Annotated in this window: 57 protein-coding genes and 1 pseudogene (1 of these 58 running past the window's edge); 43 read left to right on the top strand and 15 right to left on the bottom strand. The window is 43.7% G+C overall.

Annotation, left to right across the window (positions count from 1 at the left end; genetic code table 11):
- Positions 1-17 precede the first annotated feature (17 nt).
- From L0992_17310 to L0992_17285, 6 genes are read left to right on the top strand one after another with little or no spacing between them, the layout of a single operon-like run.
- The gene (locus tag L0992_17310; GenBank protein XGB69797.1) at positions 18-353 is read left to right on the top strand and encodes a hypothetical protein; all 336 of its coding nucleotides are present in this window, start codon (positions 18-20) and stop codon (positions 351-353) included.
- Entirely contained in the window at positions 350-946 is a 597-nt protein-coding gene (locus L0992_17305) for a hypothetical protein (GenBank protein ID XGB69796.1), read from the top strand. The genes L0992_17310 and L0992_17305 overlap by 4 nt, the downstream gene beginning before the upstream one ends.
- Before the next feature lie 16 nt (positions 947-962).
- Positions 963-1,898 carry a zinc ABC transporter substrate-binding protein gene (locus L0992_17300; protein ID XGB69795.1) on the top strand — a complete coding sequence of 312 codons (936 nt, stop codon included), beginning with the start codon at positions 963-965 and terminating at the stop codon, positions 1,896-1,898.
- Positions 1,898-2,632, top strand: coding sequence for a metal ABC transporter ATP-binding protein (locus L0992_17295; protein XGB69794.1), 735 nt, complete (start codon positions 1,898-1,900; stop codon positions 2,630-2,632). The genes L0992_17300 and L0992_17295 overlap by 1 nt, the downstream gene beginning before the upstream one ends.
- The gene (locus L0992_17290) at positions 2,632-3,507 is read left to right on the top strand and encodes a metal ABC transporter permease (GenBank protein ID XGB69793.1); all 876 of its coding nucleotides are present in this window, start codon (positions 2,632-2,634) and stop codon (positions 3,505-3,507) included. Before L0992_17295 ends, L0992_17290 begins: the two co-directional genes overlap by 1 nt.
- Before the next feature lie 2 nt (positions 3,508-3,509).
- Positions 3,510-4,433 (top strand): ABC transporter substrate-binding protein, encoded by a 924-nt coding sequence (locus L0992_17285; protein ID XGB69792.1) that lies wholly within the window; start codon positions 3,510-3,512, stop codon positions 4,431-4,433.
- 115 nt (positions 4,434-4,548) lie between these two features.
- Here the strand turns inward: L0992_17285 and L0992_17280 are convergent, their stop codons facing one another.
- Positions 4,549-4,758, bottom strand: a complete 210-nt coding sequence (locus tag L0992_17280; protein XGB69791.1) for a DUF2986 domain-containing protein — start codon at positions 4,756-4,758, stop codon at positions 4,549-4,551.
- A 97-nt stretch (positions 4,759-4,855) separates the two neighbouring features.
- Here L0992_17280 and L0992_17275 point away from each other — a divergent pair, with 97 nt between their 5' ends.
- Positions 4,856-5,371, top strand: a complete 516-nt coding sequence (locus L0992_17275) for a GNAT family N-acetyltransferase (protein XGB69790.1) — start codon at positions 4,856-4,858, stop codon at positions 5,369-5,371.
- A gap of 3 nt (positions 5,372-5,374) precedes the next feature.
- Positions 5,375-5,770: a nitrous oxide-stimulated promoter family protein gene (locus tag L0992_17270; GenBank protein ID XGB69789.1), complete on the top strand. Its 396-nt coding sequence runs from the start codon at positions 5,375-5,377 to the stop codon at positions 5,768-5,770.
- A gap of 101 nt (positions 5,771-5,871) precedes the next feature.
- On the opposite strand, the gene L0992_17265 is transcribed toward L0992_17270, so the two are convergent.
- Positions 5,872-7,269 carry an MATE family efflux transporter gene (locus L0992_17265; protein XGB69788.1) on the bottom strand — a complete coding sequence of 466 codons (1,398 nt, stop codon included), beginning with the start codon at positions 7,267-7,269 and terminating at the stop codon, positions 5,872-5,874.
- 50 nt (positions 7,270-7,319) lie between these two features.
- On the opposite strand from L0992_17265, the gene L0992_17260 reads away from it, so the two are divergent.
- The 3 genes from L0992_17260 (at position 7,320) to L0992_17250 (ending at position 9,282) form a co-directional block, all read left to right on the top strand.
- A complete protein-coding gene (locus L0992_17260) occupies positions 7,320-8,213 on the top strand; it encodes an AraC family transcriptional regulator (GenBank protein ID XGB69787.1) in 894 nt (297 codons plus the stop codon).
- A gap of 230 nt (positions 8,214-8,443) precedes the next feature.
- Entirely contained in the window at positions 8,444-8,788 is a 345-nt protein-coding gene (locus L0992_17255) for a winged helix-turn-helix domain-containing protein (GenBank protein ID XGB69786.1), read from the top strand.
- Positions 8,789-8,946: 158 nt separating this feature from the next.
- Positions 8,947-9,282 (top strand): helix-turn-helix domain-containing protein, encoded by a 336-nt coding sequence (locus L0992_17250; GenBank protein ID XGB69785.1) that lies wholly within the window; start codon positions 8,947-8,949, stop codon positions 9,280-9,282.
- A 141-nt stretch (positions 9,283-9,423) separates the two neighbouring features.
- Here L0992_17250 and L0992_17245 read toward each other — a convergent pair whose 3' ends face one another.
- Complete coding sequence (locus L0992_17245; protein ID XGB69784.1) at positions 9,424-10,575, bottom strand: MFS transporter; 1,152 nt, start codon at positions 10,573-10,575, stop codon at positions 9,424-9,426.
- Between L0992_17245 and L0992_17240 the strand changes: the two genes are divergently transcribed.
- Entirely contained in the window at positions 10,547-10,804 is a 258-nt protein-coding gene (locus L0992_17240; protein ID XGB70428.1) for a hypothetical protein, read from the top strand. The two genes, L0992_17245 and L0992_17240, sit on opposite strands and share 29 nt — an antisense overlap.
- Before the next feature lie 39 nt (positions 10,805-10,843).
- On the opposite strand, the gene L0992_17235 is transcribed toward L0992_17240, so the two are convergent.
- On the bottom strand, positions 10,844-11,869 hold the full coding sequence (locus tag L0992_17235) for an AraC family transcriptional regulator (GenBank protein XGB69783.1): 1,026 nt from the start codon (positions 11,867-11,869) through the stop codon (positions 10,844-10,846).
- A gap of 370 nt (positions 11,870-12,239) precedes the next feature.
- Here L0992_17235 and L0992_17230 point away from each other — a divergent pair, with 370 nt between their 5' ends.
- Complete coding sequence (locus tag L0992_17230; GenBank protein XGB69782.1) at positions 12,240-13,847, top strand: long-chain fatty acid--CoA ligase; 1,608 nt, start codon at positions 12,240-12,242, stop codon at positions 13,845-13,847.
- Positions 13,840-15,507, top strand: a complete 1,668-nt coding sequence (locus tag L0992_17225) for a GMC family oxidoreductase N-terminal domain-containing protein (protein ID XGB69781.1) — start codon at positions 13,840-13,842, stop codon at positions 15,505-15,507. Before L0992_17230 ends, L0992_17225 begins: the two co-directional genes overlap by 8 nt.
- A 113-nt stretch (positions 15,508-15,620) precedes the next feature.
- On the opposite strand, the gene trxC is transcribed toward L0992_17225, so the two are convergent.
- Positions 15,621-16,055: a thioredoxin TrxC gene (trxC, locus tag L0992_17220; protein ID XGB69780.1), complete on the bottom strand. Its 435-nt coding sequence runs from the start codon at positions 16,053-16,055 to the stop codon at positions 15,621-15,623.
- A gap of 122 nt (positions 16,056-16,177) precedes the next feature.
- Here trxC and L0992_17215 point away from each other — a divergent pair, with 122 nt between their 5' ends.
- The 5 genes from L0992_17215 (at position 16,178) to L0992_17195 (ending at position 20,185) form a co-directional block, all read left to right on the top strand.
- Positions 16,178-17,275 carry a ketoacyl-ACP synthase III gene (locus L0992_17215; protein ID XGB70370.1) on the top strand — a complete coding sequence of 366 codons (1,098 nt, stop codon included), beginning with the start codon at positions 16,178-16,180 and terminating at the stop codon, positions 17,273-17,275.
- A gap of 22 nt (positions 17,276-17,297) precedes the next feature.
- Positions 17,298-17,762 carry a GNAT family N-acetyltransferase gene (locus L0992_17210; protein XGB70369.1) on the top strand — a complete coding sequence of 155 codons (465 nt, stop codon included), beginning with the start codon at positions 17,298-17,300 and terminating at the stop codon, positions 17,760-17,762.
- Between the two features lie 99 nt (positions 17,763-17,861).
- Positions 17,862-19,094: a glycosyltransferase family 4 protein gene (locus tag L0992_17205; GenBank protein XGB69779.1), complete on the top strand. Its 1,233-nt coding sequence runs from the start codon at positions 17,862-17,864 to the stop codon at positions 19,092-19,094.
- Positions 19,095-19,292: 198 nt separating this feature from the next.
- Positions 19,293-19,754, top strand: coding sequence for a YeeE/YedE family protein (locus tag L0992_17200; protein XGB69778.1), 462 nt, complete (start codon positions 19,293-19,295; stop codon positions 19,752-19,754).
- On the top strand, positions 19,754-20,185 hold the full coding sequence (locus L0992_17195; GenBank protein XGB69777.1) for a YeeE/YedE family protein: 432 nt from the start codon (positions 19,754-19,756) through the stop codon (positions 20,183-20,185). Before L0992_17200 ends, L0992_17195 begins: the two co-directional genes overlap by 1 nt.
- A gap of 145 nt (positions 20,186-20,330) precedes the next feature.
- Here the strand turns inward: L0992_17195 and L0992_17190 are convergent, their stop codons facing one another.
- A complete protein-coding gene (locus L0992_17190; GenBank protein ID XGB69776.1) occupies positions 20,331-21,206 on the bottom strand; it encodes an endonuclease/exonuclease/phosphatase family protein in 876 nt (291 codons plus the stop codon).
- A gap of 303 nt (positions 21,207-21,509) precedes the next feature.
- On the opposite strand from L0992_17190, the gene nrdD reads away from it, so the two are divergent.
- Positions 21,510-23,630, top strand: a complete 2,121-nt coding sequence (nrdD, locus tag L0992_17185; protein XGB69775.1) for an anaerobic ribonucleoside-triphosphate reductase — start codon at positions 21,510-21,512, stop codon at positions 23,628-23,630.
- A 152-nt stretch (positions 23,631-23,782) separates the two neighbouring features.
- Positions 23,783-24,253, top strand: a complete 471-nt coding sequence (gene nrdG / locus L0992_17180; GenBank protein XGB69774.1) for an anaerobic ribonucleoside-triphosphate reductase-activating protein — start codon at positions 23,783-23,785, stop codon at positions 24,251-24,253.
- 113 nt (positions 24,254-24,366) lie between these two features.
- Here the strand turns inward: nrdG and L0992_17175 are convergent, their stop codons facing one another.
- Complete coding sequence (locus L0992_17175) at positions 24,367-25,752, bottom strand: MATE family efflux transporter (protein ID XGB69773.1); 1,386 nt, start codon at positions 25,750-25,752, stop codon at positions 24,367-24,369.
- Between the two features lie 132 nt (positions 25,753-25,884).
- On the opposite strand from L0992_17175, the pseudogene L0992_17170 reads away from it, so the two are divergent.
- The 4 genes and pseudogenes from L0992_17170 (at position 25,885) to L0992_17155 (ending at position 30,259) form a co-directional block, all read left to right on the top strand.
- Positions 25,885-26,255, top strand: a pseudogene (locus L0992_17170) (helix-turn-helix transcriptional regulator).
- A 225-nt stretch (positions 26,256-26,480) separates the two neighbouring features.
- Positions 26,481-27,665, top strand: coding sequence for an aspartate/tyrosine/aromatic aminotransferase (locus L0992_17165; GenBank protein XGB69772.1), 1,185 nt, complete (start codon positions 26,481-26,483; stop codon positions 27,663-27,665).
- 11 nt (positions 27,666-27,676) lie between these two features.
- Positions 27,677-28,363, top strand: a complete 687-nt coding sequence (locus L0992_17160) for a RimK/LysX family protein (GenBank protein ID XGB69771.1) — start codon at positions 27,677-27,679, stop codon at positions 28,361-28,363.
- Between the two features lie 312 nt (positions 28,364-28,675).
- Positions 28,676-30,259, top strand: a complete 1,584-nt coding sequence (locus tag L0992_17155) for an ABC-F family ATPase (protein XGB70368.1) — start codon at positions 28,676-28,678, stop codon at positions 30,257-30,259.
- 93 nt (positions 30,260-30,352) lie between these two features.
- Here the strand turns inward: L0992_17155 and L0992_17150 are convergent, their stop codons facing one another.
- The 3 genes from L0992_17150 to L0992_17140 form a co-directional block, all read right to left on the bottom strand.
- Positions 30,353-32,167: a methyl-accepting chemotaxis protein gene (locus L0992_17150; GenBank protein XGB69770.1), complete on the bottom strand. Its 1,815-nt coding sequence runs from the start codon at positions 32,165-32,167 to the stop codon at positions 30,353-30,355.
- A gap of 381 nt (positions 32,168-32,548) precedes the next feature.
- Positions 32,549-33,073, bottom strand: a complete 525-nt coding sequence (locus L0992_17145) for a hypothetical protein (GenBank protein ID XGB69769.1) — start codon at positions 33,071-33,073, stop codon at positions 32,549-32,551.
- 110 nt (positions 33,074-33,183) lie between these two features.
- Complete coding sequence (locus L0992_17140) at positions 33,184-33,579, bottom strand: NirD/YgiW/YdeI family stress tolerance protein (protein ID XGB69768.1); 396 nt, start codon at positions 33,577-33,579, stop codon at positions 33,184-33,186.
- 275 nt (positions 33,580-33,854) lie between these two features.
- Here L0992_17140 and L0992_17135 point away from each other — a divergent pair, with 275 nt between their 5' ends.
- From L0992_17135 to modC, 4 genes are read left to right on the top strand one after another with little or no spacing between them, the layout of a single operon-like run.
- Positions 33,855-35,321 carry a cobyric acid synthase gene (locus L0992_17135; protein XGB69767.1) on the top strand — a complete coding sequence of 489 codons (1,467 nt, stop codon included), beginning with the start codon at positions 33,855-33,857 and terminating at the stop codon, positions 35,319-35,321.
- A 56-nt stretch (positions 35,322-35,377) separates the two neighbouring features.
- Positions 35,378-36,136, top strand: coding sequence for a molybdate ABC transporter substrate-binding protein (gene modA, locus L0992_17130; GenBank protein XGB69766.1), 759 nt, complete (start codon positions 35,378-35,380; stop codon positions 36,134-36,136).
- Positions 36,137-36,835: a molybdate ABC transporter permease subunit gene (gene modB, locus L0992_17125; protein ID XGB69765.1), complete on the top strand. Its 699-nt coding sequence runs from the start codon at positions 36,137-36,139 to the stop codon at positions 36,833-36,835. It abuts the gene before it with no gap.
- Positions 36,832-37,938: a molybdenum ABC transporter ATP-binding protein ModC gene (gene modC, locus L0992_17120; GenBank protein XGB69764.1), complete on the top strand. Its 1,107-nt coding sequence runs from the start codon at positions 36,832-36,834 to the stop codon at positions 37,936-37,938. Before modB ends, modC begins: the two co-directional genes overlap by 4 nt.
- A 311-nt stretch (positions 37,939-38,249) precedes the next feature.
- Here modC and L0992_17115 read toward each other — a convergent pair whose 3' ends face one another.
- A complete protein-coding gene (locus tag L0992_17115; GenBank protein XGB69763.1) occupies positions 38,250-38,687 on the bottom strand; it encodes a DUF3069 domain-containing protein in 438 nt (145 codons plus the stop codon).
- A 131-nt stretch (positions 38,688-38,818) separates the two neighbouring features.
- Here L0992_17115 and L0992_17110 point away from each other — a divergent pair, with 131 nt between their 5' ends.
- On the top strand, positions 38,819-39,790 hold the full coding sequence (locus tag L0992_17110) for a diguanylate cyclase (protein ID XGB69762.1): 972 nt from the start codon (positions 38,819-38,821) through the stop codon (positions 39,788-39,790).
- A gap of 77 nt (positions 39,791-39,867) precedes the next feature.
- The gene (locus L0992_17105; protein ID XGB69761.1) at positions 39,868-40,878 is read left to right on the top strand and encodes a Solitary outer membrane autotransporter beta-barrel domain; all 1,011 of its coding nucleotides are present in this window, start codon (positions 39,868-39,870) and stop codon (positions 40,876-40,878) included.
- A gap of 81 nt (positions 40,879-40,959) precedes the next feature.
- Here L0992_17105 and L0992_17100 read toward each other — a convergent pair whose 3' ends face one another.
- Entirely contained in the window at positions 40,960-42,201 is a 1,242-nt protein-coding gene (locus L0992_17100) for a GGDEF domain-containing protein (GenBank protein XGB69760.1), read from the bottom strand.
- 394 nt (positions 42,202-42,595) lie between these two features.
- Between L0992_17100 and L0992_17095 the strand changes: the two genes are divergently transcribed.
- The 9 genes from L0992_17095 to L0992_17055 all read left to right on the top strand — a co-directional run bounded on the left by L0992_17095 (position 42,596) and on the right by L0992_17055 (position 51,301).
- On the top strand, positions 42,596-42,964 hold the full coding sequence (locus L0992_17095) for a late competence development ComFB family protein (GenBank protein ID XGB69759.1): 369 nt from the start codon (positions 42,596-42,598) through the stop codon (positions 42,962-42,964).
- Between the two features lie 39 nt (positions 42,965-43,003).
- Entirely contained in the window at positions 43,004-43,285 is a 282-nt protein-coding gene (locus tag L0992_17090) for an HlyU family transcriptional regulator (GenBank protein ID XGB69758.1), read from the top strand.
- A 391-nt stretch (positions 43,286-43,676) separates the two neighbouring features.
- A complete protein-coding gene (gene pntA / locus L0992_17085; protein XGB69757.1) occupies positions 43,677-45,227 on the top strand; it encodes a Re/Si-specific NAD(P)(+) transhydrogenase subunit alpha in 1,551 nt (516 codons plus the stop codon).
- A 10-nt stretch (positions 45,228-45,237) separates the two neighbouring features.
- Entirely contained in the window at positions 45,238-46,635 is a 1,398-nt protein-coding gene (gene pntB / locus L0992_17080; protein XGB69756.1) for a Re/Si-specific NAD(P)(+) transhydrogenase subunit beta, read from the top strand.
- A gap of 282 nt (positions 46,636-46,917) precedes the next feature.
- Positions 46,918-48,390: a sensor histidine kinase gene (locus L0992_17075; GenBank protein XGB69755.1), complete on the top strand. Its 1,473-nt coding sequence runs from the start codon at positions 46,918-46,920 to the stop codon at positions 48,388-48,390.
- Positions 48,365-49,024, top strand: a complete 660-nt coding sequence (locus tag L0992_17070; protein XGB69754.1) for a response regulator transcription factor — start codon at positions 48,365-48,367, stop codon at positions 49,022-49,024. Before L0992_17075 ends, L0992_17070 begins: the two co-directional genes overlap by 26 nt.
- Entirely contained in the window at positions 49,024-49,911 is an 888-nt protein-coding gene (locus tag L0992_17065) for a DUF2861 family protein (protein ID XGB69753.1), read from the top strand. The genes L0992_17070 and L0992_17065 overlap by 1 nt, the downstream gene beginning before the upstream one ends.
- A 50-nt stretch (positions 49,912-49,961) precedes the next feature.
- On the top strand, positions 49,962-51,107 hold the full coding sequence (locus L0992_17060) for a conjugal transfer protein TraF (GenBank protein ID XGB69752.1): 1,146 nt from the start codon (positions 49,962-49,964) through the stop codon (positions 51,105-51,107).
- Positions 51,108-51,148: 41 nt separating this feature from the next.
- Positions 51,149-51,301 carry a YoaH family protein gene (locus tag L0992_17055; protein XGB69751.1) on the top strand — a complete coding sequence of 51 codons (153 nt, stop codon included), beginning with the start codon at positions 51,149-51,151 and terminating at the stop codon, positions 51,299-51,301.
- 750 nt (positions 51,302-52,051) lie between these two features.
- Here the strand turns inward: L0992_17055 and L0992_17050 are convergent.
- Positions 52,052-53,320, bottom strand: a complete 1,269-nt coding sequence (locus tag L0992_17050; GenBank protein ID XGB69750.1) for a GGDEF domain-containing protein — start codon at positions 53,318-53,320, stop codon at positions 52,052-52,054.
- A 1,140-nt stretch (positions 53,321-54,460) separates the two neighbouring features.
- Between L0992_17050 and L0992_17045 the strand changes: the two genes are divergently transcribed.
- Positions 54,461-54,829, top strand: a complete 369-nt coding sequence (locus L0992_17045) for a phage protein (GenBank protein XGB69749.1) — start codon at positions 54,461-54,463, stop codon at positions 54,827-54,829.
- A gap of 196 nt (positions 54,830-55,025) precedes the next feature.
- The gene (locus tag L0992_17040; protein XGB69748.1) at positions 55,026-55,637 is read left to right on the top strand and encodes a hypothetical protein; all 612 of its coding nucleotides are present in this window, start codon (positions 55,026-55,028) and stop codon (positions 55,635-55,637) included.
- Between the two features lie 139 nt (positions 55,638-55,776).
- Here the strand turns inward: L0992_17040 and L0992_17035 are convergent, their stop codons facing one another.
- Together L0992_17035 and L0992_17030 are read right to left on the bottom strand one after the other, a co-directional pair.
- The gene (locus L0992_17035; GenBank protein XGB69747.1) at positions 55,777-56,628 is read right to left on the bottom strand and encodes a DUF3037 domain-containing protein; all 852 of its coding nucleotides are present in this window, start codon (positions 56,626-56,628) and stop codon (positions 55,777-55,779) included.
- On the bottom strand, positions 56,625-57,329 hold the full coding sequence (locus tag L0992_17030) for a hypothetical protein (protein ID XGB69746.1): 705 nt from the start codon (positions 57,327-57,329) through the stop codon (positions 56,625-56,627). Before L0992_17030 ends, L0992_17035 begins: the two co-directional genes overlap by 4 nt.
- A gap of 236 nt (positions 57,330-57,565) precedes the next feature.
- On the opposite strand from L0992_17030, the gene L0992_17025 reads away from it, so the two are divergent.
- A protein-coding gene (locus L0992_17025) for a hypothetical protein (GenBank protein XGB69745.1) crosses the window boundary here: on the top strand, positions 57,566-57,671 show its 5' end (the start). The gene runs 119 nt beyond the window's last position; 106 of the gene's 225 nt are visible here — the first part of the coding sequence; the start codon lies at positions 57,566-57,568; the stop codon falls past the right edge of the window.

Genomic DNA, 57,671 nt, shown 5'->3' with positions numbered 1-57,671 from the left:
TGGCTAGGGTACAAACCATGACAATAAAAACAAAACTTAACGCTTTAATGACTCCTTGCTTAGCATTGGGACTTGGTTTCGCTGCATTACCTGCGCAAGCACACTTTCCACTGATGAGCTGCTGGTTTGAAGGTAAGACCGTTGCTTGTGAAGCGGGTTATTCGGATGGCAGCAAAGCGATTGATTACGCGGTTGAGATGTACGATTACGAAGACAACTTGATTGCAAAAGAGATGACAGATAAACGTTCTATCGTTGAATTCCCACACCCTGACACTGAGTTCTACCTTGTGTTCGATTCAGGCCATGAGTTTCCTGTTGAAGTTGATGTTGTTGAGATCAGCGAAAAATGATGATTCAAAGCGTACGTGCTGACACGGGCGGCAGAGAGGGCAAATGGGTAGGGCTAATCATTGTGTTCATCCTTTGCTTTGCAACCGTCGCGATCCCATTTCATCAGGCAGAATCCCACGTTAAAGCAGTACTTGATCATCAAATTCTGGTGACCGATGTTGAACAAGAAAACTTGGCGATGCTATCAGAGCTGCGTTTGGCTCATGAAGAAATTCGTGACCTGCGCATGGACTCAGATGGTGAATGGCCGAGTGTTGCATCACTTAAAGATGAATGGGTTGCCCCGTTTGTAGAAGATCAGAGTTGGAAGCGCAAAGGATCTCATGCTTGGATACTGGACGAGCGAGGTTATTACTTTTCTACTCCAAGTGAATCTGCGACACCAAGTGATCTAGCTAAACCAACCGATCATGGTTCTGCGGACTCCTTTATTTTAAACGCGAACAGCGTTTCCCCTGAGATCTGGATCTTCTTGGGTGGCGTAGCGAAACAGCCAGCTACTTTTGACCAACACACGCTTGAGTCTACGGGTTGGAAAATGGTCGTGAACGAATCAGAAATTGAACAGCATCATGAAAGCGATGCTCACTAATAATAAGAGAATTACTATGCGAATTATGACTCTGTTCATGTCGTTATTAGCGGTGTTCATGGCACCCAATGCATTGGCAAAAGAATATAAGATCGACAGCGATAAGCTGACGATTGGTATCACGCTTCAGCCTTACTACAGCTACGTAAAAGCAGTAGTAGGAGACAAAGTGAACATTCTTCCTTTGGTTGACGCAGGTTTCAACCCACATAACTACTTACCACAACCCAATGATTTAAAGCGATTGAGCCAAATGGATGCAATCGTAGTAAACGGTATTGGTCACGATGACTTCGCGCTTAAAGTGATTTCAGCAGCGCAACGTGATGACTTAGTCGTGATCGAAGCAAACAAAGAAGTGCCTCTACTTCCTGCTCTTGGTCAGTCTGTTGGTCAAGGTGCCGTTAACCCGCACACATTTGTTGGGCTTTCGACAACGATTCAAAAGGTTTACACCATCGCCAGTGAAGTGTCTAAGCTCGACCCGGACAACGCTGCGTTTTATCGTAAGAACGCACGTAAGTACGCTAAACAATTCCGTTTTATGAAGCGCGATGCGATGCTGTCACTGGGCGAACTCGATACATCAGGTATGAAGGTCGCGACTACACATAATGCTTATGGTTACATTCTTCAAGAGTTTGGTGTGGATGTCGCAGCAGTAATCGAGCCTGCACACGGTGTTGAGCCAAGTGCTAGCCAGTTGCAAGAGACGATCGAAAAGATCCGCGCATCAGGTATTGATGTTCTGTTCTACGAGTTAAACATGCCAAACCGTTTTGTTGACACGATTGAAGCGGAAACAGGCGTTCAGCTTTACCGCTTTTCTCACATGACGCACGGCGAATACGAAGACGATAAAGTAGAAGTTGAGATGAAGAAGAACCTAGAGACGTTGATCGAAGCTATGAAATTTGCGGCGGCGAACCAAGCAAAAAGCGGGAACGCATAATGTTAGGTCCATCAATCTCAATTAATAAACTCGGCCTGCAATACGATAATAACGTGATTCTGGATGATATATCGCTCGAACTTAAAGCGGGTGAATGTCATGTGATCATGGGGCCAAACGGCGGTGGTAAAACTTCATTACTCCGCTCTGTGCTTGGTCTTACGCCTTTCTCTGGTCAAATCAATATTCACTGGCCAGAAAAGCAAAGTATTGGTTATGTTCCGCAAAAAGCGACGTTCGAGTCTAGCTTACCTTTGACGGTCATGGACTTCGTACTGCTTAACCAAACGCGAATCCCGTTGTTCTGGCGTCGTAAATCTAAGCAACTGGATCTTGCACTCGCACAATTAGATCGCGTTGGTATGGCGACACGTAGCGACCGCCGCATGGGGCAGTTATCCGGTGGTGAGCAGCAACGTGTTTTGTTTGCTCAAGCGTTATTGGATAACCCGAGCTTACTGGTCTTAGATGAACCTACGACGGGTATGGACGAACAGGGTGTTCGTTACCTTGAATCGCTGATTCGTGAATGTGTTAATGAAGGTCGTACGATTCTTGCGGTACACCACGATGTCACGGCAGTGCGTCGACTCGAAGCGAACGTACATGTTGTGAATCGATTCTTGGTGGATAGTGGCCCACACGAAGAAGTCTTACATCCAAGTAAAATCGAGAGCCTATTCCAGCACTACAGCAGTGGCTCTGCCATGACCAAATCGAAGGAGGTTGCGTAATGGATTGGTTACGACAACTTGCCATTAGTGGCGTTGAAGCGGGCTGGTTATCAGACAGTTTCATGTATGCCTTCATGGTGAATGCACTGGTCGCTGCGTTACTACTTGGCCCACTGTTAGGTGGTCTGGGTACTTTGGTGATTGCCAAGCGTCTGGCTTTTTTCTCTGAGGCAGTAGGCCACGCAGCATTAACCGGTATTGCGATTGGTGTTTTGCTTGGCGAGCCACCAGAAAACCCAATCATTGGTTTGTTTAGCTTCTGTATGATCTTCGCTCTGCTTTTGCACTTCGTAAGAAACAGAACCAACGTTCCGTACGATACCTTAGTTGGCGTTTTCCTTGCGCTAGCGTTAGCGGTCGGCGCGGCGTTACTTATGTACGTAGCTCGTAAGATCAACATCCACATGCTTGAAAACGTACTGTTTGGCTCGATTCTTACCGTAACAGACCAAGACTTAGCGATTCTCGCAGGCAGCTGCGCGCTCATCATCTTGCTCTTGATACCGACATTTAACCGTATTCTCCTGACCTGTATCAGCCCTGATATTGCGAAGGTGCGCGGTTACAACACCAGCTTCTACGATTACTTGTTTGTCATGATGATCACCTTAGTGACAATTGCAGCCGTGAAGATCGTGGGCGCGGTTTTAGTAGGTGCGTTATTGCTGATTCCAGGCGCGACAGCTCGATTGCTGACTAAACGCATGGGAAGCTTTGTTCTCTTGTCGGCATTACTCGCGACCATCGCGTGTTTGGTTGGAACAGTATTGCCTATGGAGCTCAAACTGCCAGTGCCATCGGGCGCGTCAATCATCATCGTTTCTGCAACGTTTTTCCTAGCAGCAACGCTATACCGAATTGTAAGAAAGGCGTAATCATGACTTGTTTAATGAATCGTATCGCTAGCTCAGTAAAAGCAGCGGCTCAAGTGAGTGTGCTGGGTAGTGTGTTAATGGCTGGTTCTGTGCTGTCACTGAACGTGCATGCAGAAGACATCCTAACCAGTACACCTGTGACTTATGCATTGGCGACAGAGCTAACCAAAGGCACGGACATTACGACTGAATACCTGCCACCGAAGCGCTACGGTATTGATCGTCTGCCGAATTGGTTTGGTACCAAGGGTGCTAGTAAAGTGCTTCAATCGGGTGAAAAGGCGACCGTTGCGGTAACACTATCATCGATCTGGCAAGCGGATCCTACCTTTGTCTACGCAAGACAAGGCAATATCCGTTTGGTTGAAGTAGATGCGGCTCAAGCGATTACACCGCGTGCACAAGGCGTTGCGGCCCTTACATTGTCGAATGGTGATGTGTCTAAATACGCGTGGTTAAACCCGACTAACTTAACGCGTATGGCGGCGATTGTGGCTGACGACTTTAAGTTGTTGTGGCCTGCGCAAGCTGAAACGATTGATAGCAACTTACAACGTGTGATGTTGGATGTTCGTGAACTGATCAACAAGCAGCAAGCAGTATTGCTAGATAATGACGTAGATTCAGTATTGTTGCTTTCAGAAAGCTTGGAAGATTTCGCCTCTGGCAGCCAATTGTTTGTTGAAGAGCGTATGTTCAAAGCCGAGCTTGAGTGGACAGACGAAGACAAAGCCAAGCTTAAAGAGATGTTCTCAGAAGACGATGCTCTATGGTTAGTCACAGCGAAAAAGCCAAGTAACTTGATTAAATCATTGGTACCGAATGAGCGTATCTTAGTGGTGGATTCTGTTGATCGTTGGGGTAGAGCAGGGATTATTGGAAAAGCGCCGTTTGCCCGTTGGGAAGTGCAGCCATTCAAAGGCTAATCAGCGCGATTACAAATGGTAGGATCAAAAAAGCAGCCCAAATAAAGGCTGCTTTTTTTGTTCTTGCCTGTTGGCTCTGAAAAGAGTGTCAGACAAGAGGACTGCGAGTTTAAACTTACTCTGCAGCTTTTGTCTCTTCAGCTTCGACAGTTGCTTCTACTGCACCTTCAGCTTGTTCTTGAGCTGCTTTCGCTTGTTCTTCAGCTTCCATTTTTGCACGGTCAGCTTTAGAAATGTAGCGAGGCTTGTTGCTACTATGCAGTTTAGAATTCGCCTGTTTCTGCTTCTTTTTTAGAATTTGATTGATTTTTTTCTTACGGTTCATTGCTGCATAGCCTTGTATTTAGTTTAGGCGGTGGAGGATAATCATTTTAGCTCTAGAACTCAATATTTACATGGTATTCAGCAAGGAAAATATAACTATGCAGGCCGTCGAGACCGAACGTTTAAGATTAAGAATGATCACACCCCAAGATGCGACGTTTATTCAACGATTATACAGCTCAAAAGATTTCCTGCGTTACATTGGTGATAAGGAAATCAGCGACACTGACAAGGCTGTCGAGTACATCGAAAACAACATTCTTAAGATGCACGAAGAGAAGGGTGTTTGTTTGTTGATGGTTGAAATCAAGGAGACTTCAACGCCAATTGGTATCTGCGGACTAATCAAAAGGGATACCTTAGAGTCGCATGATATTGGCTACGGGTTTGTTCCTGAGTTTTTTGGTCAAGGCTTTGCCCAAGAAGCAGCAAAGGCGATAATTGAACAAGCTAAGCAGAATGCTGATATCGATCATTTAGTTGCCATCACAACCTCTGATAACATTCGAAGTATCGCATTACTGACTAAGTTAGGTTTTGTGTTCGAGCGAGTTGAAGATGTGATCAGCGAAAGCGTTAATCTCAACCTGTACGGTTTCTCATTAGGTAATTAAAACATGTTCCAACATAACAATATTCTACAAGGCGAGCTTGCAACGGAGTACAAAACCGTTATTGCGATGGTGCACATCTATTGCAAAGATCACCACGGTGAAGTTCGTAAGAATAACGCGTTATGTGAGGAGTGTGAACAACTGTTGCGTTATGCCGAAACACGGCTGGATAGATGTCCTTATGGCGAAGCAAAACCGACCTGTAATAAGTGTCCGATTCACTGCTATAAACCCGATCCGAAAGAGCAAATGCGTTTAGTGATGCGCTATGCCGGGCCAAGAATGCTACTTAAGCATCCTATCTTAGCGATTCGACATCTGATTCATGAGAAGCGGAAAGTACCTGAAAAGCCGTTGCCGAATGTGTCGAACCGCCACATCCGAATGAATAAGAAGTAACTTGCGCTTTAAAGTAAGTTCTAAAGAAACGAAAAAGGTCTGATCTCTCAGACCTTTTTGTTTTTTATCTTCTTGTTCAGAGGGCAGCTAGCTTGATGAGGTTAAGCCGCTTGTGGTTCTTCGTAGGTCACCGTTAGGTTGTTGATCCAGCGTCTGCTCAAGTAACGGTGTGAACAGATGGCCAGTTTCACCACTTCTTCTACCAACATCAGGCCGTAGATGTATTTAAAGTCCCATCCAGCGACAAACGCGCCATAAACACATACTGGAATGCCCACCATCCACATCGCGATGAAATCCATACGAAGGCAGAAAGCGTTATCACCACCAGCACGAATAATACCGTTAATGATCACCATGTTGAGCATACGAATCACGACAGCAAAGCACATGATCATCATTGCAGGGGAAGCGAGCGGGTATAAAGCGTCTGTGGTCAGGTTTAGCCATGATATAACATGCTCTTTACCTATAAATAATAGTAAGCCTACAACCGCACCAAAACCAACCACGGCTTTAATGAACGTCAGACCCATGTTCATAGCGTCATCAAACTCATCACGACCAAGTGAGTGACCAAGCAACACTGAACACGCTACAGAAATACCAAAGAATATCGAGTAACACAGCGACTCAAAAGGCGCGAGCATTGAGAATACTGCGAGCTCCGTTGTGCCCATATGGCCAAAGATCATTTGGTACGCCATGGTACCCATTGCCCATAAAACGGCATTCATAGTCAGTGGTAGAGCAATACGACGGTAAGACAACCAAAGCGACGGACGATGTGGTGAACTCGGCGCGGTTAATAACCAGTGGTTACGCATACGCATGTAGCCATACATCAAACCCACTTGAATCAAGCGCGCTAAAGTGGTTGCCAATGCCGCACCTGCAACGCCCATAGCTGGAATACCGAAGGCACCTTTAATGAGTACGAAGTTAAGTGCGATGTTGAGGGCAATCGTCACCGCACCAAGCAATAACGGAGTTACGGTGTCACCTGATGAGCGCATACTTGCTTCTACCACGACCACAATGTGAGTCAGCAGAAGGACAGGGAATCCATACCAAAGGTAAGTCGCGCCAAGTTCAATCACGGTTTGATCGCTGGTCTGCAACATCATTAAAAACTGAGAACCAAGAGTGATGATTGCTGTCACAGGTAGCAGAACTTTTAAGCCAAATACCATCGCGATAGACGATACTGTGCGCGCGCTTTTACGGTCGTTCTTTCCCCAATATTGAGCGACTAATGTTCCGTTTGCTGAGGCCAACCCTGCCATAATCATAATAGCAACGAAGTGCCATTTTGATGCAATTCCCACAGCGGCAGCTGCTTCCATACCAAAATCGCTGACCATTAAGACGTCAGCAAGGGCAAGAATAGCAACCAGCGCACTTTGCAAAGCAACAGGCAAACCAAGTTTAACGATACGAGGTAAGATGCTCTCTGGCTTGTTATTCATAGATGAGTTAGGGTTGATGTTAGTTGTCATAAGCTCTCCGATTTATGGCTGAACTATAGTGATTTGAGTGAAGTAACAACATGTTTAAAAAACAACAAAACCTGTGCAAATCCGTCATTGATAGCATGAAACCGAAATCAACGTGGCAAGATGACGTGTTTCTTGCAGAACAATGTAAAGAACGTTTTTTGACCGTTGAAGATATCCCGGAAATGAGAAGCTGCGGTGTTTACATGGGGGGAATGGCAAAGCTGCATGACGAGTATTGGGTGGAACGCGAATCTGTAAATGTTCATACGTTGATTTTTACACAAGAAGGGGGCGGAATCCTAACCACCGCAACCTCAGTACAAGCGATTACGCCATACACGCTGGTGGTTCTTCCTGCTGGAACCCCATTTCGCTTTGAACTCGATCCTCAATACAACTATTGGAAAATGGCGTGGATGCTGACGCCTGATACCCCGCAGTGGCAACATATTGCGAGCTTGGGTCAGAGTATTGTCCCTTTCGGCGAGTGCGAACAAATCTGGTCACTAATGAACTTGGTTCACTTTGAAATTGGTGGCAGGGCAAGTTACAGAAAGCTACTGATGAGCGAAATCATTCGCACGTTAACAGGGTTTGAGCCTAAATCGACCAGTACCACGGCACGTGTTCAGGCGTTATATAACGAGATCGAAAGCAGTTTGCATTTAGCCTGGACAGTAGCAGGCATGGCTGAGCGTGTGTTTATCAGTGAAGAGCAATTAAATCGAGTCACGAAGTCGCTGTTTAATGTTTCTCCGCGCAGCAAATTGATTCAGTTGAGAATGGATAAAGCGACCAGTTTGTTGAAGCAACAAGATTGGTCGGTGTCGATGATAGCCAATCGTCTGGGTTATAAAGACCCATATAATTTCTCACATCGGTTTAAGAAGCATTTTGGATTATCTCCGAGCCAATATCGTAAAAGTCACCGCCTGACACGCTAACTTATTGATCTGAAAATCAAAGTAAAAGGCCGTTTGGAATATGTCTGATATTTGGACGAAATTTAACTGAAAAGCCAATATAAAACAGTGTTCATTTACGATGTCTGATAACTGAAGAATGCAGTAGATTTACTGTATTGTTAACGATCGGGGTTATGTACTTTTCTCTTACTTTTATGGTCATGCCTATGCAAATCGGTATGGCTGATTCACAAAATAAGAGGTAAGTGATGACACAAGACATAACGGACATGCCGGACTTTAGTTCTGAATGGGTAATCGTTCTTAACAGGAGAGAAGTGAATACTAAAACGAAATTGGTCCGAAAGGAAGACAACGGGTCAATCGTCGGGACATTATCTGAACCACACCGTAAGGTACTTTTCTATCTTTACCAGAACAAAGGCGTGGTCATCAGCAAGAATATTCTCAAGCGCGTAGGGTGGCCTGGTAAGTCTGTGACATCCGCTTCCGTGCTGGTTGCCATTTATGAAATTCGCAGAATGATAGACTGTAAATGTATCTATACCATACCGAATGAAGGCTATTTATTAGAGCCCAGACCCTGCTGTTGATATTCTGTTCATATTCTTATAATAAAAATTTAATCTCTTTACCGTACGAATTCCATTGATTATCGTCAAATCTAAAACGTCCACATATAAGCGACGTTATATAAATACGAACAAATCTGACATTGTCGCTGGCTATATAGTAAGGGAATGATATAAAAATGGACTCTTATCCTGTAATAGAAACGAACCATTCTGAAAACAACGTAGTACTTGAATTAAACGGTAAAATTGTTGAACTCAACACCAAACTTGTTCGCAACGTAGAAAACGGCTACGTACTGGCTACCATGCCTTTGGCATACCGAAAGATCATTCTATTTATGAATCGACATAGGGGTGAATTGTTCAGTGTTAGTCAATTAAAGAAGATTGGCTGGGAAAGTGAGAAAGTGACCAACTCATCTGTGATTGTTGCGATATCCGAAATAAGATCGTTATTCGGAGATGGATTAATCATTACCATCACTGGTGAAGGTTACGTATTTCAACCTTAACTTTCTAAAATAATAGACGTTATTGTTATTTGTTGTCGATCTTTCTTACCGTTGGCATAAAACAAAAAGGGCTCTTCGCTTAGACATGAAGTCTTAACTCAGAGCCCTGATGACACGTCTCTTGTGTCTGTCTATTTGAGCTTACTCGCCTGCAATCTGTAGGTGAGAGCGCTTTAGACTAGCAATCAACATGTAGATCGTTGTAGCAAGTAGAGACGCGAACAGGTATGTGAATAATCCTGCTTGTGAATCCATAAAGCTGTCTGCAACGATTGGTCCGGCAACAGAACCGATGCTGTAGCAAAGTAGCATGATCTGAGTCACTGACACCAAGTAGCTTGGGTCAAGGTTTCGGCAACCCAAGTTAATCGCGATTGGGTATAGCGCAAATGTCGCCATGCCTAATACGAACAAGCTCATGCCTAGTACGTAGAAGTCATGATTGATTGTTAGTACGCCAATGCTTGCCACACCTAATAGGCAGAACAAAGCCATTAACAACACTTGTCCTACATGGTGAGATAACCAAGTCACCATCGGCTGTACAGCCATGCCACCCATGATCACTAAAGCCATCAAACCACCAATGTCTTCATGCGCAATGTTACGTTGAGCAAGCTCTACAGGCATTAAACCGTAGATTGCACCCAGTGTAAGCCCAGACACAATGCAGCCAATTAAAGCGCTGTGGCTCAATTTGCTGACCTGTTTTAGAGACAGAGACTGAGCATCGTGAATCTGTGGTGGTGTCGCTTGTCCGTACATCAACACAATGATCGCACCAAATAGCAGAGTGAACATCGCGATAAAAGGTACGCCACCAGTAATACCTAGATAACCAATACCTAGCTGACCAACCGCAGAACCGCCGTACAAAGAACACATGTAAATAGCTAAGCGTTTAGCACGTTGTGATTCGTCACCGCTCATAAGCCATGATTCAACGATTACGAAGATGCCTGCTACCGCAACACCAGCAACAAAACGAGCCAATAGCCATACTGCTTGATGTGGGATCAATGGCAACACAAGGATCGTTGCAATGAATACGCTCAGTGCCACTACGAATGCGTCTTTATGACCAATACGAGCAATCGCTCGCTCGATCAATAACGTACCCGCTAGAAGACCTGCATAAAAGGCACTCGCCAACCAACTCGATAGATTACTGTCTAGGCCATATTCAGAAAGCATTAATGGCAAAGAGCTCATTAAGTAGCCTGAAGCGATCGCGTAGAAAGACAGTGCAATAACTGGAACGGTTATGCGAGTTGTTGGTTGGATGTTGTCCAATGCAGGAGCCTCCGATAGTGAAAGAAACGATGAATTTTCCGCGACTATGGGGGAGAAACTGAATTGGGTAAAACGAATAAAAATGGTCGTTAAGATAAAAGAAATTTATCGACCAACTGAACTAAAATACCGTTGCGATATTTGGTTAATTGACGAGATTTTATGTGGTCAAAAAGCCGTTAAACCTTTGTTCATCGGTTGTTTAATAGAGAAGGCGATAGCAATTTAATTACGATGACTAGAATTTAATTAAATGCGTGATTTTCTGTTAGACCGCTTCTTTACGGTATTGGCGTGGCGAGTTTCCACTCCATTTGCGAAAGGCATGACGAAAGTTCGCGCTATCTGAAAACCCTACACGCTCAGAGATTTCCTCAATGCTCATTTTGGTCGAAGACAGGTAGTGTCGGGAAAGATGAAAGCGAACATGGTCGAGTATCTTCTGATAGCTGGTGTCGGCAGCTTTGAGGTGTCTACGCAGTGTACGAGAAGACATTCCCAGTTCTGAAGAGATTGATTCTATCGATGGGTAACTTCCTGGTCTCTCAAGCAACATTTGCGACACCTTTTCTTTAAGGCTGGTGGACGCACTGACTTTTGCCAACATGTCATCACATGATTTAAGACACATCTGTAACGTGATGGTATTGGCCGTAGGAAGAGGCGAGTACAAGCTGGTTGCATCAAACTGCCATTCGAGGCGATCACTATTAAATTCAACTGGGCAACGGAAAATCTCGGTATAGAGGTCACCGTATTCTGGTTTCGGATAAGGGAAGCGGATCACTTGGGATGGAAAGGGCTGTTGCAGGACTTCTTCACACAGGCTTTGAATTGCCGCGAACCAATATTCGCAACAAAATGGCAGCAGAGAGTCCAAGTCGATCAGCTGTTCTGCTCTAAAGTATCCAACGTTATCTTCTACCAACATGGTTTTTCTCAACACCGGGCCGGCAAGTTGGAGATATTTAAACCCAATCAGCAAAGCATCTAACAGCGTTTCGCTACTGAATACCGCATAACCCAAAACACCAAAGTCGCTAAACCGTGCTTGTTGGCCGACTCTTAACCCTAAACCGCCTTCGTCACTGTTCGCCAGTGCATTGCTAAACACCGCCAACTTTTGCGCCAAGGTAATGTGCGTGTCTGGCGTGTTGAGCTGAAGATCATCAATGTTACTGCCTTCCAACAACGCTTCGATATTAAGCGCAGGTGACATATATCGATGCAGTAATTGAAGATCAAGAATGCCGAATGCTTGCATATCGGGTTCGTAGACTGCGGTGTATTCCATAGGATGCCTCTTGTTGAATATCGTCATCTTAACCGAACTTTTAACATTTACGCCTGTTGCTTGTTCTCACTTTCCTAAGCTTGTTCAAACTTTTGCTTGATGTGTTCAAGGTTTTACAAGGTCTGATTGAGCTGTGTCCGAATATCACCGGTTTTTGTCTTTTTGAAACCTGTTCGATATGTTATCAAAATGTTGTAATTTGATGGGTTGCACATTGGAACGTCTCAAACATTTTGCTCAATAACGACTTTTTCCTACATGACACGCCAATGTGCAGGCTCTGATAGCAACAAAGACAACACTTATTACAACGATTAAAACGTCTAAGGTGAATGTGACCGTTAGGTCTAGCCAAATAAGGAGATCATGGATGCACAATCTTGCTGTTAACTTGGAACGTAGCGCTTCGCTGTTTCCAACTAAAGCCGCTCTGCGTATGGGCACGGATGAAGTCAGCTTCGCTCAGTTGGAACAACTTGCTGGGAAGGTAGCTGCCAATTTAGAACGACTTGGGTTAAAAAAGGGCGACAAGGTCGCGTTGTCGTGTCCCAATGTGACTTATTTCCCCATTGCTTATTACGGTATTCTAAAAGCAGGCTGTGTCGTAGTGCCTTTAAACGTGTTGTTTAAGGCCAGAGAGATCGCTTATCACCTCAATGACTCTGACGCGAAAGCTTATTTATGCTTTGAGGGCAGTGAAGAGCTACCCATTGGGCGCTATGGATTACAAGGTTTTGCGCAGGCCGATAACTGCGAACATTTCGTGTCTATGCCAATACTAAACGGCGCAACATCCACGCTCTCAGAAAACCATGATCATCAAGAAACGATTGCAGATTGGCTGGCACAACCTTTGGATTCATTTGAGTCTGTAGCGTGTCATGGCGATGATACCGCGGTAATTCTGTATACCTCGGGTACCACAGGTCAGCCAAAGGGCGCTGAGCTTTCACACACCAACATGCAAACCAATGCGATGTCGTCACAGTATCTTATGAGATTGGAATACAGCGACACGACGATGGCCACGCTTCCTCTGTTCCACAGTTTTGGCCAAACAGTAATGATGAACGCGAGCGTGTTGACGGGGTCAACCATGGTCTTGATTCCACGTTTTGAGCCGTCACTGGTGATTGACCAGATCATTAGCCATAAAGTGAGTGTCTTTGCTGGCGTTCCCACCATGTATATTGCGCTGCTAAAGGCGGGAGAAGAGTCTCCTGATAGTTCAGAACAAACAAGCAAACGGTCTGAACAGGTTAAACATAGCCTAAGGCTTGGGGTGTCTGGTGGTGCTTCGATGCCACTTGAGGTCATTCGTCAGTTTGAATCACGCTTTGAATTACCAGTATTGGAAGGATACGGCTTATCTGAAACGGCGCCAGTCGCGACTTTCAATCACATTGATGGTGATCGCCTCTCGGGCAGTGTTGGTCAGCCGCTGTGTGGTCACCTTATCAAGATTACTGATGTACAAGGCAACTCCGTCGCAATGGGAGAATTGGGCGAGGTGTGCATTAAGAGCCCAAGTGTTATGAAAGGTTACTATCAACGACCTGAAGCAACGGCAGAAGCGATCAGAGATGGCTGGTTTTTAACAGGCGATATCGGACGCGTTGATGAGCACGGTAACTTGTTCATTGTTGATCGTGTGAAAGACATGATCATCCGAGGCGGTTATAACGTTTATCCGAGAGAAATCGAAGAAGTGTTGATGTGTCACCCGGATGTCGAGATGGTGGCTGTGGTTGGCGAACATCATGATCAGTTGGGGGAAGAGATTCATGCCCATGTGGTGCTACACGAGCATACACAATGTGACAGCAAAGTGTTAATGGCATGGTGTCGAGAACAATTGGCCGATTACAAATACCCTCGTAAAGTATTCATTCGTAGCGCGTTACCCATGACGGCAACAGGAAAAATCTTAAAGCGAGAGCTACACCCTTTAGAAGTTGCGGAGGCAATCAATGGATAACTATGACTTTATTATTGTAGGAGGTGGCTCTGCGGGGTGCGTGATGGCTTCTCGATTGTCAGAAGATCCAAATACGACCGTTTGTTTGCTCGAAGCCGGTGGCAAAGACACGAGCCCCTTTATCCATACTCCAGTGGGTGTTGTGGCGATGATGCCAACCAAACTCAATAACTGGGCGTTCGAGACCGTTGAACAGCCGGGTTTAAATGGCCGTAAGGGCTATCAACCGAGGGGTAAGACACTCGGCGGCTCTAGCTCTATCAATGCAATGATGTATGCTCGTGGACATCGTTATGACTATGACACGTGGGAAAGTTTAGGTAATGCAGGATGGGGCTATGAGTCATGCCTGCCTTACTTTAAAAAAGCAGAGAATAACGAAGTTCACCAAGATGAGTACCATGGCCAAGGTGGTCCATTAAATGTGGCGAATCTTAGGTCGCCAAGCCCAATGTTGGAACGCTATTTAACTGCGTGTGAGTCGATAGGTGTTCCTCGCAATGAAGACATCAACGGTGCTGCTCAATTTGGTGCCATGCCGACGCAGGTGACTCAGCTGAATGGTGAACGATGTAGTGCGGCCAAGGCGTATTTAACACCGAATCTATCGCGTTCCAACCTCACTGTGGTCACTAAAGCAACCACACATAAAGTCTTGTTTGAGGATAAGAAAGCGGTCGGGGTTGAATACGGATCGAGCGGCAAACGTTATCAGATCCGATGCAACAAGGAAGTCATTTTGTCTGCAGGTGCTTTTGGCTCTCCTCAGTTGCTGTTGCTATCGGGCGTTGGTTCTAAAGATGAATTGAAGGTTCATGGCATAGAGCAAGTTCATGAGTTACCGGGAGTGGGTAAGAACCTGCAAGATCATATCGACTTAGTTCACTCATATAAGTGCAGTGAAAAGCGCGAAACTTTTGGTATCTCGCTGCAAATGGCCTCTGAAATGACTAAAGCATTGCCTTTATGGCACAAAGAACGCCGTGGCAAGATGAGCAGCAACTTCGCAGAGGGAATCGGTTTTCTTTGTTCCGATGATCATATCGCTGTGCCGGATTTAGAGTTTGTATTTGTGGTCGCAGTAGTCGATGACCATGCGAGAAAAATTCATACCAGTCATGGGTTTACCTCACATGTCACTTTACTTAGGCCAAAAAGCCATGGCACCGTGACACTCAACACCGCCGATCCTTACGATCCACCGAAGATCGACCCAGCGTTTTTCAGCCATCCTGATGATATGGAAATCATGATAAAAGGGTGGAAAAAGCAATATCAGATGCTAGAAAGCGAAGCGTTCGATGATATACGTGGTAATGCTTTTTATCCGGTCGATGCCAATGATGACAAGGCGATTGAACAAGATATCCGTAATCGTTCAGATACCCAGTACCACCCTGTGGGAACCTGTAAAATGGGGCCTAGTAGTGATTCTTTAGCCGTAGTGGATAAAGATCTTAAAGTCCATGGTTTGAATAACTTAAGAGTCATTGATGCGTCGGTTATGCCGACATTAGTCGGGGCTAATACCAATGCGCCAACCATAATGATTGCTGAGAAAGTCGCTGATCAGATTAAAGATCAATATAGCTTGGTTAAGGAAGATGATGTAAACAAGCTAGGCGAGAATGAGAGCGCAGAACACGAAATGACGGGTTAGAAGCACAGATTAGAAATAACAGTTGGATTTACAATAGGTTAGGGAGCCTTATCCGTTAAGGTTCCTTAACCCATTTTGTTTGCTGATTACTAAAAGAACCGAAACTTACTTACTTACTTAGTTAGAGCTTGATTAAGCCATTGATCAAATTGACCTTTTGGTAACGCACCGTTGATCGTGTCGACACGTTTACCATCCTTAAATACCATCACAGTAGGAATGCTTCTGATTTGGTACATTGCGGCAAGTTGTTGTTGAGCTTCGGTATCAACCTTAATGAATCGAACATCTCCAGAGCGTTCTTTTGCAACGTCGCTGAACACAGGCGCAAAGCCCACACATGGGTTACACCATGTTGCCCAGAAATCGACAACCACAGGCTGTGAACTGTTCAAAATAGATTGGAAATTCAATGATGTGCCTTCGATTGGCGCGCCATCTAGTAATGCGTTTTTGCATTTACCACAAGTTGGGCTTTCTGAAATTCGTTCTGAAGGAACTCGGTTTACGCCACCGCAAGAAGGGCAACGTGTGTTGAATGTAGACATAACTTTCTCTTTTTATTGCAACTCCGTGTCTAACGCGATTTACGAATCACGCACGGAACGCTTATACTGTTTAAAACAAGAATACGATACTTAAATAAAAACAAACAATAAACAGGTAAATGATGACAAAATTTTACGCCGAGATTACTGGCTGGGGAAAGTGTCTGCCACCAGCCGTGCTGTCCAATGATGATTTAAGCACTTTCATTGATACGTCTGACGAGTGGATTCGTACTCGAACTGGTATCGAGAACCGTCGTATCAGTCATGTAAATACCTCTGAGCTAGCGACTGTTGCTGCTCAACACGCAATGGCGTGTGCTGGTCTTACTGCCGAAGATATCGATCTCGTGATCATCGCAACGTGCAGCCCTGATTCTCTTATTCCAAATACTGCGTCTAAAGTTCAACAGAACCTAGGCATCAAGAGCGCAGCGGCTTTTGACCTTAACGCAGCATGTACAGGTTTCATTTACGGTGTTGAAACCGCAACTCGATTGATTCAAGCGGGTAACTACCGCAATGCTATCGTTGTCGGTGCAGAACGTCTTTCATTCTTCATTGACTGGACCAAGCGTGATACTGCGGTTCTATTCGGTGACGGCGCAGGCGCTGTAGTTCTATCGCGCACTGAAGAGCAAGTTGGCCTGCAAGAAGCGCAGATCGGTTGTGACGCCGAAGGCCGCGATATTCTAGCAGTACCAAAGTTCGGTACTTCTATGGATCGCTTCGCTGCTGACAATGGCTACTGGGACTTTGATTTCGTAGGTAAAGAGATCTTCAAACGTGCGGTTAAAGGCATGGGTGCAGCAGCACACACAGTATTGAGCCGTACGGGTATCTCAACGGACAACATCGATGTTGTGATTCCACACCAAGCAAACATCCGAATCATTCAAACTCTGTGTGATATGGCGGGCATTGAGCGTGAGAAAGCGTTTGTGAACATTCAAAACTACGGCAACACGTCGGCTGCGACTGTGCCGATTGCATTGTGTGAATCATTAGAGCAAGGCTTTGTTAAACCTAACTCAAACATCCTTGTGGCGGCATTCGGTGCCGGTTTAACTTGGGGTGCTGGTCATATTAAGTGGGGCAGCCGTGTTGAACCGTTAGGCCAATCGGACGCTAAGCTGCCAGAAGCGGACAAGTCGGCTTTAGAGCTTCTAGAAAGAGCCATTTTACACTGTAAAACGCGTCCTAATTCTGAGAACGAGTAGCAGCATGGTGCAAGTTCGTTTTATGACAGAAGCCGACCTCGATGGGGCGGCTTTAGTTCACCAAGCTAGTTTTGTTCGACAGCAAAGCTCCAAAGATTGGTTACAATGTAACTTAAATGCTGCGCCACGCTTTCTTAACTTCGTTGCTGAGAACGAAGGCGAGATTGTCGGCTACATTATTTGGGTGCAAAAGAGTGGGTTTAGACCTGAAGCTGTTTTGGAACTAGAGCAACTTGCTGTGTTACCGAGCGTGCAGGGGCAAGGATTAGGCAAAAAGCTGATTCTAGACTCCTTACCGCAAGTGAAGCAGAAGCTAGCAGAGCAAGGCTCGACACTAAAGCATGTATTAGTGACCACCAGAGTAGACAACTTTGCACAAAAGCTTTATCAATCGACGTTGGGCGCAGAAGTCGAAACCACGATTTCAAACCTGTACTCTGCGGATGAAGTGCTTATGATAGCTCGCAATGTGGGTGAACGAATCTGATCGCTGAGTTCTTAGAACCAATTATAATCAGCGGTATAAATCGATTTACGATTAATTAGGGACTTTTACAGTCCCTTTTGTTATTTCTTAGGAAGTGTTTTGAAGAAAGTTTTAGCAATTGGCTACGTTTGGCCAGAACCGAATTCATCGGCGGCTGGCAGCCATATGATGTCTCTATTACGTCTATTTAAGAGACAAGGTTGGTCTGTTGAGTTCGCAACGCCAGCTCAAGAAACCGAGCACATGATTGATCTCTCTGAAGAGGGAATCACAAGCCAATCTATTCAGCTAAATTGCGATAGCTTTGACCAGTACATCGAAGAGCTGCAACCTGATGTTGTAATGTTTGACCGCTTTATGATGGAAGAGCAATTCGGCTGGCGCGTTGAGAAGGTATGTCCGAATGCCTTTAAGTTATTGGATACTGAAGATTTACAGTTCCTACGTAATGCTCGACACGAAGCCGTTAAGAAAGAGACAGAGTTAACGAAAGAGTACCTGTACAGTGATTTGGCGAAACGTGAAATTGCTGCGATTCTGCGCTGTGATCTTTCGTTGATCATCTCAAGCTACGAGATGGAATTGCTGCAATCTGAATTCAATATTGATCCAAAACTGTTACATCATCTGCCGTTCATGGTTGACCTCAATACGCTACCTGAAAGCACGAAAAGTTTTGAAGAACGTAAGCATTTCATGACGATAGGTAACTTTAGACATGCGCCTAACTGGGATGCTGTGCTTCAGTTACAGAAGATTTGGCCGAAGATTCGTCAGCAGTTACCAGACACTGAGCTTCATATTTACGGATCTTATCCGCCACCGAAAGCAACGGCTTTGCATAACCCTAAAACCGGTTTCCATATCAAAGGTTGGGCGAAAGACGCTCAAGAAGTGATGGAAGATGCGCGTGTTTGTGTTGCGCCATTACGTTTTGGTGCTGGCATTAAAGGTAAGTTGCTTGATGCGATGAAGCTGCAAACTCCAAACGTGACGAGTGAGATCGGTAGTGAAGGCATGTTACCGCAAGGCGAACTGCAATGGCCGGGTGCAGTGGCTGATGACATCGATGAGTTTGTTGAACAAGCTGTCGCTCTCTATAAAGATGAAGAGAGGTGGCTTGAGGCTCAAAGCCAATGTCATTCAATTCTTGAAGCGCACTATGAACAGAATCAACTGGGCGACAAATTAATCGAGCGATTGACTACGCTAGATTCTGAACTTGAATCTCATCGACTGGATAACTTCTTTGGCTCGATGCTTAAGCACCACAGCATGGCAAGTACTAAGTACATGTCCCAGTGGATAGCTGAAAAGAACAAGATTAAGTAACTGACATACAGTTCAAATGAAACCATAAGCCCTTAGGTTAACGCCTAAGGGCTTTTTTGTGCTGGCTGGATAGTAAATCAAAACAAACATAAGCATAAGCGAGGGAATTTATATTAGCATTGACTAATTTATATTTATTAGTAAACTCTAATTTAAAGGTTGTTATGAGTTTATGATGTTTGTTGATAGGAGAGGTCTGTGCTTAGTTTGATTCCTTGGGATGCTTTTTTCGGTGGCATGTTGTTAGGTGTGTCGGCCATTGTTTTAATGTTGGGCATTGGTCGAGTTGCAGGTATTAGTGGCATTGTTAGCCGTTTATTACTAGTTGGCACCAGCAACAAAGAAAGCGAAGGCGTGGATACAGATAAAACTGACAAGCATTGGCGCATTGCATTTGTTGTTGGAATGGTCGTAAGTGGTTGGTTGTTGATTCCTACCGGTTACCAACTCCCTCAATTGGAAGAGATGAACCTCTTGGTAGTCGTTATCGCTGGCCTGTTAGTCGGTTTTGGTACAAAAACGGCGAACGGGTGTACTAGCGGACATGGGATTGTGGGAATGGCGCGTTTGTCTAAGCGCTCGATTATCGCAACGTGTGTATTCATGGGTGTGGCAATAGTAACTGTGCTTATCAAGAACCTGATGGGATTGGGGGCGTAATGAAAAACTCTTCATTTACTATCATTGTTGGTTTATTGGCTGGGATCTTGTTTGGCTCGGGTATGATCATCTCTGGTATGGTTGACCCGAACAAAGTACTTGGCTTCTTAGATGTTACTGGCAATTGGGATATCAGCTTGGCATTCGTTATGGGCGGTGCGCTACTGGTATTCGCTCCGTTTTATCACCTAGTCATTAAAAAGTGCGTTAAAGCAATCAATGGCGAGCCGTTAGATAGCCGTAACAACCCTCGAATCGACAGAAAACTGATTCTAGGTTCAACAGCGTTTGGACTCGGTTGGGGGCTGGCAGGCTTTTGTCCAGGACCTGCGGTGACGAGTCTCAGTGGCGGTAACCCAACCGTGTGGGTGTTTATGATAAGCATGCTGGCGGGAATGTGGTTGGCAGGTCGAATGAATAAAACTTGCTAACGTTAAACCTACCTCTTATCGAATAGGCTTGATATGAGCATTTGAGAGGTTGACTCGCTTTCAGCAAGAAAGCCAGTCAGCCTCTTTCTATATCTATTGTTTCTATTATTTGCCGTTATCTATGATCTACCGTTATCTAATTTCACTATTTAATAGTCGTTGAAACTGGGCAGTGGTCGCTGAGTTTGTAATCCAGCACATCTTGCGTTTCAAATACCTTCTGTTTCGCAGGTGACGCACTCAATGAGTCGCTTACCACAATGTGATCAATCACAGAGCGGAATTGGTGTGTGCGGTGGTTATTACGATTTGAGCGAACCTTACAATCCGCACGGGTCTTTCTTGTCGCTAAACGAGCATCCGTGTTTTCAGTTAAATCCTTCCACATCCAATCTCTTGAGTAGGATAGGTTATGGTTGAAGTCGCCCAGAATGGCGTAGTCTTCGTTATTGCGCTCTCTTTGCTTTATCCACTTGTTCAGTTGCAGAGCTTGGTCTTTTAGGCGTGAACAATCGCGGTTAGACTTATACGCCCCGCTGCAGCCTGCCTTTAAATGCACAGACAACATGTGAATTGGTTTTGAGTCAGTATCAACGACCACATAGCTGGCAAACCTAAGCTTGCTGTTAGAACTCGATTCCAGAGGAAAGTCAGCATAGTCGGTAAGTGTGATTCCTTTACGAACTGCGAAGCCTGTGTATTGGTTCACTTCTTTGAACTGGCGGTTACTGTTTTCTGGTAATGCTCGGTCAGACATCAATATCTTGTATTGATCGCCAGACACACGCTGAATGGCATCTGCGTCATCGACTTCTTGAAAAGCAACCACGTCTGCGTCTAAAGATTGGAAGTACTGTTTGAGTTTATCGAAATCAGCTTGATCACGTTGGGCGGAAAACTTATTCACAGCCTCGTTGGTTGATAACCATTCGATATTCCAACTGGATATGGTCAAAGGTTCAGCAAATGCGTGGCTACTGAGTAAGCAACCCAACGTTATCCAGTTTCGAAGTCGTTTCATGCCAAATATCCCTAATTTTGTCTTCCAATATTGATGAGCCGTTATCCTACAACACTTACCGAAAATTCAACTCTTTTTAGCAGTTTTTTTATTGTTACATTGTTTCTTTTCGACTTGAGAACTAGCGTAATAATATTGAATTGATCTTAGTCAGCGTTCTCTTTTTATTGATCCAAATCAATACTCAAAGTTGGTGGTTCTCGTTAAATACGCCACAATATCTAGTGTTAGTTAAACGATAAGTCGCTCTATATAGTGTGTTTGTGGATAAGTCTGTGAATACCTCAAGAGTAAGGAGAAGTGGTGAAATCAATCGTAATCAAGCGTGATGGCTCAAGGGCTCCATTCAGTAGAGATCGCATCCAAGCTGCAGTGGAAGCAGCATCAGACAAAGCCGATAAGGAAATTGCTATTTATGCACTGAATGTGGCATTAGCAGTTGAGTTGAAGCTCGAAGACTACGATGAAGTTCATATCTCTGAAATTCAAACTATGGTCGAGAACGAGCTAATGCAGGGACCTTATAAGTCTCTGGCTCGTGCCTACATTGAATATCGTCATGACCGCGACATCGCACGTGAAAAGCAAAGCGCTTTAACTCGTGAGATCGAAGGTTTGATCGAAGAAAGCAATGTGGATCTGATCAATGAGAATGCCAACAAAGACGGCAAAGTTATCCCAACTCAGCGTGACCTGCTGGCGGGTATCGTGGCTAAACACTATGCGAAAACTCACATTTTGCCACGTGACATCGTACAAGCTCATGAGTGTGGTGACATTCATTACCACGATCTAGACTACGCACCGTTCTTCCCAATGTTTAACTGTATGCTTATCGATCTGAAAGGCATGTTAACGCATGGCTTCAAGATGGGTAACGCAGAAATCGACACGCCTAAGTCTATTTCTACGGCGACAGCGGTAACAGCACAGATCATCGCACAAGTGGCGAGCCACATTTACGGCGGTACTACAATTAACCGTATCGATGAGGTTTTAGAACCTTACGTAATGGCGAGCTACGAGAAGCATTTATCATTAGCGAAAGAGTGGGACATTCATAGCCCAGAAGCTTTTGCTATCTCTCGTACAGAGAAAGAGTGTTACGACGCATTCCAATCTCTGGAGTACGAAGTAAACACGCTGCACACAGCTAACGGTCAAACACCATTCGTGACGTTTGGTTTTGGTTTAGGCGAAAGCTGGGGTTCAAAACTTATCCAGCAATCTATCTTGAAAAACCGCGTTGCAGGTTTGGGTAAGAACCGTAAAACAGCGGTATTCCCTAAACTGGTTTTTGCAATCAAAGATGGTTTGAACCACCAGAAACAAGATCCAAACTACGACATCAAGCAATTAGCGCTTGAGTGTGCGTCTAAGCGTATGTACCCAGACATTCTTAACTACGACAAAGTAGTAGAAGTGACAGGGTCATTTAAAACGCCGATGGGCTGCCGTAGCTTTCTGAATACATACGAAGAAAACGGTGAGTTGATTCATGAAGGTCGTAACAACCTAGGTGTTGTTAGCTTGAACTTGCCACGTATTGCGATTAACGCAAAACAAGATATGGCTAAGTTCTACGAGCTGCTTGATGAAAAGCTCAAGCTTGCTCGTCGTGCATTAGAAACTCGTATCTCTCGTCTAGAAAACGTGAAAGCACGTGTTGCTCCAATCCTATATATGGAAGGTGCATGTGGCGTTCGCTTGAAAGCAGATGACTCTATTGCCGATATCTTCAAGAACGGCCGTGCTTCTGTTTCTCTTGGTTACATTGGTATCCACGAAGCGATGACAGCTCTTTACGGTACCGACGTTCACTTGTACGACGATGGCGAAATGCGTGCTAAAGCGCTTGAGCTGGTGGAGTACATGAAGCGTGAAGTGGAATCTTGGACCAAAGAGACTGGTTACGCGTTCAGCCTGTACGGCACACCAAGTGAAAACCTATGTAGCCGTTTCTGCAGCATCGATACCAAAGAGTTTGGTGTGATCGATGGCGTAACGGACCGTGGTTACTACACAAACAGCTTCCACTTAGATGTGCAGAAGAAAGTGAACCCATACGACAAGATCGATTTCGAGATGCCTTATCCTGAAATCTCTAGCGGCGGTTTTATCTGTTACGGTGAGTTCCCGAACATGCAGAAGAACATCGAAGCACTAGAAAACGTATGGGATTACAGCTACACGCGTGTTCCTTACTACGGTACGAATACACCGATTGATGAGTGCTACGAGTGTGGTTACAACGGTGAATTTGATTGTACAAGCAAGGGCTTTACGTGTCCTAAGTGTGGCAACCATGACTCAACCAAAGTATCGGTAACACGTCGTGTTTGTGGTTACCTAGGTAGCCCAGATGCACGACCATTTAACTTCGGTAAGCAAGAAGAAGTTAAACGCCGCGTGAAGCATCTCTAGTCAGCTCTAAGATCATTAGCTTACTTAGAAGAACTAGGTTTCCAAGAAATAAGATTGGTATCGGCGCTATGTCGATACCAATACTTTCGCTTCAGCTGTGACAGCACTTCACTTCAAACTATTAAGTAATAACGAGCTTTCAATACTGCCTTATGAATTATCATCAATACCACCCAATCGACGTTGTAAACGGCCCTGGCACACGTTGCACCTTGTTTGTGTCAGGTTGTGTACACCAGTGCCGTGGGTGTTATAACCAATCGACGCAAAGGCTGGATTCTGGGCATTTGTTCACTCAAGAACTTCAAGACCACATTATTGCTGATCTGAATGATCCGCGAATCAAACGTCGTGGCTTGTCGCTATCTGGTGGTGATCCTCTACATCCTGCGAACGTGTCTGAAGTACTCAAGTTGGTTCAGCGTGTAAAAGCGGAATGTGAAGGCAAAGATATCTGGATGTGGACGGGGTACGAGCTAGACGAATTGGATGAAAAGCAGAAGCAAGTATTGGAATACGTTGATACCTTGATTGATGGTCGTTTTGAGCAAGACAAAGCGGATCCGATGTTGGATTGGCGTGGTAGTTCAAACCAAATCATCCATCGATTTACTGATATATAACGGTTGTCGTGACTTAGCACACTCGTAAAACGAAAAAGGGCGTCATGGTAGTGCAATGCAACCAATCGGCCCTTGGGTGTGAGTTCTTTTCGTTTATTCGCTTAAACTGCCATTCAAGCAGTGACCTTATCGGGCTCTTCTATTAAGTTGTTGATCCATTTCTTAGAGTGAATCCTCTGGCTGGTTAAAGCTATCTTCGCTAACTCCTCCAGTAACACAATCATCAACACCCATTCTAAAGACCAGCCCAGCACCAAAGCGGTGAAATAGGCGAGGGGAATGCCAATTGCCCACTGGCCGAATATGTCGATGAAGATGCTGTAATTGATGTCTCCACCACTTTTTAACACACCTCCGATACCAACCATGTTGAATACTCTCAATATCATCCCAGCCGCCATAACTAACGCGACGTTGACCGCTGTATCTTTGAGTTCCAGATGCGTGAAATCGATTAACTGAACAATGACTGGCTTGGCGATAAAACACAGCGCTGCCAATAGTGTCGCAAGCGCACAACTCACAAGTACATAGCCCCAAGCGGTGTTTTCAACACGTTGATAATTCTTCGCACCGATCTCATTGCCTAGAATGATCGAGGCGGCAACGGCAAAGCCTAAGAAGGCTGAAATTAAGATACTTTCCACTGGCGATAACAAAGAGATGATCGCCAGTTCGCCAACGCCAATCTGACCAACAATGACGTTGTATATCAGTATCCCGCCAGCCCATGCCGTATCGTGAACTAACATAGGAATAGCAATCTTAAAGTACTTCTTTCTGTGCTTAGGTAAGATTGCGTCACGCCAACTCTCAATTGTAGGGAATAGATGCGCGTAATGTTTTCTCGCCATAACAAGCAATGCAACCGTCTGAAAGATTCGAGAAACTGTGGTGCCAATCGCTGCGCCAACCACGCCGAGTTCTGGGAAACCGAACAGTCCGAAGATCAGCAGCGCATTGAGAATCGCATTAACGATGATTGCCCAAATACTGATCTTGGTGGGCAATTTGGCTTCACCAACCGATCGCAATGCGCTTTCTAACGGCACGACGATCGCGGTACCAATAAGGCTGGCTCCTGTTATCCAAAGGTAATCCGTTGCCAAGCGGACGTAATCAGGGTCTGAGGCCACTACAGACACGACTGATTCAGGAACCAATGTGTAAATCAAAACAAAAGGGATGATGGCAAAGATAGACAACGCCCAAGATTGCGACAGGACACGTCGAATGCCATTGAAATCGCCCGCTCCAAAATATTGCGAAGCTAGCACACTGACGGCACCGCTGATTCCGGAAACCATGATCAAGTTAAAGAAGAAGATACGGTTGCCAACGCCCACTGCTGCGGTTGCTGCATCACCAAGCTGATTGACCATGAAAATATCGACCACGCCGAGCAATGAAAACAACATGGTTTGCAGTGAGACAGGTAAACCGATGTGTAATAGCTTTTGCCAAAATTCTTTGTCTAAATGACGATATGTCGAGAGCATCGCATTTCCCCTCTAGTGAATATGCGAGAAGTTTATCGGCATTTGTTTTAGCTGTATTGTTCAGGTTCATCACAAACTTTTGTCAAACTATCCACTTTAGTGGTTTGGCAACATGAACGAGTTAGCAGTGGAATGAGTGAAAAACAAGAACGGTACGAGATCTCTGAAAAGACGCATCAAGAGTTTGTCGATCAAAGCCATGTATTGGCATTCGAAGAGCTAGGTATCGTTCAATGTGGAACGTGCATGAGCTAGCAAACCTATTCCTGTGTTCAGAGCCGCACTTTCATCGCTTGTGCCAGCGTTATTATTCTCATAGCCCGATGACTCATATTATGCGTATGAGGATGGAGTACGCAGCAAGGCTGCTCAGGTCAAGTGATTGGTCGATTCAACACATTGGCGAGATAGTCGGATATCCAAATGCCGCTAACTTTAGCACTCGGTTTAAGGCGTGGTCAGGAATGACACCAAGACAATTCAAACAGAGTGCTCAATCTTAATAGGGCATATGGCAACATAAGACGTATCGACACATAGAAATAAAGCGCTTTGAATTGTGCAATGGGTCATTAGGTGTTTGAAATTTGCACTATTTATCCGTTTGAAACGACCAATCTCTGATTACTTATGGTAACTAAGCGCTTCTATTAAAAAATGTTTCTGATTTTAGTACGAAAATGTTAACGTGAAATCCATTACTTGAATTTCAAAGGGTTGTGACTTTCATGTTTTCACATCTACCAAAACCAACTTTAGATCCAATTCTATCTCTTTCTGTTGCTTACCGCGGCGATACTCGTACTGACAAAGTCGATCTAGGCATTGGCGTTTATAAAAACGACCAAGGCGAAACTCTGATCATGAAAGCCGTGTCTAAGGCTCAAGATATCGTTGTTGAGACTCAGAAAACCAAAGCTTACGTTGGCCTAGCAGGCTGTGAAGAGTTTAATCAGAGCATGGTTGATCTGCTGCTTAAAGGGACTTCTGCAATGGATCGCGTTGCAGCGATTCAAACACCGGGTGCAAGTGGCGCACTTCGTATGTTGGGTGACTTAATGAAAGTTTCTCAACCGGACACCACAGTTTGGATTTCAAACCCAAGCTACGTTAACCACAAACCTGTGATGGAAGCGGCAGGCTTAAAAGTTCGCTACTACAATTACTTCAGTCCTGAAACGAAGCAAGTTGATACTGCAAAAATGTTGGATGACCTTTCAAAAGCGGGTCCATCAGACGTGGTACTACTGCACGGTTGCTGTCATAACCCAACGGGTGCGGATATCGATTTTGAAGCGTGGCAGGAAATCACTAAGTTATCGCAAAAGAATGGTTTCTTACCGTTCGTTGATATTGCTTATCAAGGCTTTGGTGATGGCCTAGAAGAAGACGCGAAAGGTCTTCAACATATGGCGAACAACGTTGAAGAGATGTTAATTACTACCTCTTGCTCAAAGAACTTCGGTTTGTACCGTGAAAGAACGGGCGCTGCGATTGTGATTGGCAAAAACAGCGAACACGTTGGCAACGCAAAAGGTAAGCTACTGACGCTTGCGCGCTCAACTTACACTATGCCGCCAGATCACGGTGCAGCTTTGGTGAAAACAATTCTTCAGAATCAAGAGTTAACAACGATTTGGAAGCAAGAATTGAGTGAAATGCAGCAACGTCTGTTAAATCTGCGCCAAAGTTTATGTGATGAATTGCGAAATACTTATAACACGTCACAATTTGATTTCATTGAAAGCCATAAAGGTATGTTTACTGTACTAGGCTTTAAAGAAACTCAAATGAATCAATTACGTGAAGAATATGGCATCTACGGTGTTGATGATGGACGCATCAATATTGCAGGTCTTTCTGAATCCCATATTCCTTATGTAGCAAAAGCGATAGCCAACGTATCAAAATAGAAGGTGACTGAATGTATAATTGGAAAGCGATTATTACCCTAATGTTAAGTGGCGGCTTGTTTGCTTGTTCGACGACGACTCAAGTTCCTGTCGAGCCAGAGCAAAAGCCTCAGATTGAACAACCTGTTGTAGATGACTCTTCAAAAACTGACGCAACAGAAGGCGAGAAAGTAACGGAACCTACAGAGAAGCCTGAAGAAGTAAAACCAACTGAACCAGAAGTGAAACCTGCACCTGTTGAAAAGCCAGTAGAGAAAGTTAGAAAAACAAGTGACGGAAAACTGATTCTTGGTGAAGAAGAGTGGGTGTTTGTTCCTGGGTTAAAAGAAGCATTTAAAGCACGTGTCGATACAGGCGCGACAACCTCTTCAATCAGTGCTGTTGATATTGTTGATTTTGAACGTGACGGCAAAGACTGGGTTAAGTTCAAGATTGAACACGACGGCATTACAACTGAAGAGATCAGCTTACCAGTAGAACGCTGGGTTAAGATCAAGCAATCAAGTGCTGAAGGTACACAACGACGCGCTGTTGTTGTTGCTTCGATTCAAATTGGCGATCTAAAAGACAAAACTGAATTTACGCTAGCCGACCGAACGCATCTTTCTTTCCCACTTCTGTTGGGTAGAAGCTTCTTTAGAGATGTTGCGGTTGTCGACGTGAGCAAAAAATACGTTCAGAAGAAAATCACTAAATAGATTTAAGTTTATGAGTTCTGACTCAATCTGACGTTTCTGTTTTGATAAATTGAATCCCTGCTGATGGAATTAGCGGGGATTTTTTCTATTTATGGCGTAATAACCGACGAAATGCATTTAATTGTCCATTGTTCGCTATCCGTTCACTGTTTAACCTCGACAATGTGATCCTGATCTCTATATAATCCGCGCTTCGTTTTATGTTTAATCCATACTTTCGTACTTCTTATTTAGGCACGTCTTTTTGCCTAATAATTATCTGTCAGTACACGCTTAGGAATTAGTTCTTTGATATCTACCGCGAACATCACAATGCAATTTGGCGCAGAGCCGCTGTTTGAAAACATCTCTGCTAAATTTGGTAACGGCAACCGCTATGGTTTGATCGGCGCTAATGGTTGCGGAAAATCAACGTTCATGAAAATCCTAAGTGGCGCACTAACGCCAAGTTCGGGCAACGTTTCTATCACTCCAGGAGAAAAACTGGGTGTTTTGAGCCAAGATCAGTTCGCATTCGAACAATACAGCGTTATCGACGTTGTAATCATGGGCGACAGAAAGCTGTGGGAAGTAAAACAAGAACGTGACCGTATTTACTCTTTGCCAGAAATGAGCGAAGAAGACGGTATGAAAGTCGCTGAACTTGAAAGCGAATTCGCAGAAATGGACGGCTACACAGCAGAAAGCCGTGCGGGTGACATCCTGATTCAAGCGGGTATCGAGGAAGAGTTCCACTTTGGTCTGATGCAACAAGTTGCTCCGGGTTGGAAACTACGTGTGCTATTGGCACAAGCGCTGTTTGCAAACCCAGATATCTTGCTACTTGATGAACCAACCAACAACTTGGACATTCATACGATCAACTGGCTGGCTGAAGAGCTAAACCAACGTAAATGTACAATGATCATCATCTCGCACGATAGACACTTCCTGAACTCTGTATGTACGCACATGGCGGACATCGACTACGGTGAGCTACGTATTTACCCAGGTAACTACGAGTACTTCCTAGAAGCGTCTGGCTTGATTCGCGAACAACTTCTAGCAAGCAATGCTAAGAAAGCCGCTGAAATCAGCGAGCTGCAAGACTTCGTAAACCGTTTTGGTGCTAACGCATCTAAAGCGAAGCAAGCAAGTTCACGCGCTAAGAAAATGGACAAAATCACGCTTGATGAAGTGAAATCATCGAGCCGTATGAGCCCATCAATTGATTTCGGTGAAGGCAAGAAACTGCACCGTCAAGCGCTTGAACTTCAAGAACTTGGTCACGGCTTCGATGGCGAAACACTGTTTGCTGGTGGTAATTTACTGCTTGAAGCGGGTACACGCCTTGCGGTTATCGGTGAGAACGGTGTGGGTAAAACCACGCTGCTACGTTGTCTCGTTCAAGAGCTAGAGCAGAACGAAGGTATCGTTAAATGGTCTGAAAATGCTTCTGTAGGTTACTGCCCACAAGATAGTACTAAGGACTTTGATAACGACCTGAGTATCTTCGATTGGATCTCACAATGGCGCACAGCGAAGCACGATGACCTAATGGTACGTGGCATTCTTGGTCGTCTACTGTTTACAGCTGACGATGCGAATAAGAAAGCTCGTAACTGTTCTGGTGGTGAGAAGAACCGTCTGTTATTCGGCAAGCTAATGATGCAAGACATCAACGTACTTGTAATGGACGAACCAACCAACCACATGGACATGGAAGCAATCCAAGCCCTAAACGATGCACTTAAGGTTTACACTGGCACGCTTATCTTCGTGAGCCATGACCGTGAGTTTGTATCTTCATTGGCAACACATATCATTGATGTGAAAGACCAGCAGCTAGTGAGCTTCCAAGGTACTTACGAAGAGTACCTAGATCATCAGAAAAAGATGTTGATGGTTAACCTATAACAGTTAACGTTTCATCGACATGAGAATATAGAAAGCCCCCTGAACACATAAGTGGTCGGGGGCTTTTTGTTTGGGCCAGATCTAAATACCTAACTAGTATTTGAACAACTGTACTTGGGTGTTCAACTGTTGGGCGATGCCACGCAGTTCTTCAGAAAGTTGACGAGAGTTATCTGCCTCAGTCGACATGTTGTCTGACACATCATTAACTAACTGAATGTTCTTGCTCACTTCTCCAGTTACGGTTCTTTGTTCAGACGCCGCATTTGAGATGTGTGAGGCCATATCCGAGATCTGTTGGATCGACGTCGCGATCTCTTCTAATGCTGTCGTCGCGTTGTTTGCATCATCTACACTGGATTGTGCTAAATCTTGGCTGCGCTGCATGGACTCCACAGCACTCACGCTGTTCTTTTGCAGAGTCTCAATCATTTCGCGAATCTCGTCAGTTGAACTGTGCGTACGCTGAGACAGCACGCGAACTTCGTCAGCCACTACCGCAAAGCCACGACCTTGTTCGCCCGCACGTGCTGCTTCAATAGCTGCATTCAAAGCGAGTAGGTTGGTTTGTTCTGCAATGTCTGAAATTGTTGCCAATATCGCATTGATATCCAGCGCATTTTTCTCAACTTCTTGAATGATCCCTGATGCGTTCTCAACTTGCTGGGCGAGGTTGGTGATCGAATCTTGGTTACGAATGATCACTTGCTTGCCTTGTTCACAGTTTTCCGTAGAACCGATCGCGGAATCGGCCGTCATTTGAGCGTTGTTTGCCACTTCTTCTGCCGTTGCTGACATCTCGTGTACCGCCGTGGCAATTTGCGAAATCTCATGAAGTTGCACCGATAAGCCTTCACTGGTTTGGCGCGCAACATTGGTACTGACTTCGGATTGCTGGTTAAGCTGATGAGAAGAGTCAGCAATATCACGCACGATCTCTTGAAGCTTAGCGATGAAGGCGTTGACGTGATGCGCTAACGTGCCAATTTCGTCTTTGCTGTTTACCGTAATGCGCTGTGTTAAGTCACCATCACCTTTAGACAGTGCTTCCATCGCCGAGCTTAGCGTCGTTAATGGTGCCAGCGCCTTCTTGATGATAAACATTGCCACAAAGGCGATAACGGCAAGTTGTATAAGGCCAAAGATCGCCGATTGACGAAGCAGTGAACGGTAAGAGGCAAAAGACTTGGTTTTATCGATAACAACCGTGAAATACCAATCGGTGTGTGGGACTTTCTGTGCCGAGAGTAGAGATTCCGCACCGTCGATTGTCAGTTCTTCAAATTCTGGGTCACGAGCGAGTGATTGAATCTTTTGAGCTGATAGGTTGCTTGAAATGTTTGAAACCGATTTAAGCGTTAGATTGCGATCCCTATGGGCAACGATATTACCTTCGCCATCGACAAGAAATGCGTAAACACCAGGCTGCTCGATACTTACGACATCTTTGATCAATGTATTGAGATTAAGGTCTGCGCCAATAACGCCGGAATAACCGTTAGTGCTAAATGGGCTAGCGATGGTGACCACAAGGTCATTGGTTGCCACATCAATGTAGGGTTCAGTGACTACGGTTTGCCCCGTTGCCATTGGTTTTTTGTACCAATCACGGGTACGAGGGTCATAACCTTGAGGCACCGGCAAGTCTACACCTTGTAGAAAGCGGCCATCAGAAAGACCAGCATAAGCAATTTGGAATTGACCTGCGTTGGTGCTCTGCGTGAAGTAACTGGTTGGGTCATCGGTGTATTTGAACGCATCTTTGGCGGCGTTAACCACGTTGATACGTCCTGCAACCCATTTTTCAATACCTGATACATTGGCATTGGTTAGGGTTGTCGAATACTGCTGAATAGAGCGGTAGGTTTCGTTAAGAAGTTGCTTCCCTGTTATATATGTTTGAATCATTGTCATCGCGAAAATAACGATGACAAACATCAATGTTAATTTATTCTTGATTGAAATGTTGCTAAAACCCATTTACGGTACTTCACTCTGTTTGAATTTTGGAAGAGAGTAGCAGTACGTCGTACTACCGTAAAGTGGTTTTATCAATTACCTTTTATTAATAAATTTGTTATATAAAAATAACTTTAAAACAAAGATTTAGTGCGGAGAAAAATCGAAAGGATTTTAGGTTTTTGTCTCAAAAAGATCGAAACAAAACAGGGGATAATAAGAGGGTAATTAAGGCTAATCAGTATCAAAATCGATTAGCCTTGAAGTCTGGCACAGTAAGTTAACTGTAACTAAATCAGTTACTTACCATGTTTGAACTGTTTATTGGTTCTAGAAACCGAATCGAGCTGACATTAGGATTTGGTGACCGTAAGTACCATTGTTTCGCATATCTAGGCCAACAGAAAGTTGATCAGTAGAGTGGAAACGCGCACCAACACCAACAATTGAACGAGTGTCGTCGTTGTCGATCAGCTGACCTAGACGTGCGTTAACTTCAACGTTCGCCATTAGCCAAGCTCTTAAACCGATGTTGATTTCAGTTTTAATATGGTTATCGTCATTACGTTCAATGTTGTGTAACAGCATTTGACCAGTAACGTCAGCAAATTGATTAATTGGACCGTTAAATCCCATACCGACAGCCGCATCCCAATCGCTCTCAAACTCAGAATCGATACGTGCAACAAAGTGAGAGTTCTGGGTGAACATTGTCGTCACTTCACCACCGAAAGTACTCGGGCTTGTACCCATGCGTAGCTCGAATGTGTTGTAGTTAAAGTTGTTTGCAGACGCAGAGAATGAACACAGTGCAGCTAACCCCAGAAGGACAGTCTTGTTTGTGCGACCTAGCATGGTGACTCCATATAAATTGTATTTTCGGCAGTATATACAAAAAAGCCTGCAATATGCAGGCCAATTTATTGAAGCTCGTTATTTAAAGCGAGATCTTTGAGTTTTGAAGCTTACAACACTTGAATGTGGTCAACTTCGATCTCTGGTGTTTTACCACCTTCGTACTCACCGAAGATACGAACTTTAGTATCTGCCGTTAGCGGTTGTGCTAGGTGGATATCGTCATCCAGCTCAATTTGAATTTCGCTTTGGCCGTCAGAGAAGATAAACGTGTCATTCTTAAGCTGACGAACAATCTTACCGTCTACAATTGCGTCCTGCTCTGAGAACATGCTTGTGTCTGCAAGCAGTGTTGCAACAGATACGGTTTCAATTGGTCCTGTGTAAGCAATAGGGCTCTCGTGTTTGTTGCTGTTACTGTTTGTGTTGTTATGGTGGTCACCAGCCATTGCGAAAGTAGGAGCAAGAATAATAGTGGTTGCGATAGCTAATACAGTTTTTTTCATGATGAATCCCTTAATGTTGTTTTTGTTAGAAACGTTTTTCTGAATTTGAAACATTTCTTTTTGTTAGTAAGTTTTTTGTTGATGCGCTTATTTTCGTTTGTAAGCTGCGTTTCGATGGAGCTATTAAACAACACTAGGGTTGAATCCAGAGTGAGTAAGGTATTCATTTTCCATTCATTTTATTGAGCATCTACTCGGCAATGGCGTTAAGATGGTGGAAGTAAAAGAATGCCTATCGCTATAAATTGAATAAAACATTAAGGATTGAAGTACGAATGCGAGCACCATTAAGCGCCCTTATGGTTCAAGGGACAACGTCAGATGCCGGAAAAAGTGTTTTGGTGGCAGGTTTATGCCGTGTATTGGCCAGAAAAGGCATCAAAGTGGCACCATTCAAGCCACAAAACATGGCTCTAAACAGTGCAGTGACAAAAGATGGTGGTGAAATTGGTCGCGCGCAAGCGGTTCAGGCGCAAGCTTGCAATATCGAACCGTCGGTTCACATGAACCCTGTATTGCTCAAACCAAATTCAGACACGGGTGCACAAGTGATTCTTCAAGGTCGTGCCCTGAGTAATATGGAAGCGACGGGTTATCACGATTATAAGAAAGTCGCGATGAATACAGTAATCGATTCATTTGACCGACTTTCTGCTGAATACGAAAGCGTGATGATTGAAGGTGCGGGCAGCCCAGCTGAAATCAATCTACGTGAAAATGATATCGCTAACATGGGATTTGCGGAGAAAGCGGATATCCCAGTCATCATCGTGGCTGATATTGACCGTGGCGGCGTGTTCGCGCATCTCTACGGCACATTAGCTTTGTTATCTGAATCTGAACAAGCTCGCGTCAAAGGCTTTGTGATTAACCGTTTTAGAGGCGATATCGCGTTGCTTCAATCGGGTCTCGATTGGTTAGAAGAGAAAACCGGTAAGCCAGTAATTGGCGTATTACCATACCTGCATGGTTTTAACCTTGAAGCGGAAGATGCGATTACGTCTGCTCAAGAGTCTGATGGAGAAGCTAAGCTTAAGGTCGTGGTTCCGGTGCTAACCAGAATCAGCAATCACACGGACTTTGATGCACTAAGGCTCAATCCTTCGATTGATTTACGTTACGTTGGCAAAGGCGAGCGTGTTAACAACGCGGATTTGATCATCCTGCCGGGTACAAAGTCAGTAAGAGCCGATTTGGATTACCTAAAAGAGCAAGGTTGGGATAAAGATATTCAACGTCACTTACGTTTAGGTGGCAAAGTGATGGGCATTTGTGGTGGTTACCAAATGCTAGGAAACATCATGCACGATCCCGATGGTGTCGAGGGCGAACCTGGTAGTAGTGAAGGGTTAGGGTATCTTGATACTGAAACGACCTTAACGCAGCAGAAAACCTTAACTAACGTGCGTGGCACCATGACGCTAGATGGAAAAACAGCACAAGTAAAAGGTTACGAAATTCACGTAGGTAGGACTGATGTCAATGAAACGGCTTCACCGGTTCAGTTAGAATCAGGCAACCTTGATGGCGCGGTAAATCAAGACAACTCGATTTTTGGTACTTACCTGCATGGCGTATTTGATAACAGTGATGCGTTATCTTTGATCTGCGAATGGGCAGGAGCCAGTGATGTAACCGCGATTGACCATGAACAACTTAAAGAGTTGGGTATTAATCGAATCGCTGATGCTATCGAAGAGCACTTAAATCTTGATTTGCTTTGGCCTGAGCTTAAAGCCTAGGTTTGAACTGGAAATATCGGTTAAGAAATCAAACGAACAATAGATAAGTGAGAACAATGAAAAAGCTAGTCACCCTTGTCACCTTAGCATTAACGGCTTCGTTGAGCTCGACTCATCTTTTAGCGGCAGAAAAGCTACGAGTTTACGCTGCATCGTCCATGACCAACGCGGTTAACCTATTAGTTGAAGAGTTTGAAAAGAACCATACGGTTGATGTTATCCCTGTGTATGCCAGCACATCATCTTTGGTGAGACAGATTGAAAGAGGGGCTCCAGCAGACATTTTTATCTCAGCCAATGAAAAATGGATGACGCATTTAGTCGACCGGAAATACGTTGCTAGTGACAATGTCACGAATTTATGTGAGAACGAGCTTGCGCTGATTGCCCCTAAAGGTTCTTCTGTATCGTTGGATCTCTCACAGGGTGACCAATGGACTAAACTACTGACGAATGAAAGACTTGCAGTAGGCAACACAATGTCGGTTCCTGCGGGTATCTATGCGAAAGAAGCATTAGAAACGTTAGGTGTATGGGATGATGTGAGCACTCGATTAGCACCAAGTAACAATGTTCGTATGGCATTGGCTTTAGTCGAACGCAGTGAAGCGAAACTCGGTATTGTCTACAAAACCGATGCGCTGCTCTCTAAAGAAGTGAATCTAATAGAGACGTTCCCGTCTGATTTGCATACTCCAATACGTTACCCTGTAGCGAAAATGAGTGACAAAGTGATTGCAGAAGAGTTCTATACTTTCCTAGACACAGAAAAAGCGAAGGACATTTTGAACAGTTTTGGATTTGAAGTGCGTTAAATGAGTTACTTATCGGAATACGAATACCAAGCCTTAATGCTGAGCTTGAAAGTTGCTGGGTTTGCCATCTTATGGTTGATTCCTATCGGCATTGGCTTAGCGTGGCTGCTTGCTAAGAAACAATTTGCTGGCAAAAGCATTGTTGAGAGCATCGTGCATCTGCCTTTGGTTCTTCCGCCAGTGGTCATTGGCTATTTGTTGCTGGTGATGATGGGCAGACAAGGCATCATTGGTTCTTGGCTCAATGAGGTGTTTGGTATTGTATTCAGCTTTAGTTGGAAGGGAGCGGCATTGGCGTGTGTTGTTGTCGCGTTGCCCTTAATGGTTCGCTCTATCCGACTCAGCCTAGAAACGGTCGACAGCAAATTGGAAGAAGCGGCAGCCACATTAGGCGCGTCGCCTATTCGCGTGTTCTTCACAATTACATTGCCTCTTATGATCCCAGGGATCATTACTGGCACCATGCTTTCTTTTGCAAGAAGCTTAGGTGAGTTTGGCGCGACGATCAGTTTCGTTTCAAATATCCCTGGTGAAACCCAAACCATTCCTTTGGCTATGTACACCTTTATTGAAACCCCTGGTGCAGAAATGGAAGCGGCACGTTTGTGTATGATTTCTATTGTGATAGCGCTGGGATCATTGATGCTCTCTGAATGGCTCAATAAGAAGTCGGCACAACGACTAGGAGGTAATGCATGAGTGCTTTGATCCTCCAATACCAACAACAGCTTGGCGAAACTTTCTTCGATATCGACTTATCACTACCAAGTAGCGGTATTACGGCTATTTTTGGTCGTTCTGGTGCGGGTAAAACATCTCTTATTAATGCGATTAGCGGTCTTAAACAGCCAGACAAAGGTTTGATCAGCGTATCAGGTACGACCTTATTTAATAGTGACAAGGGCATTAACTTGCCGACTCACAAACGTAATGTGGGTTATGTGTTCCAAGAGTCGCGATTGTTTCCACACATGAAGGTGTCAGCGAACCTCAAATACGGAATCAAAGGCGTTGATAAGGGGCATTTTGAGCAAATCGTGTCATTGTTGTCTTTGGGCTCATTACTTGATCGTTATCCTGCACGTTTGTCAGGTGGCGAGAAGCAACGTGTGGCGATTGGCCGTGCTTTGTTGTCTAAGCCGAGTATTCTGTTGATGGATGAGCCTTTAGCCTCTCTCGACTTACCTCGTAAGCGTGAAGTGATGCCGTTTTTGGAGAACTTATCCGAAACCGTTCAAATCCCAATTATCTATGTCACGCACAGTCTTAATGAGATCTTACGCTTGGCGAATCACTTGGTCATTATCGATCAAGGCAAAGTGATTTCTTCGGGTGTCACGGAAGAAGTATGGGCATCAAGAGCGATGCAGCCTTGGCAATCCTTCTCGGAACAAAGCTCGTTGTTTGAAGCGACTCTCGCAGACCACAATGATGATTATGCGCTGTCTCGATTAACGCTTGGAAAATCGACGTCATTATGGGTTCAGAAGGTATCGAGTGAAATAGGTGCGACAGTTAGGCTGCAAGTTAGGGCAAATGATGTCTCAATCACGCTAGAACAGCCGCAAGGCACATCTATACGTAACATCCTTCCTGTGACCATTAAAAGCGTAGAGACTCACCAGCAGGGCACGAACAAGCAGAGTGTGGCCGTTGAATTAGAGTTGGAGCCTGGATGCTACTTATGGGCAACCATCACTCTGTGGGCATTGGACGAACTTAATCTAGAAATTGGCCAACGCGTTTATGCGCAGATCAAAGGTGTGAGTGTTGCTCAACGAGATATCGCGGTGACACATTAAATCTGACAAGTTCTGCATTTCGATATTGTCGTGATGTCGTCGGTCCTAGGCTCTGAAAATACGATCTTTATTCCATGAATGGAGACATGCGTCATTTTTATACGGTATAACTGCCAGTTTTGAGCCACACTGTATGAGTGCAAAGTCATATTATTTATGCAATGGCTTAACGAGGTGAAATATCGATGAGTAAACAGATAATTGACGAAGAGAAAAAGCAGCAGGTACAAAAAAGCCGCTTGCTGAAGCAACATGCGGCTTAGTCATCAGTATTACTGTTGGCGCTAGCCTAAAGTTAGGCGCTTAGCGACTTACTTAGTAAAAACTTCTTTAAAATCACGCTTCAAGATAGCATCACGACGAGCTTTCTTGATTTGCTTAGCCATGTCTTTTACGCAGTTATGTAAAATTTGGTCTAGCAGTTGAGCTCGGTACTCTTCTTTCTCTTCGTCAGTCATGCCTTCTGGAAGTTTAAGAGTAGGGAACTCTTCCATCATGTTTACGCCAGCAAAAGCTTGGCTAACAGAGATTAGAGCGTGGAATTGCTCGAAGTTGTCCAAAACATTTTGTGCGCTTGCTGGAAGGCTGCTCCAAGTTTCACGCACTGCTTCTTCAGACACCTCATGAATAGAAGTAACCATGTTGTGCATCTCTTTAGGCACTTCATCAAATTCGATAACTTGGCGAAGCTCTGGCGAGATAGTGGTTAAATCGATTTCTTGTACTTCGTTGTTTGTAGCGTCTGACATAGTATTTCTCTTTAAAAAGAAACAATGCTAAAAAGATCTGTAAAAAAGTCAATATAATATAGAGATTAGGGCATGATTTAAGCCCAAATTTGAGCTACTGTGAATATTCAACACTAGATAAAGGTGATGTGATGATAGAAAAGGGATCTTCGATGCGCATATTGCTGGTTGATGATGTTCAACTAGACAGGATGCAACTTGCTATTCGACTCAAACAACTGGGTCATATCGTGGAAGCTGTCGGTAGCGGAAAAGAAGCCCTGAACGTTTATTCTGATTTTGATCCTGAACTTGTTTTACTCGATATTAGCATGCCAGACATGGACGGTTTTGAGGTCGCTAACGAGGTTCGCAGAAAGTTTCCAGAGTGGGTGCCTATCATCTTCTTGAGTGGTCATGAAGAACCAGAAATGATCGCCAAAGCGATTGATGCTGGTGGTGATGATTACCTTATCAAGCCGGTCAATAAAGTGGTCCTCAATTCTAAGTTGATTGCGATGCAACGCATCGCGCACATGAGGCGTGAGTTAAAACAAAGTACCGCGAAACTCGAAGAACTCAATATCCTCCTGCAACAACAAGCCAACGAAGACGGCTTAACCAAATTATACAACCGTCGATATATGGATACTAAGCTTGAAGAGAGCATTGCGTGGCACGGAAGACGTAATATATCCATGACTGTCATACTTCTAGATGTAGACTTCTTTAAACCTTACAACGATAATTACGGCCACATTCAAGGGGATAAGTGCTTACAAGGGCTTGCCAATACCTTGAAACAACTGTTCGTTCGTGCGGGTGAGTTTGTTGGCCGCTACGGTGGTGAAGAGTTTGTTTTGATCTTAAGCGACACGGACAGCGAAGCCGCCAAATTGCACGCGACTCGAGTAAAAGAAGCATTGCATGAGATGAACTACGCCCATGAGCACTCCACCGTATCAGATAGGGTGACAGCGTCACAAGGTGTACTCTCATTTGTTCCTGAAGGTGACGAGTCCATCGCTTCTATATACGAAAAGGTTGACCAAGCTCTTTACCAAGCAAAGCAAAGTGGCAGAAACACCTTCATACAACGCAATATTTTGGAGCTTGCTCGTTAGTTAGCGAGCTCTTTTAGAAATTTGAATTTATACTTCTATTAGCGTTTGAGCTAGGAAGTACTTTAGTGATAAGAGAAATGCCACATTCAAAGCCATTTTCTTTGGCGAATACATGTCGGACACTGGTTGTCCCTGTATTCTGTTTACTTGTTCCTTCCGTAGCTTCTGCAGATACGATATCTGATCTTGTCCGCAAGGAGATTGAGCGAAATTTTGCAACCAGCGTGCTTCTTAACGACACCGACGTATTTACTTTTGGTATCAATAACTTTGATCCAAACGAAGTATTTCGCCTAGACAATGATGACATTGGCTCGAGTGATTCGGTAAGCAGAAGACAAAATATGGCCTCTCTCAGCCTACCTTATACTTTCAAATTACCCGCCACTATTGAAGATAACCATCAAGAGGTGACGCTACGTCTGTCTGCATTGCGCACAGAGAATGAAGTCAACTATTCATCAGCGTCCGTATCTGATTTTCAAAAAGAGACAGTCATTTCGGGGTATGTTGAGTTTTCGAATGTCGCCCAATTAGATGAATACTGGAGCTTTCATTCTGGTATTGGCAATCACATATCATATTATCGCAATGAATACGATTATCGCGGTAATGTACCCCAGCCTTTGGTTGATGCGATTGATGGGGTTTATCTCAATACTGACGCTTGGGCTTATATAGTAGAACCTAAGATTAAATTGATCTATGAAGACAAGAATAATTGGGGCAAATATAAACTCAGCACTAGTTGGCATTATTTCAACGGTGTCGGTTGGGGAGACGCCAATAACGGTAATGTAGGCCACCCGGAAGGTTGGTACATCGCCAATGAAGCGAAGATCTTTTATGACTTAGTTCGTTGGGATAAGAACATTACGTCCATGTATTCGAGCATCAAGAGAATTGATATTGGTGGTGATACCGTCGTGCCTATGGGTACAACGTCGTATTACGAGGGCAGTGTAGGCTGGCTGCTTAACCCAAACCTATTTAACGAATGGGTCGATAATGTGGGCATTGGCTTTACGATCAATTACGGAAGCAGTTTGAAAGGCGGGAGCTTGGTGATCTTCTTTAACCAAGATTAAACAATTACTAAGTGCCACCAAGCATAAGCTGCTTTACAATGAATAGTTTGCCGTAAGTGACTCGATCTTTTAGCTATAACGTTAACTGTTAACGCACAGTTTGTTTCGGCCGGTTTCTTTGGCTTTGTAGAGCGCGTTATCGGCAAGCTTCAACACTTCTTCAGGGTGTCTGGTGGTTGTACTATCAGACAGTCCAATACTGATAGTCACATTCACCACTTCATTTGGCTTGCCATTCTTGCCACGTTTTTTCATTCCTACTTCATGGTCATCAGGGCGGTCGTTTGTATTACGAATGATCATGTCGTAATTCTGAATCTCAGAAATCAAAACTTGCAGATGCTCTTTTACTTGATCGGTGTGCTTACCTTTGAAAATGATCGTGAACTCTTCACCACCATAGCGATAAGCTTTCGCACCGCCAGTTGTTTCTCTCAATATGCGAGCGACTAGCTTCAACACATCGTCGCCAATGTCATGCCCGTAGGTATCGTTAAATTTCTTGAAGTGATCGATATCGACCATCGCCATTGAGTACTTACGCCCTAAGTGTTTCATGTCCACTTCTAAAGCATGACGGCCAGGGATGTTAGTCAGTTGGTCATTAAAGGCCATGTCGTGGCTTGCAGACATCACGTAGATGATAATCAAGGTCCCTGACAGAGAAAACATAGTGCTTGAGATGTACTGCACGTCAAAAAAGATGAATGTACATGACGCGAGTAAAATAGCGCTGTAGACCACCACATCGATCGCTCGGTTGTACACTAGAACCAAAATCGAAGTTAAACCGAGCAAGCATAGGCTATAGAGAACCAATACAAAGGGCAGTTTTGAGAAATCCCTAACAATGAACAGAATCCCTTCGCTCCATGATTCAAAACCTCCGGCATGGAAGTGAGACACTATCAGCTGCGCCCAAACCATAAATAGAACAAGAACCAAGGCATATAGAAACATCGACTTTGAGTTAACGCCGTTATCGGGGAAGGCATACACCAGTAAGCAGGTAACAGGTACTAGTGCTGCAAGCAACGAGAGCTCTAATAGTGTTGTCCCAGTATTGAGAGGCGTTTGTAAGCGAACTTGGATGATCAGGTAGGCGAGCAGCATGGTGACAGACACCATAGCCATTCGACCTTGTTTAAATGTGTGGCACAGTAAAACCGCAACGCTCAATAAAATATATGGGAGGTTGCTAGCAAACCCTAAGTTTGAATCCGTCACAAGAATGACGTTGTTCATACCTGCAAGTAAAATTGCTAGAAGGAGTAAAGGGAAGCAAAATCGAAACATGCTCGACGTTACAAAAGATGATGCCATTTATGTGGTGAGCCTAACTATAATGATGATCTTATTAATTAATACTATACGTAGGATACGGTTAAACAAGCGATTGCCAAGCATTTTGCTTAAATGAGAGTAAAAACATAGCCATAGGTCGCTATTGGTGCAACCATTTTTATATGTATTTGAGTTGCTATTAACCATAGAACGAACTACACAGTATATATGAGAAATTAATTAGTCGTTATAGATACTTAACAAAACCTAGGTGGTTTGTACTTAATGGTTACATGATGAGCAACAAGCAAGAAATGTAATTCTGTAATGAAGTTCGAGTAAGGTTTGTAACGGCGTTACAGTGAGTTTTGCGATTAGGTTGTTCATTGTTCAGTACTAGGTCATAAACAACCGCTACAAATGGAGGTGTAGTATGCAAATAAGTGTGGATGTACACAACTATATGGAAACTTTGGTCGGCCACGTTCTGGCTACCGAGGAATATGTGTCTAGTTATACCAACGAACAGTTGGCCGATCTTGCGTGTCTGGCTTTAGGTCAGCTTAAACCAATCTACATTCGTTTCGATATCGATTTTCTTTCAGCGCTGCCCGAAGACAAATTGGTGCTCTACAAACGTAATAGTGAGATTGCGGTCAAAAATGCAGAAAGTATGATTATTGACGATCGAAGACGTGAACGTAACGACAATGTGCCCGTTATATTTAGTCAACACAATTTTGATGATGACGTAGAATTGCAATGGTATGAAAAGCCATTGTTGAACCGTAAACAGTCATGATAGTTTAGTGTCAGTACGGTCATTTAAGGAGTAAAAAACGTGGGATTCTTTTCTAGATTATTTGGTGGCAAAGAAAAAACCGAACAAAAAGTAGAAATTGAGCCAGTCGAATATAAAGGCTTCAATATCTATCAAGATGCCATTGCTGAATCTGGTCAATACCGTGTTGCTGGGCGAATCGAGAAAGAAATTGACGGTGAAATTAAAACTCATCGTTTTATTCGTTCAGATGTTGTTTCAAACAAAGAAGACGCCAACGAACTGATGCTCAAGAAATCGCAGATGTTCATCGACCAAATGGGCGACAACATATTTAGCTAGCCAATTAGGGTTAGAATTGATGTTGGTCATAATTTAGAGAGCTTTCAGTGTATATGCTGAAAGCTCTTTTTAGTTTTAGGGATAAAGAACAGCTAGTCGGTTGTTATTAAAAGGATTATTGGCAAGTGGTTTGACCTCTTTATTCGAGAGGGCCTTCATTTATCGAAATTAAGCGCTCAAATTCTATCCAAATCGTTATAAGTAATAACTTTTTCTGTTCTTTGAACAAAACGCTTGAAGTATTAGTTGTCGTTAGATACAAACGAATAAGTCATTGTGCCAATAGTTGAAGTGTCGCTATGCAAATTGGTGTAGCCAAGTGCGCTTACGACCTCTTTAATTTGTCTTTGGTAAGAATAATAATCACAAATTGATACACAAGGAGTCTAATTTGTTGATAGGTGTACCAAGAGAAACGCTCGCTGGTGAAACGCGAGTCGCTGCATCGCCGAAATCGGTCGAACAGCTTCTAAAGTTAGGATTTGAAGTTTGTGTTGAATCACAAGCAGGTGCGCTAGCAAGTTTTGATGATTCAGCTTATGAACAAGCTGGTGCAAAAGTTGTAAGCGCAGATGAAGCTTGGAAATCCGATATTATCTTTAAAGTTAACGCCCCGATCGTTGACGAATCTAATAATGAAATCGATCTACTTAAAGATGGCGCAACATTGGTCAGCTTTATTTGGCCTGCTCAAAACCCAGAATTAATGGAACAATTGTCCAGTCTTAACATCAATGTGATGGCGATGGATTCTGTGCCTCGTATTTCAAGAGCTCAAGCACTCGATGCGCTAAGTTCTATGGCAAACATCGCGGGTTATCGTGCAGTTGTTGAAGCGGCGCATGAATTTGGTCGATTCTTCACAGGTCAAATTACAGCGGCAGGTAAGGTTCCACCAGCGAAAGTACTGGTTGCAGGTGCGGGTGTTGCTGGTTTAGCGGCAATTGGTGCAGCAGGTAGCTTAGGTGCGATTGTTCGTTCATTCGATGTTCGTCCTGAAGTAAAAGAGCAAGTAGAGTCGATGGGCGCTGAATTCTTGGAAGTTGATTTCCAAGAAGATACAGGCGCTGGTGATGGCTATGCGAAAGAGATGTCTGAAGCATTCAATAAGAAAGCGGAAGAACTTTATGCGGCTCAAGCAAAAGACGTTGATATCATCATTACAACGGCACTGATTCCAGGTCGTCCTGCACCTAAGCTAATTACCAAAGAGATGGTAGATAGCATGAGTGCGGGTAGTGTGATTGTGGATCTGGCGGCTGCGAATGGCGGTAACTGTGAATACACGGTTGCGGATCAAGTCATCACTACTGCGAATGGCGTAAAAGTTGTTGGTTACACCGATATGGTTGGTCGTTTGCCGACTCAATCTTCTCAGCTGTACGCGACTAACCTCGTTAACTTGTTGAAACTGCTTTGCAAAGAGAAAGACGGCAACATCAATATCGACTTTGAAGATGTTGTGCTGCGCGGTGTTACTGTGGTTAAAGAGGGCGAAGTCACTTGGCCAGCGCCGCCAATTCAAGTTTCTGCTCAACCTCAACAACAAGCGAAACCAAAAGCGCCGAAACCCGAGCCTAAAGTTGCAGAACCTGTTTCTCCAATTAAGAAAGCAGCGGGTATGGCGGTTGCTGTTGGTGCATTCGCTTGGATAGCGTCGGTTGCTCCTGCTGCGTTCTTATCTCACTTTACCGTTTTTGTTCTCGCTTGTGTGGTGGGTTATTACGTAGTTTGGAATGTTAGCCATTCTCTTCATACGCCTTTGATGTCTGTAACGAATGCGATTTCAGGGATCATTGTGGTAGGTGCGCTATTACAGATTGGACAAGGAAGCGGCGTCGTCACTTTCCTATCTTTCATTGCCGTTTTAATTGCAAGTATCAATATCTTTGGTGGCTTTACCGTGACCAAACGTATGCTTGAAATGTTCCGTAAAGACTAAGGAGTAACAGATGTCTGAAGGATTAGTACAAGCAGCTTATATTGTTGCTGCTGTATTCTTTATTATGAGCTTGGCTGGATTATCGAAGCAGGAATCTGCACGTGCAGGTAACTATTACGGTATCACGGGTATGGCAATCGCGTTGATCGCGACGATCTTTGGCCCTCACTCAGCGGGTATTGTGTGGATCATCATCGCAATGGTGATCGGTGGTGGTATTGGTATCCACTACGCAAGAAAAGTAGAAATGACTGAAATGCCTGAGCTGGTGGCAATTCTGCACAGTTTCGTAGGTATGGCAGCGGTACTTGTGGGTTACAACAGCTACATCGATCCGCCAGCGGCTGTGTCACTTAACCCTGCTGATATTCATGCAGAACACGTGATCCATCTAGTAGAAGTATTCCTTGGTGTATTTATCGGTGCTGTGACGTTCACAGGTTCGATTGTTGCGTTTGGTAAGCTTCGCGGCGTTATCTCTTCGTCTGCACTGAACATTCCTCACAAGCACAAATGGAACCTAGCGGCTATCGTAGTTTCAACACTGCTTATGATCATGTTCGTGAAAGTAGACGGCAGCATGTTTGCACTGATGGTAATGACCCTTATCGCGTTCGCATTTGGTTACCACCTAGTGGCATCGATTGGTGGCGCAGATATGCCAGTGGTTGTTTCTATGCTGAACTCGTACTCAGGTTGGGCAGCAGCGGCGGCAGGTTTCATGCTTGCGAATGACTTGCTTATCGTAACCGGTGCATTGGTTGGTTCGTCTGGTGCGATTCTGTCTTACATCATGTGTAAAGCAATGAACCGCTCGTTCATTAGTGTTATTGCTGGTGGCTTTGGTCAAGAAGTCACAGTATCTGATGGCGATGAAGAGCAGGGTGAACACCGTGAAACTTCAGCTGAAGATGTGGCTGACATGCTTAAGAACTCTAAGTCAGTAATCATCACTCCGGGATACGGCATGGCAGTAGCTCAAGCTCAGTACCCAGTGCACGAAATCACTGAGAAGCTAAGAGCGCAGGGCGTAAATGTTCGATTTGGCATCCACCCAGTTGCGGGTAGGTTACCGGGTCACATGAACGTACTGCTTGCTGAAGCAAAAGTACCTTACGATATCGTTCTTGAAATGGACGAAATCAATGATGACTTCGATGAGACAGATACTGTATTGGTTATTGGTGCAAACGACACCGTGAACCCTGCAGCACTAGAAGATCCAAACAGCCCAATTGCTGGCATGCCAGTTCTGGAAGTTTGGAACGCTCAAAACGTTATCGTATTCAAACGTTCTATGAACACAGGCTACGCCGGTGTCCAAAACCCACTGTTCTTCAAAGAGAACACACAGATGCTGTTTGGCGATGCTAAACAGAGTTGTCTGGGGATTCTAGAGCACCTATAAGGTCTGCTCTAAAATTACTTGTAAACGAAGGAGCTCATTTGAGCTCCTTTTTTTGCTCGGCGGAAAGTCATTCTTTGATAATCATTCACATATAATCGCAAAGATATCATCAAGAAAGCTCCGCCCTTGGATTGATGTGTTATTAAATCAACGAACTAGTACGCATGCACGGTACCACCGTATTATCATGGAATTAATCGTTGATAGTCGCCATTCTCACTGTTTTTCATGCGGTTAAAAATTTATCTTTGATAGCGAATGGTATATATTTGATTGATCTATATGAATTTGCGCTGGTTTGTGATCATCAAAAGAAAATTTACGCTTCTTATCGCTACATTGTCAGTGTCAGTAAATGCTTTTGCTGACTCTTTGCCTGAGCGTATCGATAACTTCACCAAACTCTTTGATCATGAAACGGCAGTTGAATCTTATGACATTCGACTGCTTCAGGCTGACTATCCAACTCGCTTGATCATGCCGTCTTCAATGCTGCCACAAACGGCAGAGTATCCGCTAAAAGACATCCAACGCTTATACCAATTATCAAAAACGTGTAGCGGAAAGTTACCGTTAAGCCCTTTGATCACGGAGCCTTTGGTCTTTACACGTGCGATGTGTAAAGGCACCAAGCTTTCAGACCGTTGGTTTAGTCGTAGTGGTTTGATTCACCCAGGTGGTGGCTCTTACGCTGCTCGTTACGTTGAGAAATACCCAGAAAAGTTCGATTCTTTGAAGCGCTATATGCACATTCAAGAGCGACCAAACGCTGAACATGACGAATTGCTGTCGCGTCTGCAGCAGATGGATAACGAAGCCATTACTGCACTATTGGCGGGTGCGAGCATGTTTGTTGAACTGGACGAAATGTGGGTAAAACGCGGCGACAGATACTACCTGTATAAAGAATCAGTCTGGAACGAAAACGCCACGCTTGCAGGGTTGTCGTTTAGTTTGTCTTCAGAAGGAAACAGCTGTTTTGTTCAACGTGGCAACGTCTGTTGGGAAATAGAAGATCATTCAGAACTGCTACAAGTCGCCATGTTTATCTTGGTGATCGCCAACATCATGCTGGTGTTGGGTTGGGCCGTGTATCGTTGGAACAGTAAGAAACAAGAGATGAAGAGCCGTATGCTGGTTCTTCAAATTCTAACGCACGAATTAAGAACGCCGATTGCGAGTTTGTCATTGACGGTTGAAGGGTTCAGACGCGAGTTCGAACACTTACCAGAATCGGTATATGATGAGTTCCGCAGGTTGTGTGAAGATACTCGTCGTTTAAGACAGTTAGCTGAGGCAAGTAAAGACTATTTGCAGTCAGACAATCAACCACTTGCGACAGAGTGGGTGCCGAGTGTCGAAGAGTGGCTTCAGTACAAAGTTGAAGAAGATTTCGCGCCGGGAATTGAACTGCGTGTTAACAAAGATATTGCTGCAAAAGTAAACGTGTATTGGTTAGGGACGTGTATCGATAACCTGATCAGAAACGCTGTTAAATACGGTGTCGCACCAGTGATACTAGAACTGAATACTTCTGACAAGAAGCTGACATTCAAAGTTATAGATAATGGAGACTTGTCCCGCAAAGATTGGGGGCAACTAAGAAAGCCATTCGTTAGTAAGAGTGGACTCGGTTTAGGTCTGACGATAGTGGAATCTATGGTCGGAAAAATGGGCGGTCACATGACGCTTATCGGCCCCCCAACAACATTTATTTTGGAGATACCTTGTGAAACAGACATTGCTTCTCGTTGAAGATGATAAAAATTTAGCTGACGGTTTATTAGTTAGCCTTGAGCAAGCTGGATATGAATGTTTGCATGCTGAGCTGATCTCTGAAGTTGAAGGCTATTGGGAACAAGCGGATCTGGTTATCCTAGACCGTCAACTTCCTGATGGTGACTCAGTAGATTCACTTCCTGGTTGGAAGAAAAAGAAAGATATCCCTGTAATTTTGCTAACAGCATTAGTTACAGTAAAGGACAAAGTAGCGGGCCTAGATTCAGGCGCTAACGACTACCTAACTAAGCCGTTTGCAGAAGCAGAGCTGTTTGCTCGTATTCGTGCTCAACTTCGCTTACCAGATGCTGAAGAACAAGATGCATCAAAAGTCATCGCTCAAAATCTTGTTATCGATAAAGCAACTCGTGAAGTGTTTTTTAACGAACAAGAAGTAACATTAACACGTACAGAGTTTGACTTACTATTGTTCTTGGCAAGCAACCTTGGTCGCGTTTTCACTCGTGACGAGCTGCTTGATCACGTATGGGGTTACAACCACTTCCCAACAACACGTACAGTAGACACACACGTTCTGCAACTTAGACAGAAACTGCCGGGTCTAGAAATCGAAACGCTACGTGGCGTTGGCTACAAGATGAAAGCGTAATGAAAAAAGCCTTACTTCCACTATTATTGCTGTCTGGCGTGTTCAATAACGCGCACGCTGCAGATTGGTTTAAGAACAGTGATGCTCTAACCCAAGTACACAAACATCTACTGGATAACGATTTGTCTCAGATGTTTGATTCATTAGTGGAAGTTTGGCAGATCAATGCTTCTCAGTCTCGAGAAGATCACCTCAATGAATTGTTTGACCAAGCGTTGAATAAAGATTGTGGAAAAACCCTCACCAAAAAGACATTACCGGATTGGGTCAGTTCGGTGGTCGTGAAAAGACACGTCATTCAAAGCCCGGGGCGAGATACATTCCGTGTTGCGATAGAGGTCGAATCTGATAACAACATTCAAGATATCACCTTCGAAAAATGGGTCGATAAAGTTGTCTCGTCTGATAGCGAATTCACCAAAGAGAACGAAGTCGTCAACAACGCCTCAGTTAACTTGTATCGCAAGCGCTATAACTTAGCGTCTCAGCTTGACTCAGGTCTGTATCGTTTAAACGTGAAAGGTGATGGCGGTAACTCTTGGAGCACGTGGGTTATTCTTGGTGAAGTTGCCATGCGTCAGCAAGTTCGCTGGGCATCTAAAGACACGTGGCGTATCGATAAGAAAGAACTGCTTAACCCTTATTGTCCACTTCCCAAACTTGAAGTTGGTTTGTACGATTATGTCGACGAACACTATGAAGAGGTCTGGGGAAAGAGTTATGAATCTGATTACCCGATGAATCTTACGGGTGAAGATCTACCCAATGATCGCTACGTACTTGCCGTTTCAATGGTGCATTCGCGTTGGCAAGGTGACATAGCGATAGAACAAGCACAAACTATCAGTAAAACTTATGATATTTCTAGCGAAGAAGAGTTAAAGTAATTTAAAATTGTGCCGTTAACTATGTAAGGGATCTAACAAAGATAAACGGCATGAAAAAAACTACTAAACTACTCGCAGCGTCAATTGCATTCGCCAGTCTTCCTCTTTCAGCAGCAAACTACGCCATTGAAGCGCGTGGTGATGCGATGGGTGGTGTTGGTGTTGTTTCTGCAAACTTCTTAACCGCTCCATTCTACAACCCAGCGTTGGTTGCGATTTATCGTCGTAACGATGACATGGGCATGATCACACCAAGTTTTGGTGGTAGTTATAACGACCCTGATGACATGAAATCGAATATCGATAATGTTATCGACGCAACAAACACAGCAGATCTAAATGCTGCCCTTGATAAGCTCGATGGCAATCAAGCGAACGTTGAACTCGGTGGTGTTGTCGCATTTGCTCTTCCAAACCAGTTTGTCGCGGCAAACCTTTTCGCAAAAGCCTACACAGAATCATTTGCCACACCTGACGTTTATACCACGGGTTCAGATACAGATAAGCTTGAGTTATCTACGGTTGAAGCCGTTTCTATCGGTGTTACAGAAGTTGGTCTTTCTTTAGCTAAATACCAAACCTTTATGGGCCAACACATCTCATTTGGTGTCACACCTAAGATTCAACGTATTTACACGTACAATTACATCGCTTCGGTTAATGATTACGACTTGTCTGACGTAAGAGAAAATGGTGATGGTGAGACGGCATTTAACATGGATGCTGGCGCGCTTTGGTTCTTTGGTCCGTTTCGTGTAGGTGTTGCAGCAACAAACTTGATCTCTCGAGATATCGAAACGAAAGATACTTCAAAAACAATCACAAGCACTAGTGGTGCAACTCATCAAGTAGGCGGTAAATACACTTACCAACTTGAGCCGGTATACACTGTTGGTGCTGGTATCGTGTCTGACTACTTTACGTTAAGTGTCGATTACGATTTGAATGAGACAGAAAAGTTCACGTCATTTGATGATAACGAACAGATGATTCGTGTGGGTACTGAAGTCGACTTGCTACGTCAGCTTAAGTTAAGGGGAGGGTACTACAAGAACCTGGCTTATTCGGATTCAGAAGGAACAGTCACAGCCGGTATTGGTTTGTCTCCGCTTAATTTATTCCAGTTAGATATCAGTGCTAACTACACGAATGAAAATGCGATGGGTGCTTCAATCAATTTCCTTGCTAGTTACTAACAGTCCTTATATAGTTCTGCTCCTAAACAAAGGAGCAGAGCATGCTAAACGACTTACCAACCCTTTCTCACGAAGAACAACAGAAAGCTGTTGAACGAATTCAAGAAATGATGACTCAGGGCGTCAGCACAGCACAAGCTATCAAAATCGTTGCTGAGCAAATTCGTGAAGAAATGAGTAATAAAGAAGAGTAGGGCATCAGCCCTTCTTTTTTACCTATCTAGTGCACCATAACTAAATATATTACCCTCTAGTATATTATCTCGTTCATACCAATACTCTATTCACCCTAAGTCCCGACCTGTCCAAAACGCTTAAATTGAGCTTATTCAGTTAGTTACGTCAGAGTAATCCACTTTGTTGGTTTGCCTTGCTTACTATTTGTAATTTAATTACAAATAGATCTGAAAGTAAAACAACTATCATTTTAGGTGTCAGAATTTATGTCACCATGTCTAAGTGGTTAAAAATATGGCGTTTTATCAGTCTGGTGACGCTGTGACTTCGATTTTGAAAGCATATGATCAGGAGAATGTGCGCGAATAGATGATTGGCATTTGAACTAAGAACAGAGCTAAATAAGTAGTAACCGAACTGATTAATACCGATAGCGGGATCGATTTAACTCGGCTTCAGCCAATCTTAGTTGGTCAAATATGCGAATTTAAGAATAGATATTTAGGAACATAGAGACGCAAAGAAGCTCTTAATAGGGCTGTGATCTGGGAGGATACAATCACCCTGAGAGTCGTACTGTCGCGTTATTCAGGGTAAGAAGAGGGAGTATAAAGGTGTGAGTCGATCGGAGTAGCTATGTCGAGTCAGCAAAGCTTATTTGTGACTTCGTTTATCAGGTGTTGAGAATCTATTGGCTACTATACGATACAGATAGCGACAGAGCGTTAATTGAGTGTTGTATAGCTTTAGCTGTAGTCTCACGAACCTTAATAAGACGTAACGACCTGGTTTCGTCCGTTGTCCTTGGCTTGATAGAGCGCCTGATCTGCGCGTTTAATGGCAGAACGAATTGATTCATTCTGTGTCAGTTGTGTAAATCCAGCAGATACAGTGATCGCAAGTTTAAATGGCCAATAACTTTGCTCAAGAGCATCATAGAGACTAGTGATACTTTCGTTACACTGTAGCGTTCTTTGATCGATGCAGACAAGTAAAAACTCCTCACCACCCCAACGATACAATAAGTAGTGCTCTCCGAGGCTATCGGTTGCTGTAGAGACAAACTGAATCAGAACCTGATCACCCACTTCATGGCCGTATTGGTCGTTTACTTGCTTGAAATGGTCTAGGTCGAATAGAGCGATATGAATCGACTTACCTTGTTGCGCAAGACGTTCAAAATCATAGAAAGTATCCAACGCTTCTGTTCTGTTTCTGCAGCCAGTTAAAGGGTCGGTTGTTGCCTTTACCTTTAACTCTTCGATCTCTTGGGTTAACAAATGCCTTTGTTCTGCCGCAACGTTTTTCGCTCGCTTGGCGATGTATAAAGCACAAGATATGTAGTAGAGCGCGTACATCACCCATAATCCGATCAACATCTTTCCTAGCACAACACGGTCCATCGTCTTGCCATGGAATACAATACTTTTCACCGTGAGCTTATGGTGACCGTCAAGTGTGCTAGCGCCAAGTCCAAGCTCAACGGACACGGCATTGGTAATGTCTACCGCGCTATTAGTAATAGGGTGGTTGTAATAGTCAATCCACCAAAGCGAAACATTGAAGTAATCTAAATCGATGTTGCCTATATCGGGTAACGAGAAATCTAAGCGATTGAACTTGTTAGACATCGCGTCCCCTTGAACGCTGTAGTTCTCATCGTAGTTACGAATGTAGAAGCGAAATCTAGGGTTCTCTTGGCCTTGGTAATCCATGTTGATAGTGACTGAATCATAGTTAGAGAGATCGAGCCCTTTGCCCTCTGTCGATATTACGAATTCAATCTCGCAGAATGGAGCGCTATAAGTTCGCTTAAAGTCACACTGTAACTCAACCTCATCTTTTGACTTGTACAGTGAGCCTATAGTGCCACCATCATGGTCTCTGTCAGTGTTAACAAGGGTCGGGTATCTGTCTGGTGTGATGATGTAGTTCTTATCCATGATCGTACGAAAAGAGATCAACGACAGCAGGGTGACTGCCAGGCAAAAAACAGAAAGGAATATGTTGAGTTGTCTGAAAGCTTTATCGCTCATAATATTAATCCGTACGCGTGACTGTGTGATTATGCGCGATGCCTTATTTTGGCGCAACCAAAGATTACTTTTGAATAGCGGTGTTGTGGAATCGTAGCATCCAAAAACGAAGAAACAGCCGACTTTTATACAGGAAACAGACTTATTAAACTCATAATGAGATCAAAACACCCTCGTATATTGTTTTTGCTTGATATTTAATCAATAAGTACGGTTTTTACGGGGTTAATAATTTATCTGTATAAATACACAGTTAAATGGGAGGTGCATGTTTTGTTGCGTACAGAACTAAGAGAGCGGTTATGGAGTCAAATTTGCCCCGATGTAATGGACGTTCAGTCATAATACTTATAATTCTCGAGTACATTTGCGTTGCAGTGTCACTTTTCTACAAGAACGGAAGCAGAGGACTATTGCTCAGAACAGAACGGAATTTCTACGCGGTGTGAATAACATTAGAAATCGATTGTCGTATAAGCTTGGCACTCCAATAACTTTTGATGAGGCATTTAAACTGGCAGGATTCGCCGCTGCTGGATGTATCGATTTTTCTGATAGCGCAATTTATTTGGATAAATCGAGGTCTTTTCATGAATATGGTATTGAAGGTGTAATCCAAGAAGTTTTCGAAAATACAGCTCAAGATTTATTGTACTTGCTGGATGATGAGAGTTTTCTCGAGAACTGTGTAAGCGTACGAAATTCCTAACGAGTCTGAATTGGCAGGTAACTCTAAACACAATTCAGCGTGTGGAGTTGATTCAAAACATGCTCGTGTGTGTGAAATCTGAAGCGAAACGAACAGCGATACACACAAGATTGACACACAGTACCTCTAATCATTGGTGTAAATAGAAGTAGTGATGAGTTGAATCAGGCAGAACAAAAGTTCTTGTTATAAAGTTGCTGTCTAGAACGATGTAGACGTTGGCCATGTCAACGCGTTTAAATAGACAGAGAAAATCCATAAAACCCACAACATGAAGGACTTAATCCGGCGTTGTGTGCAAAATCCGTAAGGGCTAAGGTGCTGAATAGTCTCAGATTTTAATGCCCAACACTACGCATTATGTCTGATTATGTTTAATGGTGCATATCTTATAAATTCAGTGCAACCTCTTGTATTTAGAGGTTTTATCATTGAAGTATCGCGAAATGAGTAAGAATTACATTTTTCGAGAGTTAGAGTGCCAAATGACAAAGGAAGAGGTCGCTGAACTGTGTTTTAAAACTGTGAGGACTGTCACGGGTTGGGACGAAGGAAAACCGATACCTCCGGAGTGTAAAAGGCTTATGCGTATGGCAAAAGGTCGGGAACTCAGCGTAAGTGATGATTGGGAACAGTTCAAAATGTTATATGACAGTATGGAGTTGCCGACAGGCCAAGTCGTGAGGCCACAACAAATATTAGCAGGGATTGCGCTCTTGGGAATTCAATCTGAATTAGAGATTAAAACCTCAACCCATCTACTTGGATTAGCCAGAGCGATAGCGAATATTAAAAAATAGCATTAGAAAAGCATGGACAACTCAGTTGAGTTCTAAGATGAGTCTAATTTTCTTCATCTTTAATCTTCTGATTTTATTAGAATTATCAATAATAATGAGTAAAATTGAGTTGGTCGCTACAAGATGTTAACTGTCTTAAAAAATGACCATGGATTCGTGTAGAGTATGGGTTTATTTTCTTGGATAGGTATTGTTTATGAAAAACTCAATGCTCCTCTCATTAATTTTAATGACTTCTGTTTCTGTTCACGCAAAATTTTTCCCTAGCTCCTATGTTGACCCCATTAGTGATAAACAGGTGTATGTACAAAAAACTTACTCTGATAATGCACAGTTTGGTTTTAGGTGTGATTCTGCAAGACGATCTAACGAAATGTATGTTGTATTCGGCAACAAAGATACAGGGAGTTATATTGCAGGGGCTAACAGTAAGTTAAATGTAAAACTTAGGGTTGATAGGGGCAAGGTACATAGCTTAGAAGCCGTAATGTCTAACTCAAACAGCAAATTTGTTTTCATTCAGAAACCAAGTAAAGGCTTAATGAAAGAGTTAAAAGCTGGGAGCAATGTACATTTACGGGCATTTAAGTACGGTAGCAAGGTTTACGAACATGCGTTTAATTTGAGTGGTTCGAGTCGTGCTATTGACGAAGTGAGTAGCCGTTGTGATCTCATTTATCAAAGTGATTCTTACTCTCTGCTAAATCGAGAAATTATGCAGCTTAAGAGGGAGCGAGATATAGAGATTAGAAGGATTGAAAGGGAATATAGTAAGAAAATTGCTGAAGTTAGAGCGCAATATCATTAATTGACGAACCTCCTTTTTGCTCATATCAGGAGAAAGAAGCCGGACTCATTGAGTTCGGCTTTTTTAATTTATGAATTATCAAATTGAGTAGTCTTGAAGGTTAGATAAAAAAAAGGCTACTGTTAAGTAGCCTCTTTGATCAATTTGTTACTAATTGAAAATCATCAATCATATGTTCGACATCGAACTCTGCAAATTTCAGTATATCTTGTTTGTTCTTGTAAGGAAGAACCTTAACACCGAGTTCTTTCATACCATTGTGAACAGTCTCAAAAGCGGTTAAAAACTCATCTTTTTTGCTTCTTGGTTCTTCAATCGTAAACAAAAAATCATCTTGTTGGACAGTGCGAGCTTGTAATAAGTGTTTTACTCGAGAAATCCAACGGTCTCCATGATCAACAAGTGCTAATGGAGTTTTTTGGTCGAATGCCAAAGGTTTTATTGCCTTAATCACATCTGCTTCTTTAGCAACTAAAGGCATTTTAAATTGGCTGAATCCAGTATTAAGACTTTGCTCTTTATAACGAACAGTTAAATTACTAATCAATTCTTTCCGTAATACTCTAACCATCTGCTGTTCACGGTATTCTTTCGTGTCTTTGAAATCTCTACCAATAAAGCGGTCAAATAACTGCTCTACGGCAAGTTCAGCATCTTCGGCCATCATTACACTAAGATCACCAAAGGTCATCAAGCCTTCTCGAGTTCTTGTTACTTCTTGCATTATATCAACGAGCTCTTGTCCGCTAATATTGTTCGCGTAATTTTGAACATAGCAAAGTTCATCTTCAAAATTAGCTATAGCTTGTTTATAAAGCTGTCCTTCAAGGTCATCAAAAAAGTCTGTAACTCTTTTAAAGCGTGCAGGGGCCAGCTTATAACTAACAAAACCTGTTTTTGGAGCAAACGCAAGGATACCAACATTGGCAAACTCTGATGTTTCTGCGAATGGCATAAAGCGAACAATCGCGAATTGTAATGCTATTTTCATGATATGTCCTCCCAAAATGGCTCATCTAGAAATTGTTGCAATACTAACGTAATTTCACGATGAATAGTATCTTTAGAATACAACTCTAACCACTCATCTGGAATCTTTTCGATGATTGCATCGATACCTTCTAGAGCGCCTTGAAACTTTTGTGTATAGATTTCTCTATCGACTAGATCTAAACCTTCCCAGTAATCACAACAAACATGCTCAGTTACATGCTCTTCTGCTTTAAAGTCATCAGCAAACGCTAAATTATGATCAACAACACAAGTGTTTCTAGTCCGTTGCTCTAAGAAAAAGTTGGGGTTTCCGCCACTACTAGTTAGATTCCGGTCATTATTTTTTATCCAATAGTCAAAAATAAATAAATCTCGTAGTAACTGGTTATGTACACCCTTAACTTGATTGTAGGTTATTTCTTGGAGGTTCGGCATGTATAGTGACGCGAAACAATAACCTGCTTCTAAGCCAAATGTCCCAAACTCAACAAGGTCATGATCAAGCCAAGCAATCTTAAAGTCAGGGATGGGTAAGCCAAAGTCTTTTGCTAAATGGGCAACAATCCACTCTTTTACAAGTCCAGCGCATGTTGCGCTACTGCCTTTTACTACATATTGCTTACCATCATCACCTTTGCACAAGTATGGGTTGGTTCTCCCTTGTGCCATTTTTCTAGTTATTGTTTCTATTGCTATCACGATAGTGTCACCAGATATAGTGAGGTTATAAGTGCTTGATTGGATATTACCACAACTAACTGTATGAATTAATTGATTGTGTATTTGAGTTTAGCGATTGTTGATAGATAGGTCGAATTTACCCCCGTGATACAACACGGGGGTTGGCTTCCTCCCGCCGCGCTCGTCCTCCTCAGTCTTCGTCGTCCTCACTTGTTGTCCGTCAGCACTGAAAAGAGATCCTTTTCGACACTCAAATGATCTTAAAGAAAGCCAGTGAACACAAAAAAGCCTTACCGATGTGGCAAGGCCTTAAAGAGCGATTCTGGCAGTGTGAGGGCGGGTGCTACTTAGATTGGCATT

This window comes from Vibrio pomeroyi, assembly GCA_041879425.1.
In the GTDB taxonomy this organism is placed as follows: Bacteria; Pseudomonadota; Gammaproteobacteria; order Enterobacterales; family Vibrionaceae; genus Vibrio; species Vibrio pomeroyi_A.
The sequence above is the reverse complement of the archived record's forward strand: the minus strand, read 5'-3'. Positions and strand labels throughout refer to the sequence as shown.

Excerpts from the sequence above, each read along its gene's own strand:
- L0992_17310 (XGB69797.1), top strand. The coding sequence starts at position 18 with ATGACAATAAAAACAAAACTTAACGCTTTAATGACTCCTTGCTTAGCA.
- L0992_17305 (XGB69796.1), top strand. The coding sequence starts at position 350 with ATGATGATTCAAAGCGTACGTGCTGACACGGGCGGCAGAGAGGGCAAA.
- L0992_17300 (XGB69795.1), top strand. The coding sequence starts at position 963 with ATGCGAATTATGACTCTGTTCATGTCGTTATTAGCGGTGTTCATGGCA.
- L0992_17295 (XGB69794.1), top strand. The coding sequence starts at position 1,898 with ATGTTAGGTCCATCAATCTCAATTAATAAACTCGGCCTGCAATACGAT.
- L0992_17290 (XGB69793.1), top strand. The coding sequence starts at position 2,632 with ATGGATTGGTTACGACAACTTGCCATTAGTGGCGTTGAAGCGGGCTGG.
- L0992_17285 (XGB69792.1), top strand. The coding sequence starts at position 3,510 with ATGACTTGTTTAATGAATCGTATCGCTAGCTCAGTAAAAGCAGCGGCT.
- L0992_17280 (XGB69791.1), bottom strand. The coding sequence starts at position 4,758 with ATGAACCGTAAGAAAAAAATCAATCAAATTCTAAAAAAGAAGCAGAAA.
- L0992_17275 (XGB69790.1), top strand. The coding sequence starts at position 4,856 with ATGCAGGCCGTCGAGACCGAACGTTTAAGATTAAGAATGATCACACCC.
- L0992_17270 (XGB69789.1), top strand. The coding sequence starts at position 5,375 with ATGTTCCAACATAACAATATTCTACAAGGCGAGCTTGCAACGGAGTAC.
- L0992_17265 (XGB69788.1), bottom strand. The coding sequence starts at position 7,269 with ATGACAACTAACATCAACCCTAACTCATCTATGAATAACAAGCCAGAG.
- L0992_17260 (XGB69787.1), top strand. The coding sequence starts at position 7,320 with ATGTTTAAAAAACAACAAAACCTGTGCAAATCCGTCATTGATAGCATG.
- L0992_17255 (XGB69786.1), top strand. The coding sequence starts at position 8,444 with ATGACACAAGACATAACGGACATGCCGGACTTTAGTTCTGAATGGGTA.
- L0992_17250 (XGB69785.1), top strand. The coding sequence starts at position 8,947 with ATGGACTCTTATCCTGTAATAGAAACGAACCATTCTGAAAACAACGTA.
- L0992_17240 (XGB70428.1), top strand. The coding sequence starts at position 10,547 with ATGCGAGTTGTTGGTTGGATGTTGTCCAATGCAGGAGCCTCCGATAGT.
- L0992_17235 (XGB69783.1), bottom strand. The coding sequence starts at position 11,869 with ATGGAATACACCGCAGTCTACGAACCCGATATGCAAGCATTCGGCATT.
- L0992_17230 (XGB69782.1), top strand. The coding sequence starts at position 12,240 with ATGCACAATCTTGCTGTTAACTTGGAACGTAGCGCTTCGCTGTTTCCA.
- L0992_17225 (XGB69781.1), top strand. The coding sequence starts at position 13,840 with ATGGATAACTATGACTTTATTATTGTAGGAGGTGGCTCTGCGGGGTGC.
- trxC (XGB69780.1), bottom strand. The coding sequence starts at position 16,055 with ATGTCTACATTCAACACACGTTGCCCTTCTTGCGGTGGCGTAAACCGA.
- L0992_17215 (XGB70370.1), top strand. The coding sequence starts at position 16,178 with ATGACAAAATTTTACGCCGAGATTACTGGCTGGGGAAAGTGTCTGCCA.
- L0992_17210 (XGB70369.1), top strand. The coding sequence starts at position 17,298 with ATGACAGAAGCCGACCTCGATGGGGCGGCTTTAGTTCACCAAGCTAGT.
- L0992_17195 (XGB69777.1), top strand. The coding sequence starts at position 19,754 with ATGAAAAACTCTTCATTTACTATCATTGTTGGTTTATTGGCTGGGATC.
- L0992_17190 (XGB69776.1), bottom strand. The coding sequence starts at position 21,206 with ATGAAACGACTTCGAAACTGGATAACGTTGGGTTGCTTACTCAGTAGC.
- nrdG (XGB69774.1), top strand. The coding sequence starts at position 23,783 with ATGAATTATCATCAATACCACCCAATCGACGTTGTAAACGGCCCTGGC.
- L0992_17175 (XGB69773.1), bottom strand. The coding sequence starts at position 25,752 with ATGCTCTCGACATATCGTCATTTAGACAAAGAATTTTGGCAAAAGCTA.
- L0992_17165 (XGB69772.1), top strand. The coding sequence starts at position 26,481 with ATGTTTTCACATCTACCAAAACCAACTTTAGATCCAATTCTATCTCTT.
- L0992_17160 (XGB69771.1), top strand. The coding sequence starts at position 27,677 with ATGTATAATTGGAAAGCGATTATTACCCTAATGTTAAGTGGCGGCTTG.
- L0992_17155 (XGB70368.1), top strand. The coding sequence starts at position 28,676 with ATGCAATTTGGCGCAGAGCCGCTGTTTGAAAACATCTCTGCTAAATTT.
- L0992_17150 (XGB69770.1), bottom strand. The coding sequence starts at position 32,167 with ATGATTCAAACATATATAACAGGGAAGCAACTTCTTAACGAAACCTAC.
- L0992_17145 (XGB69769.1), bottom strand. The coding sequence starts at position 33,073 with ATGCTAGGTCGCACAAACAAGACTGTCCTTCTGGGGTTAGCTGCACTG.
- L0992_17140 (XGB69768.1), bottom strand. The coding sequence starts at position 33,579 with ATGAAAAAAACTGTATTAGCTATCGCAACCACTATTATTCTTGCTCCT.
- L0992_17135 (XGB69767.1), top strand. The coding sequence starts at position 33,855 with ATGCGAGCACCATTAAGCGCCCTTATGGTTCAAGGGACAACGTCAGAT.
- modA (XGB69766.1), top strand. The coding sequence starts at position 35,378 with ATGAAAAAGCTAGTCACCCTTGTCACCTTAGCATTAACGGCTTCGTTG.
- modB (XGB69765.1), top strand. The coding sequence starts at position 36,137 with ATGAGTTACTTATCGGAATACGAATACCAAGCCTTAATGCTGAGCTTG.
- modC (XGB69764.1), top strand. The coding sequence starts at position 36,832 with ATGAGTGCTTTGATCCTCCAATACCAACAACAGCTTGGCGAAACTTTC.
- L0992_17115 (XGB69763.1), bottom strand. The coding sequence starts at position 38,687 with ATGTCAGACGCTACAAACAACGAAGTACAAGAAATCGATTTAACCACT.
- L0992_17110 (XGB69762.1), top strand. The coding sequence starts at position 38,819 with ATGATAGAAAAGGGATCTTCGATGCGCATATTGCTGGTTGATGATGTT.
- L0992_17105 (XGB69761.1), top strand. The coding sequence starts at position 39,868 with ATGCCACATTCAAAGCCATTTTCTTTGGCGAATACATGTCGGACACTG.
- L0992_17100 (XGB69760.1), bottom strand. The coding sequence starts at position 42,201 with ATGGCATCATCTTTTGTAACGTCGAGCATGTTTCGATTTTGCTTCCCT.
- L0992_17095 (XGB69759.1), top strand. The coding sequence starts at position 42,596 with ATGCAAATAAGTGTGGATGTACACAACTATATGGAAACTTTGGTCGGC.
- pntB (XGB69756.1), top strand. The coding sequence starts at position 45,238 with ATGTCTGAAGGATTAGTACAAGCAGCTTATATTGTTGCTGCTGTATTC.
- L0992_17075 (XGB69755.1), top strand. The coding sequence starts at position 46,918 with ATGAATTTGCGCTGGTTTGTGATCATCAAAAGAAAATTTACGCTTCTT.
- L0992_17065 (XGB69753.1), top strand. The coding sequence starts at position 49,024 with ATGAAAAAAGCCTTACTTCCACTATTATTGCTGTCTGGCGTGTTCAAT.
- L0992_17060 (XGB69752.1), top strand. The coding sequence starts at position 49,962 with ATGAAAAAAACTACTAAACTACTCGCAGCGTCAATTGCATTCGCCAGT.
- L0992_17055 (XGB69751.1), top strand. The coding sequence starts at position 51,149 with ATGCTAAACGACTTACCAACCCTTTCTCACGAAGAACAACAGAAAGCT.
- L0992_17050 (XGB69750.1), bottom strand. The coding sequence starts at position 53,320 with ATGAGCGATAAAGCTTTCAGACAACTCAACATATTCCTTTCTGTTTTT.
- L0992_17040 (XGB69748.1), top strand. The coding sequence starts at position 55,026 with ATGAAAAACTCAATGCTCCTCTCATTAATTTTAATGACTTCTGTTTCT.
- L0992_17035 (XGB69747.1), bottom strand. The coding sequence starts at position 56,628 with ATGAAAATAGCATTACAATTCGCGATTGTTCGCTTTATGCCATTCGCA.